The 54,967-nt window shown below is 66.9% G+C and carries 56 protein-coding genes and 1 tRNA gene (1 of these 57 cut by a window edge); 29 read left to right on the top strand and 28 right to left on the bottom strand.

Annotation, left to right across the window (positions count from 1 at the left end):
• From AC1DX5_RS23065 to AC1DX5_RS23055, 3 genes are all read right to left on the bottom strand, one after another.
• The coding region annotated (locus AC1DX5_RS23065) for a DEAD/DEAH box helicase (RefSeq protein ID WP_478017566.1) crosses the window boundary (this coding region is incomplete at its 3' end): on the bottom strand, positions 1-1,070 show 1,070 of its 1,309 nt. 239 nt of the annotated region lie to the left of the window's left edge.
• Positions 1,071-1,181: 111 nt separating this feature from the next.
• Positions 1,182-1,625, bottom strand: a complete 444-nt coding sequence (locus AC1DX5_RS23060) for a hypothetical protein (protein ID WP_478017564.1) — start codon at positions 1,623-1,625, stop codon at positions 1,182-1,184.
• 170 nt (positions 1,626-1,795) lie between these two features.
• Positions 1,796-2,257, bottom strand: a complete 462-nt coding sequence (locus tag AC1DX5_RS23055; protein WP_478017562.1) for a hypothetical protein — start codon at positions 2,255-2,257, stop codon at positions 1,796-1,798.
• Positions 2,258-2,332: 75 nt separating this feature from the next.
• Here AC1DX5_RS23055 and AC1DX5_RS23050 point away from each other — a divergent pair, with 75 nt between their 5' ends.
• Positions 2,333-3,781 (top strand): FAD-binding oxidoreductase, encoded by a 1,449-nt coding sequence (locus tag AC1DX5_RS23050; RefSeq protein ID WP_478017560.1) that lies wholly within the window; start codon positions 2,333-2,335, stop codon positions 3,779-3,781.
• A gap of 58 nt (positions 3,782-3,839) precedes the next feature.
• Positions 3,840-4,613, top strand: a complete 774-nt coding sequence (locus tag AC1DX5_RS23045; RefSeq protein WP_465172159.1) for a SapC family protein — start codon at positions 3,840-3,842, stop codon at positions 4,611-4,613.
• 353 nt (positions 4,614-4,966) lie between these two features.
• Here AC1DX5_RS23045 and AC1DX5_RS23040 read toward each other — a convergent pair whose 3' ends face one another.
• The gene (locus tag AC1DX5_RS23040; protein WP_478017558.1) at positions 4,967-5,824 is read right to left on the bottom strand and encodes an N-formylglutamate amidohydrolase; all 858 of its coding nucleotides are present in this window, start codon (positions 5,822-5,824) and stop codon (positions 4,967-4,969) included.
• A 136-nt stretch (positions 5,825-5,960) separates the two neighbouring features.
• Between AC1DX5_RS23040 and cpdR the strand changes: the two genes are divergently transcribed.
• Both cpdR and AC1DX5_RS23030 read left to right on the top strand, forming a co-directional pair.
• Complete coding sequence (cpdR, locus tag AC1DX5_RS23035; RefSeq protein ID WP_465175908.1) at positions 5,961-6,338, top strand: cell cycle two-component system response regulator CpdR; 378 nt, start codon at positions 5,961-5,963, stop codon at positions 6,336-6,338.
• A 69-nt stretch (positions 6,339-6,407) separates the two neighbouring features.
• A tRNA-Val gene (locus tag AC1DX5_RS23030) sits at positions 6,408-6,482 on the top strand.
• Between the two features lie 43 nt (positions 6,483-6,525).
• On the opposite strand, the gene AC1DX5_RS23025 is transcribed toward AC1DX5_RS23030, so the two are convergent.
• Positions 6,526-6,780, bottom strand: a complete 255-nt coding sequence (locus tag AC1DX5_RS23025) for a hypothetical protein (RefSeq protein ID WP_478017556.1) — start codon at positions 6,778-6,780, stop codon at positions 6,526-6,528.
• A gap of 446 nt (positions 6,781-7,226) precedes the next feature.
• Positions 7,227-8,147 (bottom strand): phytanoyl-CoA dioxygenase family protein, encoded by a 921-nt coding sequence (locus tag AC1DX5_RS23020; protein ID WP_478017554.1) that lies wholly within the window; start codon positions 8,145-8,147, stop codon positions 7,227-7,229.
• 152 nt (positions 8,148-8,299) lie between these two features.
• Between AC1DX5_RS23020 and AC1DX5_RS23015 the strand changes: the two genes are divergently transcribed.
• The 3 genes from AC1DX5_RS23015 to AC1DX5_RS23005 all read left to right on the top strand — a co-directional run bounded on the left by AC1DX5_RS23015 (position 8,300) and on the right by AC1DX5_RS23005 (position 11,273).
• Positions 8,300-10,222, top strand: coding sequence for a PEP/pyruvate-binding domain-containing protein (locus AC1DX5_RS23015; protein ID WP_478017552.1), 1,923 nt, complete (start codon positions 8,300-8,302; stop codon positions 10,220-10,222).
• Positions 10,223-10,362: 140 nt separating this feature from the next.
• Positions 10,363-10,908, top strand: coding sequence for an RNA polymerase sigma factor (locus tag AC1DX5_RS23010; RefSeq protein ID WP_465175913.1), 546 nt, complete (start codon positions 10,363-10,365; stop codon positions 10,906-10,908).
• Positions 10,908-11,273, top strand: coding sequence for a DUF6768 family protein (locus AC1DX5_RS23005; protein ID WP_465175914.1), 366 nt, complete (start codon positions 10,908-10,910; stop codon positions 11,271-11,273). The genes AC1DX5_RS23010 and AC1DX5_RS23005 overlap by 1 nt, the downstream gene beginning before the upstream one ends.
• 22 nt (positions 11,274-11,295) lie before the next feature.
• Here the strand turns inward: AC1DX5_RS23005 and AC1DX5_RS23000 are convergent, their stop codons facing one another.
• Complete coding sequence (locus AC1DX5_RS23000; protein WP_478017551.1) at positions 11,296-11,880, bottom strand: HD domain-containing protein; 585 nt, start codon at positions 11,878-11,880, stop codon at positions 11,296-11,298.
• Positions 11,881-12,441: 561 nt separating this feature from the next.
• Between AC1DX5_RS23000 and AC1DX5_RS22995 the strand changes: the two genes are divergently transcribed.
• From AC1DX5_RS22995 to alr, 4 genes are all read left to right on the top strand, one after another.
• Positions 12,442-14,064 carry an MFS transporter gene (locus AC1DX5_RS22995; protein WP_465175916.1) on the top strand — a complete coding sequence of 541 codons (1,623 nt, stop codon included), beginning with the start codon at positions 12,442-12,444 and terminating at the stop codon, positions 14,062-14,064.
• 104 nt (positions 14,065-14,168) lie between these two features.
• Positions 14,169-14,438 carry a CopG family ribbon-helix-helix protein gene (locus AC1DX5_RS22990; RefSeq protein WP_465175917.1) on the top strand — a complete coding sequence of 90 codons (270 nt, stop codon included), beginning with the start codon at positions 14,169-14,171 and terminating at the stop codon, positions 14,436-14,438.
• Complete coding sequence (locus tag AC1DX5_RS22985) at positions 14,387-14,719, top strand: type II toxin-antitoxin system RelE/ParE family toxin (protein WP_478017548.1); 333 nt, start codon at positions 14,387-14,389, stop codon at positions 14,717-14,719. Before AC1DX5_RS22990 ends, AC1DX5_RS22985 begins: the two co-directional genes overlap by 52 nt.
• Positions 14,720-14,824: 105 nt before the next feature.
• Positions 14,825-15,847: an alanine racemase gene (gene alr, locus AC1DX5_RS22980; RefSeq protein ID WP_478017546.1), complete on the top strand. Its 1,023-nt coding sequence runs from the start codon at positions 14,825-14,827 to the stop codon at positions 15,845-15,847.
• Between the two features lie 30 nt (positions 15,848-15,877).
• Here alr and AC1DX5_RS22975 read toward each other — a convergent pair whose 3' ends face one another.
• Both AC1DX5_RS22975 and AC1DX5_RS22970 read right to left on the bottom strand, forming a co-directional pair.
• Positions 15,878-17,050 (bottom strand): acetyl-CoA C-acetyltransferase, encoded by a 1,173-nt coding sequence (locus AC1DX5_RS22975; RefSeq protein ID WP_478017544.1) that lies wholly within the window; start codon positions 17,048-17,050, stop codon positions 15,878-15,880.
• Between the two features lie 35 nt (positions 17,051-17,085).
• Entirely contained in the window at positions 17,086-18,090 is a 1,005-nt protein-coding gene (locus AC1DX5_RS22970) for an alpha/beta hydrolase (RefSeq protein WP_465172175.1), read from the bottom strand.
• Positions 18,091-18,185: 95 nt separating this feature from the next.
• On the opposite strand from AC1DX5_RS22970, the gene phaR reads away from it, so the two are divergent.
• Both phaR and AC1DX5_RS22960 read left to right on the top strand, forming a co-directional pair.
• Positions 18,186-18,740 carry a polyhydroxyalkanoate synthesis repressor PhaR gene (phaR, locus tag AC1DX5_RS22965; protein WP_465173878.1) on the top strand — a complete coding sequence of 185 codons (555 nt, stop codon included), beginning with the start codon at positions 18,186-18,188 and terminating at the stop codon, positions 18,738-18,740.
• A gap of 9 nt (positions 18,741-18,749) precedes the next feature.
• Complete coding sequence (locus AC1DX5_RS22960) at positions 18,750-18,935, top strand: hypothetical protein (RefSeq protein ID WP_465172176.1); 186 nt, start codon at positions 18,750-18,752, stop codon at positions 18,933-18,935.
• A gap of 158 nt (positions 18,936-19,093) precedes the next feature.
• Here AC1DX5_RS22960 and AC1DX5_RS22955 read toward each other — a convergent pair whose 3' ends face one another.
• Positions 19,094-20,260: an aspartyl protease family protein gene (locus AC1DX5_RS22955; RefSeq protein ID WP_478017569.1), complete on the bottom strand. Its 1,167-nt coding sequence runs from the start codon at positions 20,258-20,260 to the stop codon at positions 19,094-19,096.
• Positions 20,261-20,298: 38 nt separating this feature from the next.
• Positions 20,299-21,816 carry a CpaF family protein gene (locus AC1DX5_RS22950; RefSeq protein ID WP_465172178.1) on the bottom strand — a complete coding sequence of 506 codons (1,518 nt, stop codon included), beginning with the start codon at positions 21,814-21,816 and terminating at the stop codon, positions 20,299-20,301.
• A gap of 160 nt (positions 21,817-21,976) precedes the next feature.
• On the opposite strand from AC1DX5_RS22950, the gene AC1DX5_RS22945 reads away from it, so the two are divergent.
• On the top strand, positions 21,977-22,435 hold the full coding sequence (locus tag AC1DX5_RS22945) for a DUF6265 family protein (RefSeq protein ID WP_478017541.1): 459 nt from the start codon (positions 21,977-21,979) through the stop codon (positions 22,433-22,435).
• Here the strand turns inward: AC1DX5_RS22945 and AC1DX5_RS22940 are convergent, their stop codons facing one another.
• The 5 genes from AC1DX5_RS22940 to AC1DX5_RS22920 form a co-directional block, all read right to left on the bottom strand.
• Positions 22,436-22,687, bottom strand: a complete 252-nt coding sequence (locus AC1DX5_RS22940; protein ID WP_465172180.1) for an ATP synthase F1 subunit epsilon — start codon at positions 22,685-22,687, stop codon at positions 22,436-22,438.
• 132 nt (positions 22,688-22,819) lie between these two features.
• Positions 22,820-24,355: a F0F1 ATP synthase subunit beta gene (gene atpD, locus AC1DX5_RS22935; protein WP_465172181.1), complete on the bottom strand. Its 1,536-nt coding sequence runs from the start codon at positions 24,353-24,355 to the stop codon at positions 22,820-22,822.
• A gap of 24 nt (positions 24,356-24,379) precedes the next feature.
• The gene (locus tag AC1DX5_RS22930) at positions 24,380-25,258 is read right to left on the bottom strand and encodes a F0F1 ATP synthase subunit gamma (RefSeq protein ID WP_465172182.1); all 879 of its coding nucleotides are present in this window, start codon (positions 25,256-25,258) and stop codon (positions 24,380-24,382) included.
• 76 nt (positions 25,259-25,334) lie between these two features.
• A complete protein-coding gene (gene atpA, locus AC1DX5_RS22925) occupies positions 25,335-26,864 on the bottom strand; it encodes a F0F1 ATP synthase subunit alpha (RefSeq protein WP_465172183.1) in 1,530 nt (509 codons plus the stop codon).
• 29 nt (positions 26,865-26,893) lie between these two features.
• On the bottom strand, positions 26,894-27,448 hold the full coding sequence (locus tag AC1DX5_RS22920; protein ID WP_478017539.1) for a F0F1 ATP synthase subunit delta: 555 nt from the start codon (positions 27,446-27,448) through the stop codon (positions 26,894-26,896).
• Positions 27,449-27,733: 285 nt separating this feature from the next.
• On the opposite strand from AC1DX5_RS22920, the gene AC1DX5_RS22915 reads away from it, so the two are divergent.
• The 5 genes from AC1DX5_RS22915 (at position 27,734) to AC1DX5_RS22895 (ending at position 32,761) form a co-directional block, all read left to right on the top strand.
• Positions 27,734-29,503, top strand: a complete 1,770-nt coding sequence (locus tag AC1DX5_RS22915) for a methyl-accepting chemotaxis protein (RefSeq protein ID WP_478017537.1) — start codon at positions 27,734-27,736, stop codon at positions 29,501-29,503.
• A gap of 92 nt (positions 29,504-29,595) precedes the next feature.
• Positions 29,596-30,261 carry a hypothetical protein gene (locus AC1DX5_RS22910; protein ID WP_478017535.1) on the top strand — a complete coding sequence of 222 codons (666 nt, stop codon included), beginning with the start codon at positions 29,596-29,598 and terminating at the stop codon, positions 30,259-30,261.
• Between the two features lie 57 nt (positions 30,262-30,318).
• On the top strand, positions 30,319-31,356 hold the full coding sequence (gene ada / locus AC1DX5_RS22905; protein WP_465172187.1) for a bifunctional DNA-binding transcriptional regulator/O6-methylguanine-DNA methyltransferase Ada: 1,038 nt from the start codon (positions 30,319-30,321) through the stop codon (positions 31,354-31,356).
• Positions 31,353-31,823, top strand: a complete 471-nt coding sequence (locus AC1DX5_RS22900; protein WP_465172188.1) for a DUF1203 domain-containing protein — start codon at positions 31,353-31,355, stop codon at positions 31,821-31,823. Before ada ends, AC1DX5_RS22900 begins: the two co-directional genes overlap by 4 nt.
• A gap of 56 nt (positions 31,824-31,879) precedes the next feature.
• Entirely contained in the window at positions 31,880-32,761 is an 882-nt protein-coding gene (locus tag AC1DX5_RS22895; protein WP_478017533.1) for a lysostaphin resistance A-like protein, read from the top strand.
• Here the strand turns inward: AC1DX5_RS22895 and AC1DX5_RS22890 are convergent.
• The 3 genes from AC1DX5_RS22890 to AC1DX5_RS22880 form a co-directional block, all read right to left on the bottom strand.
• Positions 32,758-34,317, bottom strand: a complete 1,560-nt coding sequence (locus AC1DX5_RS22890; RefSeq protein ID WP_478017531.1) for a S1C family serine protease — start codon at positions 34,315-34,317, stop codon at positions 32,758-32,760. The two genes, AC1DX5_RS22895 and AC1DX5_RS22890, sit on opposite strands and share 4 nt — an antisense overlap.
• 55 nt (positions 34,318-34,372) lie before the next feature.
• Complete coding sequence (locus AC1DX5_RS22885; protein ID WP_478017529.1) at positions 34,373-35,881, bottom strand: hypothetical protein; 1,509 nt, start codon at positions 35,879-35,881, stop codon at positions 34,373-34,375.
• Between the two features lie 94 nt (positions 35,882-35,975).
• Positions 35,976-38,153 (bottom strand): primosomal protein N', encoded by a 2,178-nt coding sequence (locus tag AC1DX5_RS22880; protein WP_478017527.1) that lies wholly within the window; start codon positions 38,151-38,153, stop codon positions 35,976-35,978.
• A gap of 64 nt (positions 38,154-38,217) precedes the next feature.
• On the opposite strand from AC1DX5_RS22880, the gene AC1DX5_RS22875 reads away from it, so the two are divergent.
• Entirely contained in the window at positions 38,218-39,102 is an 885-nt protein-coding gene (locus AC1DX5_RS22875) for a tyrosine recombinase XerC (RefSeq protein ID WP_478017525.1), read from the top strand.
• A 121-nt stretch (positions 39,103-39,223) separates the two neighbouring features.
• Here the strand turns inward: AC1DX5_RS22875 and AC1DX5_RS22870 are convergent, their stop codons facing one another.
• The 4 genes from AC1DX5_RS22870 to rsmI all read right to left on the bottom strand — a co-directional run bounded on the left by AC1DX5_RS22870 (position 39,224) and on the right by rsmI (position 42,299).
• Positions 39,224-39,823: a DedA family protein gene (locus AC1DX5_RS22870; protein ID WP_478017523.1), complete on the bottom strand. Its 600-nt coding sequence runs from the start codon at positions 39,821-39,823 to the stop codon at positions 39,224-39,226.
• Between the two features lie 34 nt (positions 39,824-39,857).
• Positions 39,858-40,811: a glutathione synthase gene (gshB, locus tag AC1DX5_RS22865; protein WP_478017521.1), complete on the bottom strand. Its 954-nt coding sequence runs from the start codon at positions 40,809-40,811 to the stop codon at positions 39,858-39,860.
• Between the two features lie 121 nt (positions 40,812-40,932).
• Positions 40,933-41,286: a YraN family protein gene (locus AC1DX5_RS22860; protein ID WP_478017519.1), complete on the bottom strand. Its 354-nt coding sequence runs from the start codon at positions 41,284-41,286 to the stop codon at positions 40,933-40,935.
• Positions 41,287-41,465: 179 nt separating this feature from the next.
• Positions 41,466-42,299, bottom strand: coding sequence for a 16S rRNA (cytidine(1402)-2'-O)-methyltransferase (rsmI, locus tag AC1DX5_RS22855; RefSeq protein ID WP_478017517.1), 834 nt, complete (start codon positions 42,297-42,299; stop codon positions 41,466-41,468).
• Positions 42,300-42,309: 10 nt separating this feature from the next.
• Between rsmI and AC1DX5_RS22850 the strand changes: the two genes are divergently transcribed.
• Positions 42,310-43,497, top strand: coding sequence for a penicillin-binding protein activator (locus AC1DX5_RS22850; RefSeq protein WP_465172198.1), 1,188 nt, complete (start codon positions 42,310-42,312; stop codon positions 43,495-43,497).
• Between the two features lie 69 nt (positions 43,498-43,566).
• On the opposite strand, the gene hemW is transcribed toward AC1DX5_RS22850, so the two are convergent.
• Positions 43,567-44,727: a radical SAM family heme chaperone HemW gene (hemW, locus tag AC1DX5_RS22845; protein ID WP_465172199.1), complete on the bottom strand. Its 1,161-nt coding sequence runs from the start codon at positions 44,725-44,727 to the stop codon at positions 43,567-43,569.
• Positions 44,728-44,777: 50 nt separating this feature from the next.
• Between hemW and AC1DX5_RS22840 the strand changes: the two genes are divergently transcribed.
• Positions 44,778-45,335, top strand: coding sequence for a CAP family protein (locus AC1DX5_RS22840; protein ID WP_465172200.1), 558 nt, complete (start codon positions 44,778-44,780; stop codon positions 45,333-45,335).
• Positions 45,336-45,488: 153 nt separating this feature from the next.
• Here AC1DX5_RS22840 and rdgB read toward each other — a convergent pair whose 3' ends face one another.
• Positions 45,489-46,112, bottom strand: a complete 624-nt coding sequence (rdgB, locus tag AC1DX5_RS22835; RefSeq protein WP_465172201.1) for an RdgB/HAM1 family non-canonical purine NTP pyrophosphatase — start codon at positions 46,110-46,112, stop codon at positions 45,489-45,491.
• Complete coding sequence (gene rph / locus AC1DX5_RS22830) at positions 46,109-46,825, bottom strand: ribonuclease PH (protein ID WP_465172202.1); 717 nt, start codon at positions 46,823-46,825, stop codon at positions 46,109-46,111. The genes rdgB and rph overlap by 4 nt, the downstream gene beginning before the upstream one ends.
• Before the next feature lie 83 nt (positions 46,826-46,908).
• On the opposite strand from rph, the gene AC1DX5_RS22825 reads away from it, so the two are divergent.
• Genes AC1DX5_RS22825 through AC1DX5_RS22805 form a run of 5 tightly spaced genes read left to right on the top strand, consistent with a single transcriptional unit; the run spans position 46,909 to position 51,335 of the window.
• Positions 46,909-47,460, top strand: coding sequence for a hypothetical protein (locus AC1DX5_RS22825; protein WP_478017515.1), 552 nt, complete (start codon positions 46,909-46,911; stop codon positions 47,458-47,460).
• 59 nt (positions 47,461-47,519) lie between these two features.
• Positions 47,520-48,563 (top strand): heat-inducible transcriptional repressor HrcA, encoded by a 1,044-nt coding sequence (hrcA, locus tag AC1DX5_RS22820; protein ID WP_465172204.1) that lies wholly within the window; start codon positions 47,520-47,522, stop codon positions 48,561-48,563.
• 20 nt (positions 48,564-48,583) lie between these two features.
• Positions 48,584-49,135 (top strand): nucleotide exchange factor GrpE, encoded by a 552-nt coding sequence (gene grpE, locus AC1DX5_RS22815; RefSeq protein ID WP_478017513.1) that lies wholly within the window; start codon positions 48,584-48,586, stop codon positions 49,133-49,135.
• Positions 49,135-50,115 (top strand): cobaltochelatase CobT-related protein, encoded by a 981-nt coding sequence (locus tag AC1DX5_RS22810; protein WP_478017511.1) that lies wholly within the window; start codon positions 49,135-49,137, stop codon positions 50,113-50,115. Before grpE ends, AC1DX5_RS22810 begins: the two co-directional genes overlap by 1 nt.
• On the top strand, positions 50,112-51,335 hold the full coding sequence (locus tag AC1DX5_RS22805; RefSeq protein ID WP_465175940.1) for a threonine synthase: 1,224 nt from the start codon (positions 50,112-50,114) through the stop codon (positions 51,333-51,335). The genes AC1DX5_RS22810 and AC1DX5_RS22805 overlap by 4 nt, the downstream gene beginning before the upstream one ends.
• A 4-nt stretch (positions 51,336-51,339) precedes the next feature.
• On the opposite strand, the gene AC1DX5_RS22800 is transcribed toward AC1DX5_RS22805, so the two are convergent.
• A complete protein-coding gene (locus AC1DX5_RS22800) occupies positions 51,340-52,506 on the bottom strand; it encodes a PrnB family protein (protein ID WP_478017509.1) in 1,167 nt (388 codons plus the stop codon).
• A gap of 79 nt (positions 52,507-52,585) precedes the next feature.
• Complete coding sequence (gene dapE / locus AC1DX5_RS22795) at positions 52,586-53,743, bottom strand: succinyl-diaminopimelate desuccinylase (RefSeq protein ID WP_478017507.1); 1,158 nt, start codon at positions 53,741-53,743, stop codon at positions 52,586-52,588.
• A 10-nt stretch (positions 53,744-53,753) separates the two neighbouring features.
• On the opposite strand from dapE, the gene AC1DX5_RS22790 reads away from it, so the two are divergent.
• Positions 53,754-54,200 carry a cupin domain-containing protein gene (locus tag AC1DX5_RS22790; protein WP_478017505.1) on the top strand — a complete coding sequence of 149 codons (447 nt, stop codon included), beginning with the start codon at positions 53,754-53,756 and terminating at the stop codon, positions 54,198-54,200.
• 196 nt (positions 54,201-54,396) lie between these two features.
• Complete coding sequence (locus tag AC1DX5_RS22785; protein WP_478017503.1) at positions 54,397-54,798, top strand: transposase; 402 nt, start codon at positions 54,397-54,399, stop codon at positions 54,796-54,798.
• Positions 54,799-54,967: the final 169 nt, after the last annotated feature.

The following is a 54,967-nucleotide window of genomic DNA, read 5'->3' as shown; positions in this document are numbered from 1 at the left end:
ATATTGGCGATGTTCTCGGCATCGTCCGCGGTCACCAGGGTGAAGGCGACGCCGGTCGCGCCCGCGCGGCCGGTGCGGCCGATGCGGTGGACATAATCGTCGGGATGCCAGGGCGCGTCGAAATTGAAGACGTGGCTGACGCCCTTGATGTCGAGCCCGCGCGCCGCGACGTCGGAGGCGACCAGGATGTTGACATCGCCCGCCTTGAACCGGTCGAGCTCGGCGATGCGCTGCGATTGCTCCATGTCGCCGTGAATCTCGCTCGAGCGGAAGCCCTGGCGCTGCAGCGCCTTGTTCAGCTCGCGCACCGTGGTCTTGCGGTTCGAGAAGATGATCGCGGTCTTCACATCCTCATGCTCGAGCAGCTCGACCAGCTTCTCGCGCTTCTTCGAGGCGGAGACGGGCACCAGCCATTGCTTGATGTTGACATTGGCGGTCGCGGGGCGCGCGACCTCGATCGTCTTCGGGTTGGACAGGAACTTGTCGGCCAGTTTCTTGATCGGCGGCGGCATCGTCGCGGAAAAGAGCAAGGTCTGGCGCTGCTTGGGCAGCTTGGTGCAGATTTCCTCGATGTCGGGGATGAACCCCATGTCGAGCATGCGGTCCGCCTCGTCGATCACCAGCAGGTTGCAGCCGGTCAGCAGGATCTTGCCGCGGCCGAACAGGTCCATCAGCCGGCCCGGCGTCGCGATCAGCACGTCCACGCCCTTTTCCAGCGCCTTTTGCTGGTCGCCCATCGAGACGCCGCCGATCAGCAGCGCCATGGAGAGCTTGTGATACTTGCCGTATTTCTCGAAATTCTCGGCGACCTGCGCGGCGAGCTCGCGCGTCGGCTCGAGGATCAGCGACCGCGGCATGCGTGCGCGGCTGCGGCCCTCGCCCAATATGTCGATCATCGGCAGCACGAAGGCGGCGGTCTTGCCCGTGCCGGTCTGGGCGATGGCGACGATGTCGCGCATCATCAGGACGCTCGGGATCGCGCTCGCCTGAATCGGAGTCGGCTCGGTATAGCCGGACTCGTTCACGGCTTTCAGAAGTTGGTCGGATAGGCCGAGGTCGGCGAAAGTCATGCGGTGTCCGGAAAAAGGCCCGGTCATCGTGGCCCGGCCAGCCCCGGAGCGCTTGCCGATAAGGGCGCGATTGTCAAGGAAAAGGGGTCGTGGCGACCCGCCGAGGGTAACTTAGCGCTTGGGTGCGGGCCATATTTTTGACACGCCGCCTGGAAAAACGGCGATAGCATGTTCGTTATCGGCCATGACATCTGCCACCACAGCCACCGGTTGCGAGTCCTCATGCTTTCGGCACTGCATGGTGATGCGAACCGACTGCATTTCCGGCATTTGCGGGAACGGTACTGAATTCATGACGTGAATTGCAACGCAACCTTCCAGAGATGCCGCGAATTTGGCGCGAGAAACCGGCGCACCGAAATCCGGTGCGAGCATGATCACCATGCCGCCGGCGACCTTGTCGAAAGCGATATCGTCGCTAGCCGCTGTAGCGTCGAGAAGGCGCGCCACGATAAGCGCGGCGCCTTCGGCGGTTGCGGGAGCTCTCGATTCCTTCGGCTGATGCGCAGTGACGTCGGAGGCGACGAGCGTCAGCAGGGTCGGCAAAAAAATCACATATCCCCCCGGTCCAGCGCGGCCAACGATGCACGGCCAGCATAACGTGATGTCGAGCGCCTGCAATGACGTGGACGGTAGACAAACCGGGCCGGTTACCGGTCGGTTATTCGCCCGGCCGAGTCACTCCGTTCCGGGCGCCATCCGATATTGTGATCGCTACGGATGTTCTACCGCTTCACCTTGGGGATTAGCCGCTTGAATTCCTCGATCGGGCAGGATCCGCCCGAGCGCGAGCGGATCGCGTCGCGGTCGGCGCAGACCATGCCGTCCGGGGTCGGTTTCAGATAATAGCTCGAATAATAATCGAGCGGCGGGCAATCATCGTCGAGTCGCGCGCGGATTCGCGATCCATCGTCGATCATCAGGTCGATGCTGTCCGGCGCCGAGATCGCGGCGCCGACCAGATCGCCCATCACCACGCATTTCGGGCCCTTCTTCTCCGACCATGTCACCATCTGCTGGGGCTGGACCGGCTGCTGCGGGGGAAGGGTCATGCGGGGGATGCGGATGATGATTCGCTGGTGCACCGTCAGCTGCGCAACCTCGACCGTCGGCAGGCGCGACTCGTCGACCGACGCGCCGGGCGCGACGGCAAGCAGAATCAGCGCAAGAATCATCGGTTGCGACATGCTTTGCCGCGTTACCTGAAATGCTTGAACAGTGCATGAATTGGCGCGCCCATTCCCGCGTGGTAGGGCGCGGCGATGACACCCGCCCAACGCCAGCTGGCCGACTCGGTCCGCGAAAAGCTCGGCCCCAAGGCCGTGATCACTGACGAAACCGCGATCGCGCCGTGGCTCGAGGACTGGCGCGGCCGCTATCACGGCGCCGCCCCGGCGATCCTCGCGCCCGACAGCCGCGACGGCGTCGCGGCGATCATCGCGCTGGCGCGCGACGCAGGCGTTCCGCTGGTGCCGCAGGGCGGCAATACCGGCATGGTCGGCGGCGCGACGCCTCCCGTCGACGGGTCGGCGCTGATCCTGTCGACGCGCCGGATGAACCGCATCCGCGCGGTGGATCCCGTGAACGGCCTGGCCATCGCCGAGGCCGGGGTGATCCTCGCTGATCTCCATGCGGCCGCGCTGGAGCAGGGCAGGCGCTTCCCGCTGACTCTTGGCGCGCGCGGCAGCGCGACGATCGGCGGTCTTGCCTCGACCAATGCCGGCGGCACCCAGGTGCTGCGCTTCGGCACGATGCGCAGCCTCGTCGCGGGGGTCGAGGCGGTGCTGCCCGACGGCAGCATCCATGACGGGCTCGCCGCGCTCAAGAAGGACAATCGCGGCTATGATCTCAACCAGCTGCTGATCGGCGCCGAGGGCACGCTCGGCGTCATCACCGCGGCCACGCTACGGCTGGTGCCGGCGATCGCCGCGCGGGCAGTGGCATGGTGCGGCGTGTCCGATCCGGAAACGGCGCTCGCGCTGCTGCGCCGGCTCGAGGCCGGCACCGACCGGATCGAGAGTTTCGAGATCGTGCCCGGCCACACCTTGTCGCTGGTGCTTCAGCATGTCCCGGGTACGCGCGCGCCGCTGGCCGGCGTATATCCCTGGCACGTGCTGATCGAGGCGGTCATCACTGATCCGGACGACGAGGCCCCCGCCGATCTGCTCGAGCGGCTGCTCGCCCCCGCGCTGGCGGATGGCCAGGTGGCCGATGCGGTGATCGCGGCAAGCGAGGCGCAGGCCGAGGCTTTCTGGCACATCCGCGATTCGATCTCGGAGGCGGAGCGCAACAACGGCCCCGCCGTGCAGCACGACATCTCGGTGCCCGTGTCGGGCATGCCGCGCTTCATGATCGAAGGCGGCGCTGCCTGCGAGGCGCGGTTTCCGGGGACCGAGGCGATGGCGTTCGGCCATCTCGGCGACGGCAATGTCCATTTCCACATCCGCGCCCCGCGCGGCGTGGACGCGGCCCGCTGGTATGCCGAGGATGCCCCGGCCATCACACGCTTCGTCAACGATCTGGTCGTGGCGGCGGGCGGGTCGATCTCGGCCGAACACGGCATCGGCCAGATGAAGCTCAAGGAGCTGGAACGCCTTTCCTCGCCGGCCCGCATGGCGGCACTGCGCGCGATCAAGGCGGCGTTCGATCCGGGAGTCCTTATGAACCCCGGCAAGCTCGTGGCGCTTGCGCCGGAACCCTCGGCACCATAGAGCCGGGCGCCGTCCGGCACGCAATAGCCGTTACGTTCAGTCCCGATGGAGAGTTTTCATGGCCAGCGCGCCGCAATCGCAACTTCCTTTGTTCTATAATGCGCTCGAACCGCTTTCGAGCGAGACTCATGTCAATTTCAAGATGAAGCCGATCACTCAGGCGAAGTTCCTGATCGGCCAGCATGCCATCCCGATCACGGTCGACGAATTCCCGCTCGCGCAGCGCCATTTCCCGATCGTCTTCACCGAGGGCGACGACGCGGTGCCGCTCGCGCTGATGGGCCTGAACGAGGGCGTCAACGTGTTCGTCGATGCCGAGGGCACGCTGACCGAGAACCAGATGTACCTGCCGGCCTATATCCGCCGCTATCCGTTCATGCTCGCGCGCCTGCGTCCGGGCGCGGACGAGCTGTCGCTGTGCTTCGACCCGACGTCCGAGGGCATCGGTGCCGATCTCGAGGGCCAGCCGCTGTTCGACGACGGTCAGCCGTCCGAGGTGACCAAGAGCATCATGCAGTTCAACGAATCGTTCGAGCAGGCCGGTGCCCGCACCGCGCAGTTCATGCGCGACCTCACCGAGCTTGGCCTGTTGATGGACGGTGAGACGACCATCCAGGCGGATGGCGTCGAGCAGCCCTTCATCTATCGCGGCTTCCGCATCGTGAACGAGGAGAAGCTGGCCGATCTTCGCGGCGACCAGCTGCGCAAGATCCACAAGAACGGCATGCTGCCGCTGCTCTATGCGCATCTCTTCTCGCTCAGCCTGATGCGCGACATCTTCAGCCGCCAGATGCAGCTCGGCCTCATGCCGGCGCAGCTCCCGGCAGTCTGACCGCTACCGCGTCCGGTCGCGTCCTTCGCGGCGCGACCGGATGACAAATTCTATCCCGATCGAGTCGTGCCTCGGCCGCTCGATCCGCTGCGCTGCGGCAGCGCGGTATCATTTTCTGTCGCGCTCGGCCCCATTCGCGCAACGAACGCGCTGAAATCGGGTCGCGGCGCCAAGCACAGTCAAACCGGCTGTTTTCACCCTTGAAGCCCGAAAACCCCCCACCTATATGGGTGTTGCGCGGCGTCGTGTCCCCCCTTTCGCGGGGCCGTGCGACACACCTTCGGGTGTGTCTCCTCCCTGAACCTTGGCCACCGCGTGCTGCATTGCACGCGGTGGTTTTTTTTGGGTTTGGCTTATTCCGCGGCGATGGCGGCGGGCAGGGCCAGCGCCTCATCGGCCACCGCATCGATCATCCGCCGCAACAGCGTTGCCGTGTCGGCCAGCCCGTCGCCGGGTCCGTCGAGCGCCTGATCGAGATAGAGCGAGCGGTCAAACTCGATCTGGATGGCATGCACGTTCGTCGTCGGCCGCGCCTGCGCGTCGAGGATATGGCCGCCGGCATAAGGCGCGTTCAGCCCCGCGGTGAGTCCCGCCGCCAGGATCTGGCTCTCCAGCCGATGGACGAATCGCGTCGCCGCCGATCGCCCGAAACGGTCCCCCAGCACGATTCGCGCCTTGCCCTGGGCAGGGGTCAGCGGGGGCATCGAATGGAGATCGAGCAATATCGCGATCCCGAATCGCGCTCGCGCGCGCCTCAACGCCTCGGTCAGGGCGGCGTGATAGGGGCGGTGGTCCATCTCGATCCGCGCCATGACCTCCTCGCCGTCGAGCCGCCGCCGCCAGATATCGCCCGCGCCCGAAACCCGGCGCGGCACCAGGCCCAGCCCGCCGCGCATCCGGGCCGATTGCATCGGCATCGCCTGGCGGCTGGCGCCGTCGTCGATGCCGGGGTCGCGCTCCTGTTCGCTGCGATTGAGATCGATCCAGGCGCGCGCGACGCGCTGGACCAGCATCGTCTCGTTGCCCCGCGCCAGCATCGCCACCGCGTCGACATGCCGGTCCTCGAGCGGGGTCAGCGCGGTCACCGGCACGCGCAGCGCGGCGCGGAGCGCCAGTGGATAATCCCGCCCCGCATGCGGCACGGACAGGATGACGGGGCTGGCCGGCTCGTCCGGACCGTATCGATCGAAGGAAAGGGCGCTGGCGGCCATTCTCCCAACCTAGGGCGACCGGTGCGCCGCGGCAATCGGGCTTTGCCTCGTGCGCGATGGTGAAACGAGCCGGGAATGCTGGAAAATCTTAAGAGCTTCGCGCATAAACCGCGCCCGGAAGAGTGAGCGGAATGCGATGATCAGGATATTGTTGGCCGAGGACGACCGGGTGATGCGTGAATATCTCACGCGCGCGCTCGAGCGGTCGGGCTATGCCGTCAGCGCGGTCGATCGCGGTACAGAGGCGATTCCGCTGCTCGAATCGGAGCCCTTCGATCTGCTCCTGACCGATATCGTCATGCCGGAAATGGACGGCATCGAGCTGGCGCAGCGCGCCGGAGAGATGTGCCCGGACCTTCGTGTCATGTTCATCACGGGCTTCGCCGCGGTCACGCTGAAGGCCGGCAAGACGGTGCCGCAGGCCCGGGTTCTCTCGAAGCCCTTTCACCTGCGCGACCTCGTGATCGAGATCGAACGCATGTTCGAAATGGAGAATGCGACCCGGGGTGTCTGATCGCGGTACGATTTCGTGCGTCGCGGCTTGCGCGGGCCGATAACCCTCGCTAGAGCGCGCAACTCGCGTGGGCGTGTAGCTCAGTGGTAGAGCACTGTGTTGACATCGCAGGGGTCGCAAGTTCAATCCTTGCCACGCCCACCATCTTAAAAAGCCCGTGGGGTCCCGATGGATCTCACGGGCTTTTTTATTCCTGATCCTTGCGGCCGGCACCCGACGCGCGGAGCATGCGCGACCGGAACTTGACCCGCTGCCAGAAGGTCGCGTCTTGCAGCCGCCATTCCTTGATCGCGTCCCCGGTCAGCATGTCGAGCATGGCGTCGCTCGCTTCCTCGTCCTGGCCCGCGAACTGGTCGGATAGCTCGTGGAACCGCTCGCGCTGCTCCTCCGGGCCATCGGCACCGGGCGTCACATCGCCCTTTCCGGCCGGAGAACCGCTCACGTCAGCTATACCTTGTCGAGATCAGCGCCATGCGGCGATGTGCGTTTCCGGCCGTGCGGGAAGCAGGGATATCCCTGCAAGGTCGATTCATTGCGTGCACTGTCAGGGCCGGACATGGCCCGAGACAGGCCCGGGCCCGCTGGCCCCGTGCGATGCGCGACGTCATGTTCATCAGTTCCACGGTCAACGACGCGGGTTCCTTTTCCTGCGGGACGCAACGGCCCATTCCGCGGTTTTGCGTCATAATCGTTTCGCAGGTGAAATTTTTCAGCGTAACCGCCGTCATAACCATCATCGATTGCGCCGCGATCAAGATGGGCATCCGGTGCGACCGGCAAGCGCCTGGCTGCCGTTCGGAACGCCTGCGCGTTCCCTCGACCATTGGCCCGTGCCCCGCACCCGGCGCGGCTGGGAAGGGACCCTGACCTGCGCCGCGCCGCCGAGCCTCAACGAAATCCCGGCAGAGCCTCGAACAGCCAGCGGGGTTCATATCGTCCCGTCAGGCGGCGCCACCAGCGGGCAAGCAAATGCCTGCGCCTGAACCCGGGATGAGACACAGGGCCGTTTCGGTCGGGTATCCGGGAGATGAACCGATCGGGCACCAGCCCCGCGAAATAATCATGGGCCGAGTGTTCCTTGAACGCACCGTCGGACAGCGCGTAAATCTCGAAATCCTGTTGCGCCGGGCCGTCTTCATGACGGTAGAATACCGGACGGACGCCCTTCCGGACGCAGGACACCATGATTGCGGGGCGGGGAACGCCGGATTCGTTGATCGGCGAGCCATGCAGCAGGCTGCTGTCGAAGATCAGGCCCTCACCGGCCCGCATCGGCAAGGAGAGGACGATGTCGCCGAGGGATTTTTGAAAATGCGCGTGATAGTTCTTGATCCCCGGGCCGCGGATCTGTCGAACCAGCCGGTGGCTGCCGGGCACGACCCGCAGACAGCCATTATGATCGTCGACGTCGACCAGCGGGCACCACACCGTCAGTGTCGGCTGATCTATGTCTTCCGTCAGGGTCCAGTCCGAATGGAGGCTCAGCGCACCCGTTCCCGGCTCCTTGATGATCAGGCCCGCCGTGATGATGTCGAAGTCGTCGAGAAGCCCCTCGAGCTTCGGCGCGACCGCATCCCGCACCGCGGAGAATATCGATTCCCGATACTGAGCGTCGCCATCGAGCGCCGTCGCGTGATAGGCAAGCGCCTGCCCGGTGATCGTCGACGAACGGGACGCCCGGTCGCGAATGGTTTTCAGCGTGTGGAGCAGGGCGTCGACTTCCGCTGCATCCAGCAAGGGAAGCTGGACGAAGCCGTCCCGTGTCAGCCGTGGCTGCAGCGCTCGATTCCGAAGAATGGATGTCTGCACGAAATCGCCCGTTGCTGCCCCCCTTCTCCGGCGGGCCGTCATGCGCCGGCATAGCAGACCGCCGCCGCCGCGCAAACGCGCGCCTCCGGGCACCTCGTCACTGGACCCCGGCCCCGCTTTCGCGCAGCCTCGCTGGCGTTCGGGAGAGACTCGTGACCAAAACCACCGCGGCACTGCTCGCCATCGCCGCCATCGGCTTGGCTGGCGGCGATCTGTCCGCCCTTACTGGCCAGACGACCGCCCCGGATCATTCCCCGGCGCCCCAGGCCGCTATCAGAAACGCCGCCGAATTCGATCGCCTCGCCCGCACCGAAGGCGCCGGCCGCTTTCTCGCGTTGCCGCAGCTCATGTTCGCGATCGATCGCGCCGCCCCGGCCCCGAAGCTGCTGTGGATCGATACGAAGCGCTATCGCTATCATCTCGACTATCTCCAGGCGAAATATCTGACGCTCGCCGACAGCGAGACCTTCAATGCCGCCAATTATTCCAACCCGAAACGGCGATTCCTGCTCGGCTCGGTCGTCCGCTATCCGAAGCTGAACCGCTACGGTGTCGAACTATGGGAAGGCGACCTGGTCGAGCCCGCTTTGCTCGCCGACATGATGCGCGTGCTCCAGGCGGGTTTTCCCGCGCCGCTCACCTTCAAGCCCAATTCCGATCAGCAGCGCGAGGCCGCCGGCCAGGCCAAGCTGCCGACCATCGGCATCGACGAAGCCTATGGCAGCCGCGAGGAGCTGGTCCTCAACCATGGCCGCGCGGTCGGCCGGCTGGTCGTGGTGAAGGAGGGGCAGGAGGATGCGCTCACCCCCGGCGACGTGGCGGTGCTGACGACCATGCCGATCCGCATGCCGCCGGTCGCGGGCATCGTCTCGGCCACCTTCACCACCCCGATCAATCATGTCAGCCTGCTCGCCAAGACCTGGCGCATTCCCAATGCCTATCGCGCCGATGCCGATCGTCGCTGGGCATCGCTGGCCGGGCAGATGGTGGTGCTCGACACGCGCGGCGCGATGGTGGTGCTGCGCATGGCCACCCCGGCCGAGGTCAAGGCAGCGGAGCGCGCGAAGAAGGCGCGCGCGGTCCAGGTGGCGCCTGCGGATGCCGTCTATGCGGGCCTGCCGTCGCTGGTCGAGCAGGGCGAGAGCTGGGCGCGGCGCACAGGCGCCAAAGCAGCCAATCTCGGCCAGGTGGCGCAACTCGCGCAACGCGACGGCCGCTTCACCGTGCCACCGGGCTTCGGCATTCCCTTCTCCTTCTATGACCGCTTCGTCGCCGCCAACCGGCTCGGCCCGCGCATCGCCGCCTTGCTGGCCGATCCGCGCCGCACCGATACGGGCTGGCGCCAGCAGGAACTGGCGAAGCTCCGCGCCGCCTTCCTTGCCGGTACGATCCCGGACGCCGATTTCGCCGCGATCACCGCCCGTCGTGCCAGCCTGCTCGGGCCGAAGGGCGTGTTCATCCGCTCCTCGACCAATGCCGAGGATCTGCGCGGCTTCAACGGCGCCGGCCTTTACGACACCGTGCCCAATGTGGTGAGCGCCGGGGATCTGGCGAAGGCCGTGAAGACGGTCTGGGGCTCGATCTGGAACGACCGTGCCTTCGCCGCGCGCGAGGCGGCCGGCATCGACCACCGCTCGGTCCGCGCCGCCGTGCTGGTGCAGATCGGCGTCGACGCCGATGCGGCCGGGGTGATGACCACGATCGACCCGTTCGACGAGCAGCAGGCCGACGAGATCCGCCTCTTCATCGCCGCCAAACGCGGCCTCGGCATCCGCGTGGTCGAGGGCCGCAAGATCGCCGAACAGCTGATCTACCGCCCGGAACTGGAATCGATCCAGGTCCTCACCCGCTCGAAGGACGATGTGCTGCTGCACTTCGCGCCCGGCGGCGGCGTGGAAGAAGCGAAGATCGACCCCGACCGCCCCGTCCTCTCCGACGACCTGGTCCGCCGGCTGGGGAAGGTGGGCCGCGCGGTGGAGGAGGTGTTCGGCCACCGCCCGCAGGATGTGGAATGGCTTGTGGCGGGCGATCGGATCATGATCGTGCAGTCGCGGGATTATGTGCGGGGGCGGTGATCCCCGGTAAATATTGCAGGCGGCGTTTGGCGGATCAGGGCATTTTCCACCGCGATTCAGTTTTTCGCGATTCCCGTTGAACCGATCACGCGCTGGGACTCACCTTGTGCCTGGGAAACGAAAGGGGCGGAGTCCGGATCGTGCGGCGTGAGCGAGTCTTCGACGCCTATCTCGTGGCAGCGACACGTGCCGGCGATGAGCGTGCCTCGCGGCTGCTCATCGAATGCTGGCATCCACGGCTCGTGGCGCACGCCGCGCGATTGATGGGCCGGGGCGACCGCGCGCGGGATATCGCACAGGAAGCATGGATCGACATTGCGAGAGGGCTTGGCGGGCTACGCGACGATCGGGCGTTCCCGGCATGGGCCTATCGCATCGTCTCGCGCAAATGCGCGGCGGCGATCCGCGATGCCCGGCGCGAGCGCGGACTCGAAACGGCACTGGCTGCCGAACCGTCCGTGCAACGGGCTGATCCGGCGTTCGACCGCCTCGACGCCACCCAACGCCTTCGGGCCGCGATCCAGACTCTGCCCGCCGAGCAACGGGCAGCGATCGCGCTTTTCCATTTCGAAGAAATGAGCGTCGCCGAAGTGGCGGTCGCGCTCGACGTTCCGACGGGCACGGTCAAGACCCGCCTCATGCACGCCCGCCGCAAGTTGCGCGCGGTGCTGGAAGGAGATGAGTGATGCGCGATATCGACGCGATGATCGGCGAGGCGCTCGATGCGGAGGAGCGCGAACTGCTTCGCAGTATTGGCGAGGAGCCGGGCTTTTTCCGGCAGGCGCTGGGACTCTTCGCTGGCCCGACCGGATGGGTCACCGCCGTCATGGTGGGGGCTCAGTTGTTGACGTTCCTTGCCGGTGCCTGGGCGGCCTGGCGCTTCTTCGAGGCGCGCGACGCACTGACCGCGCTGCGTTGGGGCTTGCCTGCGGGCGTGCTGGTGCTGACGTCGCTGATGATCAAGATGTCGATCTGGCCGCGAATGCACTTCAACCAGTTGAAGCGCGAGCTGAAGCGAATCGAGCTTCAGCTCGCGCGCAGCCGGGGTTGAATCGACCGAAGCGGATCGACGGCTACTTGCCGAGTTTCGCGATCGATGCCTTCAGATTGGTGCGCGCGGCCCGCTCGAAACTGGCCCGACCCCAATCGGAGAAATAGAGAAAATCGCGGGCCAGGAATCCTTCCAGGATAGCCGCCCGTCCAGCCCGAAACGCTGCCTCCGGCACCTCGCGATACTCGTGCCGCACGCCCGCTTCATAGGCGTCGAAAACCTCCGGCGCCGCGCCGAGGATCGACAGGTCCATGTCGAGGAACATCGCCATGTCAGCCACCTCGTCGGCGGGGAGGCCCGCCGGAATCGCATGATGCGCGGTCGCCTCGATCAGGCGCAGCGTCCGGCCAAGCGTCGGTTCGGGCACGACGCCCGCCAACATCTCCGCCGCCAGCGCGGCGCTGCGGCTTTCATTGTCCTTCCGTCGCGGTTCGTAGATCGCATCGTGCAGCAGGATCGCGCAGCGCACCGCCTCGGCGTCATGCAGCATGGTCTCGACCTCGGCATGGAGCGCGAGCAGCGCGAGCGGGTGGCTCCAGCCATGATAGCCGCGATCCGGCCCCGAATGCAGGTCTCGTATCTCTTGCAGCAGGGGGGCGCTCAACATCCCGGACTCCCGAATGGCGGTGCCCTGGATAGCAAGCCTGGACGGGGTGGGTCGATTGCGTTCGGTGCCAGGCCTGTTTCGCTCCACGGCGTACCGTTGGCTGGTCGCACCGCCCCCCGGGCGCTTGATTCAATCCTCGGCACGATGTGGCTATCGTCGCGCCATGGCATTGCCCAGGATGATCCCGATCGCGCAGGCGTCCGTCTGCTCGCCGCCGCTGGCCCTTGCCGCGTTCTGGCGGCGACCGGTCGCCGCGAATTCGCTGTTCCGCGCCCGACATTCCCTGTTCCGGGATAACAGGGAATGGGTCAGCAAGATGCTGATATCGCTCCGGAAAAGATGGCCAAGATCACCCGCAAAGTCCCGAAAAAAAGAAATTCCCTGTTATTTCCCTGTTTACCGGCCCGGAACAGCGAATTTCCGGCCCTCGGAAGGCGTGCCCTTCGCCCCGATCGGACCCGCCTGCCGACTCAGGCGGAAACGATCGCCAACCTCTGCGCCCATTCATCTTGCCGCCCGCCCCAATCCCGCTAAACCTCTCTCTCAAGGGGAGAAGCAAGCATGGCCACGATCGCGCCCACTGACCTGGCGCCCGAACCCGCCGCGACGCCAGAGCCGAGCCGGAAGGACATCCAGCTCGTCATCACCGCGTCGTCGCTCGGCACGATCTTCGAATGGTATGATTTCTTCATCTACGGCACGCTCGCCGCGTCCGGCATCATCGGCCGGGTCTTTTTCCCCGCCGGCAACGAGCTGGTGCAGACGCTCGCCGCCTGGGCGGTGTTCGCGGTCGGCTTCGGCTTCCGCCCGCTCGGCGCGATCCTGTTCGGCTTCCTCGGCGACAAATGGGGGCGCAAATACACGTTCCTCGTCACCATCACGCTGATGGGCGTCGCCACCGCCGGCGTCGGCCTGGTGCCCTCGGCCGCGTCGATCGGGCTCGCCGCGCCGTTCATCGTCATCTTCCTGCGCATCCTGCAGGGCCTGGCGCTGGGCGGCGAATATGGCGGCGCCGCGATCTATGTCGCGGAACATAGCGGCAAGGGGCAGAGCGGCTATTTCACCAGCTTCATCCAGGCCAGCGTGGTCGGCGGCTTCATTCTCAGCCTGGTCGTCGTGCTGCTCTCGAAATGGCTGATGCCGGTCGCGATCTGGGACAGCTGGGGCTGGCGCTTCCCCTTCGTCTTCTCGCTGCTGCTGCTCGCCGTGTCGCTATGGATGCGGCTGAAGCTCAACGAGAGCCCGGTGTTCAAGGCGATGAAGAACGCGGGCGAGACCGCGAAGAACCCCTTCACCGAAAGCTTCACCTATCCCGGCAATCTCCGCCGCCTGTTCGTCGCCCTGTTCGGCATCTCCGCCGGCCTGACCGTGATCTGGTACACCGCGACCTTCACCGTGCTCTCCTTCCTCCAGACGACGATGCGCGTCGAGGCGACCACCGCGCAGCTCATCGTCGGCTTCGGCGCGTCGCTCAGCCTGTTCTGGTTCATCTATTTCGGCCGCCTGTCCGACAGGGTCGGGCGCAAGACGCCGATCATCCTCGGCTATGCGATGACCCTGGTGCTGATCTTCCCGCTGTTCTGGATGCTCGGCGGCGCCGCCAACCCCGATCTCGCCCGCGCCGCACGCCGCGCGCCCGTGGTCGTTTCCGGCCCCATCTGCGATTACAATCCTTTCGCCGCGAAGCAGGTCGATCGCTGCGGCGAACTGCTCGACTATTTCTCCAAAAAGGGCGTCACCTATACCAAGGGCAAGACGCCGGTGACGCTCGTCACCATCGGCCAGGTGCCGATCGCCGACACCAGCCCGGCCGGGCTCGACGCCGCGCTCGCCGCTGCCGGCTATAATCTAGACAAGGTCGTGCCCGGCTTCCGCGGCATCCTCATCATCATGCTCGCCATCATCGTGATGGGGGCGCTGTCGGGCATGACCTATGGCCCGGTCGCCGCGCTGCTCGCCGAGATGTTCCCGCCGCGCATCCGCTACAGCTCGATGTCGATCCCCTATCACATCGGCACCGGCTATTTCGGCGGGTTCCTGCCGTTCATCGGCCAGTATATCGTCGCGCGGACCGGCGATCCCTATGCCGGCCTGTGGTACACTTTCGCGGTCGTCGCGATGGCGTTCGTCGTGACGGCGGTCGGCCTGCACGAGACCAAGCCGGGCACGGCGAGCGCGGATTAGATCACCTGGCGGACGGCATCCCGGTCGCTCGACAAATGCCTCGGCCAGATTGCAAAATCGGCCGACCGATTATATTTTAATCAGGTTGATTTGGAGTGATTGAAATGACGGCCGAAACCCGCGTCCTGACCGCGCATGTGCCGCTGTATCTGGCGGACAAGGTGGATGTCATGGCGTCGCGACTGGATCGGTCGCGAGGTTGGATCGTCAAGCAAGCAATCGCCGCCTGGGTCGACCAGGAGGAGGAGCGCCACAGGATGACGCTGGCCGCGCTCGCCGATGTCGATGCGGGGCGGGTGATCGACCATCAAAGCATCCAGGCATGGGCGGACAGCCTGTCGACCGATCGACCGCTGCCGCCACCGGCAGCGTGAGGATTGTCTGGACGGGCAGGGCGTCGGCCGATCTCGTTCGCTTGCACGCTTTTCTTGAGCCGGTCGCTCCGGATGCGGCAGCCCGGGTCGTCCAGCAACTCGCGCATGCCCCGGATCGCCTTGCCGAGTTTCCCCGGATCGGGGAGAGACTGGATGCGTATGCACCTCGTGAGGTCCGTCGCATCATCGTGGGGCACTATGAAATGCGCTATGAGATTGCCGATGCTGTCATCTTCATCCTGCGATTGTGGCACAGCCGGGAGGATCGTGGCGCGGAATAGTATTTCATCGCCGCAAAGCGCGCGTGGCCGGCTGGCGGCTCCCGAACCGCTTTCGAACCTTGATCGGCCTAGCATAGCGCGAGCCGCCCCGCTAACCGGCTCCTGATGAGCGCTCCCCTACGTCTCCGCCTCGATGGTGCCGCCCTTGTCGACAATTGGCGCACCCTGGCCGCGATGAGCGGCCCCGCGGCCTGCGGCGCGGCGATCAAGGCCAATGGCTATGGTCTCGGCGCGGTGGAGGTCGCGACGCGCCTTGCCGCGGCGGGCTGCCGCGACTTCTTCGTCGCCACCTGGGCCGAGGCAGCGGCGCTCGCGCCGCTGGGCCTGCCGGTCACCGTGCTGCACGGCGTGCGCGAGGAGGATATGGCGCTGGCGCTCACCGGCATCGCCCGCCCGGCGCTCAACTCGGCGCGGCAGGTGGCGCGCTGGAACGCGGCGGGGGGCGGCGCCTGCGACGTGATGATCGACACCGGCATGAACCGGCTCGGCCTGGCGGTCGACGATCTGCCGTTGCTCGAGGGGCTCGTCATCGAGACGCTGATGAGCCACCTCGCCTGCGCCGACGAGGATGCGGCGATGAACGCGCGCCAGCTGGCGACGTTCGCCCCGCTTGCCGGCCGGACGGGCGCCAGGCGGATGAGCCTCGCCAATTCCGCGGGCATCGGTCTCGGGTCCGATTATGCCTTCGATCTCACGCGCCCCGGCCTCGCTCTGTACGGCGGCATCCCGCGCGGCGAACTCGGCGCGATCCGCCAGGTCGTCACGCCCGAGGCGCAGATCCTCCAGCGGCGCACCGTGCCCGCGGGCCAGACCATCGGCTATAACGCGACCTGGACCGCGCCCGCGCCAACCGAGGTCGCGATCCTCAATCTGGGCTATGCCGACGGCTATTTCCGTGGCTTCTCCAATACGGGTTCCGCGCGGGTCGACGGGCAGTCGCTGCCGCTGCTCGGCCGGGTCTCGATGGACCTTATCGCGATCGACGTCACCGCCGCGCCCGATCTCGCCGAGGGCGACTGGCTTGCGCTCGACTATGCCTTGCCTGAAGCCTCCGCGCGCTCGGGCATGTCGCAGTACGAACTGCTCACCAGCCTGGGCGACCGCTTCGACCGCGTCTGGAGTGACTGACCCCCTCCCGCGCGCGGGAGGGGAGACAGGTTACCGCTCCACGCACATGGCGATGCCCATGCCGCCGCCGATGCACAGCGTGGCGAGGCCCTTCTTCGCATCGCGCTTCGCCATCTCGTAGAGCAGGGTGGTCAGCACGCGCGCGCCGCTCGCGCCGATCGGGTGGCCGATCGCGATCGCGCCGCCATTGACGTTGACCTTCTCGGCATCCCAGCCGAGCTCCTTGCCGACCGACAGCGCCTGCGCCGCGAAAGCCTCGTTCGCCTCGATCAGGTCGAGATCGGCGATGCTCCAGCCGGCTTTTTCCAGCGCGCGGCGAGTCGCCGGCACCGGGCCGATGCCCATGATCGACGGGTCGACGCCGGCCGAGGCCCAGCTCGCGATCCGCGCCAGGATGGTGGAGCCGCGCTTCTCGGCTTCCTCGCGCGTCATTAGCACCAAGGCCGCGGCGCCGTCGTTCAGGCCCGAGGCGTTGGCGGCGGTCACCGTGCCGTCCTTCTTGAACGCCGGGCGCAGGCCCGACAGGCTCTCCAGCGTCACGCCGGCGCGGATATATTCGTCGTCCGCCACGATCGTGTCGCCCTTGCGGCCCTTGATCGTCACCGGCACGATCTCGTCCCTGAACCGGCCCGAGGAGCGCGCGGCATCGGCGAGATTCTGCGAGCGGGTCGCGAACACGTCCTGCATCTCGCGCGTCACCTGATATTGCTCGGCGAGGTTCTCGGCGGTGATGCCCATGTGATAATTGTTGAAGGCGTCGGTCAGGCCGTCGCTGATCATCGTGTCGACCAGCGCGAGATTGCCCATCTTGGTCCCGCCGCGCAGGTTCTGCGCGTGGGTCGAGAGCGACATGGATTCCTGTCCGCCCGCGACGACGATCGTCGAATCGCCGGTCTGGATCGCCTGCGCCGCCAGCGCGACCGCGCGCAGGCCCGATCCGCAGACCTGGTTGACGCCCCAGGCCGGGATTTCCTTGGGCACGCCCGCCGCCATCGACGCCTGGCGCGCCGGGTTCTGGCCCTGCGCGGCGGTCAGCACCTGGCCCAGGATCACTTCGGACACGTCGCCCGCCTCGACCCCCGCCTGCGCCAGTGCTGCCTCGATCGCGATGCGGCCAAGCTCATGCGCCGGAGTCGCCGCGAAGGCGCCGAGGAAGCTGCCGACCGGCGTACGCTTGGCGGCGGTGATGACGATGTCCTGCATGATGTGGGGACTCCAGTGGAAGAGATGTTTGGCGGCTATCTAGTGCCGGGGATCGCGCTTAGCCAGTCCGCAAGGGGCTCCCAGAGCTGGGATCGCCCGCCGCGCCCGACGATCATGCCGACATGGCCCGCGCCCAGGTCGCGACGGTCGGGCAGGTCCGCCGCGCTCCGGGCGGGCACGATCCGGTCAGTCATCGACACGAAATCGACCGCCGGGCACGTCAGCCGCGCCGGATCGGCGATGCCGCCGCCGACTCTCCAGCGGCCGGTGCCGGGCAAATCCGCGTCGATGAAGTCGTCGAACATCTGCCGCCCGGCGGCATAGGGCAGGGGGGCGCCCGCATTCGCCCAATCCTCCATCGCGACGAAGGACCGCGCTGCGGCGCTGCCGGGCTCCATCGCGGCAAAGGCCTCGTACTTGGCGATGGTGCGCGCCGGGTCGAGTCGCCAGAACCCGCTCTGCAGCACTTCCATCGGCACCAGCCCCATCGTCTCGCAGGCCGGCTGCGCCGCTTGCCAGAGCGCGGCGATATCCGCCCGTGCTGCAGCGCCGAAGCCCGAAAAGCGCCAGGGCGCGGCGATCATCGCCAGCCCCGCGACCGGCACCGCGCACGCGGCCGCCATCGCGATCGTCCCGCCCAGACAATACCCGGCCAGCACCGGCGGCTGCTCGAATTTGGCGATCAGCGGCAGCAGCAATCGTTCGACATGGGCGGTCACGTCCATGCCGCGCTCGGCCGGCGTCGGGCTGCCCCAGTCGAGCAGAAACGGCCGGAATCCCTCGGCAGCGAGCCATTTCATTAACGAATTCCCGGGCATCAGGTCGAGGATGAAGGGAGGGTTGATCAGCGAGGGGACAAGGATCACCGCGCGCCCTTTGCTGTCCTTCGCGCCGTAATCGCGCAGTCGCGCGCGTCCCTTGCGGAATCGCGCCGGTGCGGGCCGGCGCGCGCGGCCGCGCGGCGCGTCCTGATAGGCGCGCAATCCCGCCAGCGCCGCGGCGCGCCGTTCAGGTGATGGTGCGGTCTCGTTGCGCAACATGTCCAGGAACAACGGAAGCGGGCGCGGACCGTGTTGCGGTGCAGTATGAAAGGGTGATACAGATGGATCAAACACAGGGTCGGGAGCCTTCTTTTATGAAGAAGCAGAATGCGGGCGACGGCCCGGTGATTATCAAGAAGTACGCTAACCGTCGTCTCTACAACACCGAGACTTCGTCCTACATCACGCTTGAGCACCTCGCCGCGATGACTCGCGAAGGCCGCGACTTCAAGGTGGTCGACGCGAAGAGCGAAGAAGACATCACGCACAACATCCTCACCCAGATCATCATGGAGGAGGAATCGCGTGGGCAGACCATGCTCCCGGTAAACTTCCTGCGTCAGCTCATCGCGATGTACGGCGATTCGATGCAGCAGATGGTGCCTGGTTACCTCGAGGCATCGATGGACAGTTTCCGCCGCAACCAGGAACAGTTCAAGTCGGCGGTCGAGGGTGCGTTCGCCAACTCGCCCTTCGCCGAACTGGCCAAGCGCAACATGGCGGTGTTCGAGGCCGCCACCCAGGCGTTCAAGCCCGGTGCGAAGCCCGGCGAGACCCCCGCACCGGCGGCGACCAAGGACGAAGAGATCGCAGCGCTCAAAGCCGAGCTCACCCGGCTTCACGAAAAGATCGAGAAGCTCGGCGACTGATTCCGGTCGATGGCGATGCCGTTCTGGATCGGCGCGGGCGGTACGCTCGCTCTGGCGATCGTCGCTGGCGTTGGTGACCGGCGGCGCAGCCGGCGCGCCAATCTCGATTCGATCGGGCTGGTCGACTGGCCGACCGTCCAGGTTCTGGCGCTGATCGTCACCGCCATTCTGGCCAGCATCGCCGCCAATAGCTGAGCTGGAACCACCCCAAACAGTTCGTGCCGAGTAGAGATCGAGTAGGCGAAGCCGTATCGAGATCTCGTATCGAGGTACAGGTGGAGCGCGCAACGCCTGTCCCTCGATATGCCCTCTCGACAAGCTCGATGGCTACTCGGGACGAACGGGAGGGGGAGTCAGTAGAAGGCGGCCAGCGTCAGCCGCCGCTCGCGCCCGTCGCACAGCCCCAGCGTCACCGTCCGTCCCGCTTCTCCCGCCGGCCAGTCGCTCGCCGGCGGCGAGATGCCGTCGACCGAGCAGATCCGCTCTCCCGCGCGCCAGCCGGCCACCTCGCCCGGGCCGCCCTTCATCACATGCAGCACGACCAGTGCCGCGCCCTGTGCCTCGACCAGCAATCCGCTGGTCGATCGCACGGACGGCATGTCCGCCTCGGGCCCCGGGCTCAGGATCATGTGACCGGCGCCGGGATCGAGCAGCACATGATAGCGCTTGAGAAAGCCCGACCCGATCCGCCCCGCGACTCCCGTGCGGCTCGAATAGCCACCCGGCCGCTCGACATTCATCGCGACGTGCCGCGCGGCGAGCGCCCCCAGCGTCAGCTCGGGCAATATCGTCAGGTCAGTGACGACCGGGCCGGCGAGTCCATGGCTCATCGTCGTGGTGACGAGCGGCGCCAGCGCGCCATGCGGCCGCCAGGCATCGCCCGAGACGGTGATCGCGCCGCCGTCCCCGGTGTCGATCACCAGCGGCCGCACGCGGACACCGTGAAGCTCCATCTCGGTGAGGTAGAAGCTCAGGTCCGTACCCGCGCGCAGCGGTGCGGTCGCCCCGGGAAAGGGCATGCGGCCCGATTGCAGCAGCCGGAACCGCCTTCCCGGATAGTCCAGGTCGAGCGCATAACCACCGACCAGGTCGATGCCCGCCAGCATCTCGACCGGCTCGCCACCGGTCGCCGCCTGAACCAGGTCGAGCACCGCCACCTTGCCGCCAGTGCGGCGCAGCCCGCCCAGCGTGACCGACGCGGCATCGGCCCATTCGATCCCCACCGCGCCGCCGATCGCGGCGGCGCTGCGCTCGCCCCGGGTCCTCAGCTTCATGCGGCGCGCATAGGCCCGCGAGATGGTGGTGACGCTGACGGCGGTATCGAGCATCGCCGTCACCGGCCTGCCGTCGAGCTCCAGCGTGAAGCGGATCTGGTCCTGCGGCGTCAGCTCGAACGGCACCCACCGCGCCTCGGTGTCGCTGGCAAGCGCGAACACAGGCGCTGGTACGGGCTGCTGCGCGACCGCGGGCATCGCCAGGAAGGACAGGAGGAGACCGGCCAGGATGCGCATCGGTCCCATGATAGCCAAGGTCCGCGCTCAGCCGGAGTCGGAAGGCGTCAGAGACATGCCTCGAGATAGGCCTGGTCGAAGCCGAACTGCCGTGCCTTTTCCAGCGTGTAGGGGCGCAGCCCCATCGAGCGATATTCGCCGATGATCTTCCCGTCGGCGCTCTCGTCGAGATATTCGAACTTGAACAGCTCCTGGGTGACGATCACCGGGCCTTCCATGCCGATCACTTCGGTCACGTTGGTCACGCGGCGCGAGCCGTCGCGCAGGCGCTTCACCTGGATGATCATCTCGACCGAATCGGCGATCTGGCGGCTGATCGCCTCCTTCGGCACCTTGATGTCCGACATCATCACCATGTTCTCCATACGGGCGAGCGCCTCGCGCGGGGAGTTGGCGTGGAGCGTGCACATCGAGCCGTCATGACCGGTGTTCATGGCGGCGAGCATGTCGAAACACTCGCTGCCGCGGATTTCGCCGAGGATGATGCGGTCGGGGCGCATACGCAGGGCGTTCTTCACGAGATCGCGGATGCTGATCTCGCCCTGGCCCTCCAGGTTGGCCGGGCGGGTTTCCAGCGGCAGCCAGTGCGGCTGCTGCAGTCGGAGTTCGGCCGCGTCCTCGATCGTCAGCACGCGCTCGCCTGGGTCGATCATCTTCGACAGGGCGTTGAGCATCGTGGTCTTGCCCGAACCGGTACCGCCGGAGATCACCACGTTGAAGCGGCACGCGCCGGCGATCTTCAGCGCGGTCGCCATTTTCGGGCTCATCGATCCGAAGCCCGCCATCATGTCGAGCGTGATCGGCTTGGCGGAGAATTTACGAATCGAGATCGCGGTGCCGCGCAGGCTCAGCGGCGGCACGATCACGTTGACGCGGGATCCGTCCTTTAGGCGGGCGTCGGCGAGCGGGGTGGTCTGGTCGACGCGGCGGCCGACCGAGTTGCAGATGCGCTGCGCGATCTGGAACAGATGCTCCTCGTCGCGGAACTGGATATGCGCCAGCTCCAGCTTGCCCTTGCGTTCGACAAAGGTCTGTTCGGGGCCGTTGACCATGATGTCCGACACGTTCGGATCGGCCAGCAATTCCTCGAGCGGGCCAAGGCCGAGCAGTTCGTCGACCAGCACCTTTTCCAGCGCGAACTGCTCGCGGCGGTTGAGCGTCAGCTTCAGCTCGGCAAGCACTTCGCCGATGATCGGGCGGAATTCCTCGGCCAGCTCGTCCTTGTTCAAGGTAGCGGCGGCTTCGGGATCGACTCGCTCGAGCAGGCGGGGAAGGACCTGTTCCTTGATCTTGTGGACCGAGGCTTCGAAGCCCTCGACCTTGCTGCTGCCGGCCTCGCCCGAGGCATTTTGCCGATCGGCCAGCCGCGCCAGCGCTTCCGCGTTAGCGGGGTTGCCGCCGTCATTGCTGCCCGGCAGCGGCATTTTCGGGATCGGCGGGAATTGCTCGCCGCCGCTGTCCACCTCGCGCGGCACCGCGGCGCCCTGCATCGGGCGCGCGACACCGAATGCCGGACGGCTTCCGGGTCCATTGGCTAACCCGGGACGACGTCCAAATGCACTCATGCCGATAGATTCCTCATGGTCGGGGACGGGCCTAGCGCCCAAGGCTTGATAATTGACTAACCACATTGGGTGTCGCCGCGCCTGCTCCGCCGCTCTTGAGGAGGTACGAGCCAGAACCGAGCCAGGCTGCTATGTCATGGATGGACTCGGAGGGACGGGGATGCGCCGCATAACGCCATTGATGTGTCTGCTGGCCCTGGGCGCGGGCAATGCGTCGGCCCGAGCGCCGGATCCGGATGGCCTGCCGGCCTGGCTCGCCGGCTGCTGGATTCAGCAGGAAGGGCAGGCATGGACGGAGGAATGCTGGACCGCGCCCCGCGCCGGCATGATGCTTGGTTCGGGGCGAAGCGGGGTGGGGGAACGGCTCCGATCCTGGGAGGCGACCCAGATCCTGCCCGACGCGGCGGGCAAGCCAGTGTTCTGGGCTTCACCTCAGGGCGGGCAACGCGTCGCGTTCCCGCTCGCCTCCCGCACCGCGAGCGAGATGGTGTTCGCCAATCCGGCGCATGATTACCCGCAGCGCATCCGCTATTGGCGGGACGGCGCCACGCTCAACGCGGAGATTTCAATGCTGGACGGCAGCAAGCCGATGCGCTGGCACTTCAGCGCAATGCGCTAGTTATTCGGCGCGCTCGGCGAGCACGGTCAGGCCGGCCGAGCTGACCTCCGCAAAGCCGCCTTCGATCGCAATCGTCTCGGGCTCGCCCTTTTCGGTGCGATAGATCGACAGCGCGCCGTCGCGGATCGTCGACATGACGGGCGCATGGCCTTCGAGCACACCGAAATCGCCCTCGGAACCGGGGACGACGACCATGTACACGTCCTCGGAGCGGACGAGCTTTTCGGGAGTGACGAGTTCGAAGTGCAGCATTTCGTTTCTCACTCCCCTCCCGCTTGCGGGAGGGGTTGGGGGTGGGCACCCGGTCAATCACGGGCGGTGCGTCCAGCTTAGGCCGGGCGCCCAACCCTCGGTCCCCTCCCGCGAGCGGGAGGGGAGGAAGTCTTACGCGTCCTGCGCCATCTTCTCGGCCTTGGCGATCGCTTCTTCGATGCCGCCGACCATGTAGAATGCGCTCTCGGGCAGGTGATCATATTCACCGTCGACCACGGCCTTGAAGCTCTTCACCGTGTCCTCGAGCTGCACGAACTTGCCCGGGATGCCGGTGAACACCTCGGCGACGTGGAACGGCTGCGACAGGAAGCGCTGGATCTTGCGCGCACGCGACACGGTCAGGCGATCGTCTTCCGACAGCTCGTCCATGCCGAGAATGGCGATGATGTCCTGCAGCGACTTGTACTTCTGCAGCGTCGACTGGACGGCGCGGGCAGTCTCGTAATGCTCCTGGCCGACGACGCGCGGCTCGAGCACGCGCGAGGTGGAGTCGAGCGGATCGACCGCCGGGTAGATGCCCAGCTCCGAGATCGCGCGGTTGAGCACGGTCGTCGCGTCCAAGTGAGCGAAGGACGTTGCCGGCGCCGGATCGGTAAGATCGTCGGCAGGCACGTAGATCGCCTGCACCGAGGTGATCGAACCCTTGTTGGTCGAGGTGATGCGCTCCTGCAGCGCGCCCATGTCGGTCGACAGGGTCGGCTGATAGCCCACGGCCGACGGAATGCGGCCGAGCAGCGCCGACACTTCCGAACCCGCCTGAGTGAAGCGGAAGATGTTGTCGACGAAGAACAGCACGTCCTGGCCTTCGACGTCGCGGAAATATTCGGCGATCGTCAGGCCCGACAGCGCGACGCGCGCGCGGGCGCCCGGCGGCTCGTTCATCTGGCCATAGACCAGCGCGACCTTCGAACCCTCGGACTGCGGATTGCCGTCGGCATCCTTGGCGATGACGCCTGCGTCGAGGAACTCGTGGTACAGATCGTTGCCCTCACGGGTACGCTCGCCGACGCCGGCGAACACCGAGGTGCCGCCGTGCCCCTTGGCGATGTTGTTGATCAGTTCCTGGATCAGCACGGTCTTGCCCACGCCGGCGCCGCCGAACAGGCCGATCTTGCCGCCCTTCGCGTACGGGGCGAGCAGGTCGATGACCTTGATGCCGGTGACCAGAATGGCGCTCTCGGTCGACTGGTCGACGAACAAAGGTGCCGATGCGTGGATCGGGGCCGTCTCGGTGTGGCCGACCGGGCCACGCTCGTCGATCGGCTCGCCGATGACGTTGAGGATGCGGCCGAGCGTTTTCGGGCCGACCGGCACGCGGATCTGCGAACCGGTATCGGTGACGGTCTGGCCGCGGGTCAGGCCCTCGGTCGCGTCCATCGCGATGGTGCGGACGGTGTTCTCGCCGAGATGCTGCGCGACTTCGAGCACGAGGCGGTTGCCGTTATTGTCGGTCTCGAGCGCCGAAAGGATCGCCGGCAGGCTGCCCTGCGGGAAGGCGACGTCGACGACGGCGCCGATGACCTGGCTGATGCGGCCGACATTGTTGGTCGTCGCGACCGGCGCGGTGGCCGTGGTCTCGGGAGCGGCTGCCTTGGTCGCGCGCGGCTTGCGGGCAGGCTTCTCGGTGGTCGGGGCTGCGGTTGCCATCGTTCTTTCCTTGCTTCGAACTGCTTAGAGCGCTTCGGCGCCAGAGATGATTTCGACCAGTTCCGTGGTGATCGCGGCCTGGCGGGTGCGGTTGTACTGGATCGTGAGCTTGTTGATCATGTCGCCGGCATTGCGCGTGGCATTGTCCATCGCGGTCATGCGGCTGCCCTGCTCCGACGCGGCGTTCTCGAGCAGCGCGCGGAACACCTGGATCGCGACGTTGCGCGGCAGCAGGTCGGCCAGGATCGATTCCTCGTCGGGTTCGTACTCGACCGCGGCACCGCCATCGTCGACCGGGGCCGCATTGACGTCAATCGCGACCGGGATGATCTGGCGGCCGATCGGCTCCTGCACCAGCGCCGACTGGAAGCGGGCGTAGAACAGGTGAGCGACATCGAACTCGCCCGCCTCGAAGCGCGCGATCACGTCATCGGCCACTGCACGGGCATCGGCGAACGCGACCCGCTTGATATGGCCCATCTCATGATCGGCAACGACCAGGTTCGGGTAGAAGCGCTTCAGCACGCGGCCCTTCTTGCCGGCGATGTAGATCTTCACCGTCTTGCCGGCGGCGACCAGTTCCTCGATCTTGCGGCGGGCCGCACGGACGATGTTGGTGTTGAACGCGCCTGCCAGGCCACGCTCGCTGGTCGCGACGATCAGCAGATGGACCTGGTCCTTGCCGGTGCCGGCGAGCAGCTTCGGAGAGGATTCGCTGACGCTCACCTTGGCGGCGAGACTCGCCATCACCTTTTCCAGCCGCTCGGCATAAGGGCGGCCGGCGACGGCCGCTTCCTGCGCACGGCGCAGCTTCGCGGCGGCGACCATCTTCATCGCCTTGGTGATCTTCTGCGTCGACTTCACCGAGCCGATGCGGATCTTGAGGGCCTTCAGAGATGCCATCTTGGTCCTTCTTGTGCTCCCGCAAGGGCGGGAGCCCAGACTGGGTCCCCGCCTTCGCGGGGACACAAGTTAGTGATTACGCAAACGTCTTCGCGAACGCGTCGAGCGCAGCCTTGAGCTTGCCCTTGGCTTCGTCACCCAGATCCTTGGTGTCGCGGATCAGGCCGAGCACATCGGCATGGTTCGCGCGCAGATCGGCGAGCATCGCGGCTTCGTAACGCACCACGTCCTGCACCGCGACGGTATCCAGATAACCCTGGGTGCCGGCGAAGATCGACGCCGTCTGCTCCTCGAAGGGCAGCGGGCTGAACTGGGGCTGCTTGAGCAGCTCGGTCAGGCGCGCGCCGCGGTTGAGCAGCTTCTGGGTCGAGGCGTCGAGGTCCGAACCGAACTGAGCGAAGGCGGCCATCTCGCGATACTGCGCCAGCTCCAGCTTGATCGAGCCCGAGACCTTCTTCATCGCCTTGGTCTGCGCGGCGGAACCGACGCGGCTGACCGACAGGCCGACGTTGATCGCGGGGCGGATGCCGGCGAAGAACAGGTCGGTTTCGAGGAAGATCTGGCCGTCGGTGATCGAGATCACGTTGGTTGGGATGTACGCCGACACGTCGCCGGCCTGGGTCTCGATGATCGGCAGCGCGGTCAGCGAGCCCGAGCCATTGTCCTTGTTCATCTTCGCGGCGCGCTCGAGCAGGCGCGAGTGGAGATAGAACACGTCGCCGGGATAGGCTTCGCGGCCCGGCGGGCGGCGCAGCAGCAGCGACATCTGGCGGTACGCGACGGCCTGCTTCGACAGATCGTCGAACACGATCAGCGCGTGCATGCCGTTGTCACGGAAATACTCGCCCATCGCGGTGCCGGTATAGGGCGCGAGGAACTGCAGCGGGGCAGGGTCGGACGCGGTCGCGGCGACGACGATGGAATAGTCCATCGCGCCATTCTCGGTCAGCGTGCGGACGAGCTGCGCGACGGTCGAGCGCTTCTGGCCGACCGCGACATAGATGCAATAGAGCTTCTTCGACTCGTCGTCGCCGGCGTGGTCGTTCTTCTGGTTGATGAAGGTGTCGATCGCGACGGCGGACTTGCCGGTCTGGCGATCGCCGATGATCAGCTCGCGCTGGCCACGGCCGACGGGGACGAGGGCGTCGATCGCCTTCAGGCCGGTCTGGACGGGCTCATGCACCGAGGTGCGCGGGATGATGCCCGGCGCCTTCACTTCGACGCGGCTGCGCTGGTCGGAAACGATCGGGCCCTTGCCGTCGATCGGGTTGCCGAGGCCATCGACCACGCGGCCGAGCAGGCCCTTGCCGATCGGAACGTCCACGATCGTGCCGGTCCGCTTGACGACGTCGCCTTCCTTGATCTCCGAGTCGGACCCGAAGATCACGACGCCGACATTGTCGGCCTCGAGGTTGAGCGCCATGCCCTGCACGCCGTTCGAGAATTCGACCATCTCGCCGGCCTGGACATTGTCCAGCCCGTGAATGCGCGCGATGCCGTCGCCGACCGACAGCACCTGGCCGGTTTCGGAGACCTGGGCCTCGGTACCGAACGAAGCGATCTGGTCCTTGATGACCTTCGAGATTTCAGCGGCGCGGATATCCATTGTCAGCCTTTCCCAACAGCTAAGAGCTGTCAGCCTTTCATTGCGTGCGCGAGAGTGTTGAGACGGGTCTTGATCGAGCTATCGATCATCTGCGAGCCGATCTTCACGACCAGCCCGCCAAGCAGGGCGGGATCGACCGACAGGTCGACCGCGACGTCGCGGCCGATGCGGGTGCGAAGCTGCTGCTTCAGCGCATCGATCTGGGCGTCGGAAAGCGGATGCGCCGAGGTCACTTCGGCCGTGGTCTCACCGCGATGGTTGGCGGCAAGCATGCGGAACGCGCGGATGATCGCGGGCAGCTGCGCCAGACGGCGATTGTCGGCGAGCACGCCGAGGAAATTCCTCGTGGTGCCATCGACGCCCAGCGCGGTCGCCGTGGCGGCAACGGCCCTGGCGGCGTCCTGGCGGCTCACCAGCGGGCTGGCGACCAGCCGGGCGAACTCGTCCGACTGCTCCAGCGCGGCGCGCACATTGCCCAGGCTCGCCTCGACTGCGTCGATCGTCTTTGAATCGCGGGCAAGCTCGAACAGCGCGGTGGCATAGCGACCGCTTAAGCTTGCTTGAATACCGCCGGATGTCTCCACGCGATCGAAATCCTCGTTTGGAACTGTTTGCGACCCATACGAAAAGGGAGGCCGGAATCGGCCCCCCTGATGGGTCGCCGCGCGGTTAGCATCGGGTTACGCGGGATGCAACCCGAGTCCGACCTGCCCCCTTGAGCCTCGCTATATAATATAGGTGCCGTTTCATCGTGCGCGCCATTGCCCGTGCGGGCACGATTTCCTGCACGTCACGATTTTTCCCCAATTTCACATAACCGCAACAACCAGTTAACCATGCGTTTGGGTCTTGCCCCCATAGCCGGGGCCATGCCTCGCCCAGACATCGCCGCCGCCCTTTCCGCTTTCAAGCAAATCGCCGCGCGGTGGGATGTCGGTGGCGGCAGCATCCGCTCCCAGCTTCGCCGTATCGTCTGGAGCCTGCTCGGCATCCAGGCGCTGCTGGCCATCGCGCTCATCGGCACCACGTTCAGCACCAGCCACGGCGTGCGGTCGCTCGTGCTCGACCGGCTCGATCCGATCGGTGAGCTCCAGCGCGTCAATGACAGCTATGTCGCCGCCCTGCTCACCGCGCAAAAGGTGCAGAGCGGCAATCTCTCGGCCGACAGCGCGATCAGCGCGATCGAGGAAGCGCGCGCTACCATCCGCAGCAACTGGCGCTCCTTTTCGAGGCAGGCACTCGATGACCGTCGCGGTGCCGCCGTCGCGCAGGTCGCCGTTGCGCGCCGGGATGCCGATGCCGCGATCGAGCGCCTGCTCGATCTGCTCCGCAGCCACCGCGTCGACCAGCTCGATTTCTTCGTCAGCGGCGCGCTCTATGCCGCGATCGATCCGCTGACGGTCGCCAGCAACGGGCTGATCGATGATCTTCGGGCGGATGCCGCGCGCGAGCGGACCGCACTCGAACGAGGCTTTGCGACGACCTATCTCATGGTCGCGTTCGTGACTCTGCTTGCCGCGCTGATCGGCTGGTGGGGCATGCGCATGCTGGCGTTGCGGATCGAACAGCCGCTCGCCGAGATCGCGGTCGCGACCGGCGGCATCACGCTCGAGCGCGACGACACGCCGATCCCCGGCCTCGACCGCACCGACGAGATCGGCGAGATCGCCCGCGCGCTGGCTTTTGCCCGCAAGCGCTCAGGCGATGCCCGGCGGCTCAGCGAGGAATCGCACCGTGCGAACGAGGCGCTGCACCGCCGCCAGGTCACCGAGCATGAAGCGCGGGCGAAACGCGCGGCCGATCTCGATGCGCTGTTCGCGGTGTTCGAGCGCGAGGCGGGCCTTGTCGTGCACGATCTCATCTCGGCCGGCCCCGCCCTGCGCGAGACGGCGAACGCCATGTCCGGCGAAGCGGGGACGACCGAGCACCATGCGCTCGCGACCGCGGCGCTGGCCAAGCAGAGTGCGTCGAGCGCCCGCACCATCGCCCAGTCCGGTGCGGCGCTCGCCGGCGCAATCGAGCGCATCAGCGACGAAGCTTATGAATCCAAGACGGGTGCGGCGCATGTGCGGGCGCGCACGCTGGAAGGTCGCGCGCATGCCGAATCGCTTGGCGTCCTGGTTGGCGAGATCGCCGGCGTGCTCGACCTCATCTCCGAAATCGCCGGGCAGACCAATCTGCTCGCGCTCAACGCGACGATCGAGGCGGCGCGCGCCGGCGATGCCGGTCGCGGCTTCGCGGTGGTCGCCGACGAGGTGAAGCTGCTGGCGCGCCAGAGTCAGGCAGCGGCGGGCCGGATCGAATCGCGCCTCGCCGCGGTCTCCCGCGCGAGCGATACGGTGCTGGAGACGATCCAGTCAGTCGATTCGCTCGCCGCCGATCTCGATCGCTCGGCCGCCAATGTCGCCGGCGCGGTCGAACAGCAGCGCGACATGACCCGCCGCATCGCCGCCGCCATCGCCGAGGTGGAAGGCGGCACCGCCGATGCGGCGACCAACATGCAGCTCCTGTACGAACGCGCCGAACGCTCGCGGCGCAGCGCCGAGAAGGTAGCGCACACCGCGGAAGCCGTCGCCGGCGGCGTCGAGACGCTGCGCAGCCGGATCAGTCGCCTGATCGACGATGTACGGGTGGCGTGAGGCGCGCTGCCGATTATTCTCGATCGGGGCTTTTCGGCATCGCTGCGATGGATAGGGTGCCGGCACCAGCTCGCACCAAGACAAGGATGACGATGAAAGCCCTGTTCCTGCTTGCCGCCGCGCTTGCCACGTCGTCCGTCAGCGCCGCCGATACGGCGGCGCCCGCCGGGTTTCGGGTCGGTGGCGTCGACTTCTCCCTGCCGCTGCCCAAGGGCTATTGCCTGCCGCAAGGCGTGCAGATCGATATCGCGCAGATGATCGCGGCGGCCGACCCCAACAGCGTCACGGATCTGACCCTGGTCCAGTGCGGCGTCACGATCGGCACGGGCGCCAACGACTATACTCTGATCAAGACGCCAACGGCGGCGCTGGCAGCGGCCGTCGATCGGCCGCAATTGCTCGCGTCGCTCGGCGCCGAGTTCGACAAGCCCGAGACCCTCAAGATGCTGCAGTCGGACGAATTCGACAGGAAGGTGTCCGAAGATGCGGGCAAGGCCATTCCGGGCAAGCCGCAATTCGCCGGCGATATCAAACCGCTCGGGCGGGACGATGTCTGCGCCTATCTGGGCGGCACCACCAAGGTCACGGGGAACGGGATCAGCTATCTCCAGGCGGTCGGAACCTGCATCACCAGCATCGGCAACCGGGTGGTCGTGGTGAATCGCTATGGCACCAAGGCCGATGACGCCGGTATCGCGGCGCTGCTGCGCGAGGCGAAGGCGGTTGCGCTGACGATCAAGGCAACCCCGCCGGCCTGATGCTTTGAGCGCAAGCCTCGGGATGTGGCGGGCATCGGCGGCGCCTATATCGGCATCATGACAGAGCCACTCGCCATCGACGCCGATATCGCCTGGGCCGCCTTCGAACGGCGCGACCGGGCCTATGACGGCCGTTTCGTCGGTGCGGTCACCTCGACCGGCATCTATTGCAAGCCGAGCTGCCCGGCGCGGCACCCGAAGCGCGAGAATGTCCTGTTCTACCGCGACGGGGCCGAGGCACGGGCGGCGGGGTTCCGCGCCTGCCTGCGCTGCACGCCCGACGAGGTCGGCCGCGACCGCGTCGCGGTGGCGCGGGCGGTCGCGCTGATCGAGGCGGACGAGGACGGCATCGGGCTCGAGGAGCTCGCCGCGCGGGTCGGCTATGCCCCGCATCATTTCCACCGCCTGTTCAAGCGCGCGACCGGGGTGACTCCCGCGGCTTATGCGCGCGGCCTCAAGGCGCAGCGCGCCGCCAAGGCACTGATCGACGAGGACAGCGTCACCCAGGCGATTTACGAGGCCGGCTATTCGGCGCCCAGCCGCTTCTACGAAGGCGGCGCCAAGCGCCTTGGCATGACGCCGAGCGCCTGGCGCAAGGGCGGGGCAGGGGTGACGATCCGCTGGACCATTGCCGATACCAGCCTCGGCCCGATGCTCGTCGCCGCGACCGACAAGGGCCTGTGCCGCGTGTCGTTCGAGGAGGGCGAGGACGCGCTGAGGGCGCGTTTCCCCAACGCCGAGATCGTGCCCGGCGGCGCGGCGCTGGCCGATCTGGCGGCGCGTGTGGTGGCGAGCGTCGAATCGCCCGATCGTCACCAGGACCTGCCGCTCGACGTGCAGGGCACCGCCTTTCAGGAAGCGGTGTGGCAGGCGCTCCGCGCCATCCCGGCCGGGGAGACGCGCAGCTATAGCGAACTTGCTGCGATCGCCGGCAATCCAAAGGCAGTCCGCGCGGCGGGCACCGCGTGCGGCCAGAACCAGGTCGCGGTGGTCATCCCGTGCCACCGCGCCCAGCGCAGCGACGGGACGCTCGGCGGCTATGCGTACGGCCTCGACCGCAAGACCGTGCTGCTCAAGCGGGAGGGCGCGGCATGAACGGCTTCGCCATCACCGGGCTCGATCCGGCGCCGTTCGTGCCGCTGTACGGCTTCAGCGATGCGGAGCTTGCCGGTCTCGGCATGGTGCGCTTGCCGGTCGATGCGAAGCCCGGCTTTCCCTGCCGCGTCTCGCTCGAGGATGCGGTGCCGGGGGAGCATGTGCTGCTGCTCAACTATGAGCATCTGCCGGTCGCCTCGCCTTATCGCCAGCGCCACGCGATCTTCGTGCGCGACGGGGCAACCGAGGCGGCGCGCTTCGAGAACGAAGTGCCCGAACAGCTCGCGATCCGCACTTTGTCGGTCCGCGCCTATGATGCGACCGGCATGATGACCGACGCCGACCTCATAGAAGGGCGCGACCTGCCGGCGCTGATCGACCGGTTCTTCGCTGATCCGGCGGTCGCCTGGCTGCACGCGCACAATGCGAAGCGCGGCTGCTTTGCCGCCAGGATCGACCGCACCTGATTTTGCGTCGGGCGGCGATGCCCGTTAGGCTCCCTCGATCATCGAGGGGGGAACTCATGGAACCGATCAGGCCCGTCACGCCGCCGAACAGCCTGGTGTGGCGCATCGTGCATTTTCCGCTGGCGCTGCTGGTCATCGGCATCGCCTTCATGATCGGGGCGGGCATGACCGCAACCCTGGTCAGCCGCGCCATCCCGCACGCCAAGAATGATTTGCTTGCGGTGCTCGTCGCGATCCTCGTCGCGGCGATCTTCATCGCTTTCTACTGCGCGTTCGTGCGGCTGGTCGAACGCCGGCCGGTCGTCGCCGAATTCGCGCTGAACGGCTGGGCGAAGGAACTCGGCGCCGGCCTGCTCGGCGGTTTCCTGCTCTTCTCGGTGGTGGTGGGCATCATCGCGGCGGCCGGCGGCTATGAAGTGATCGGCCAGCACCCCGCGGCGGTGCTGCTGCCGGTGCTCGCCATTTCGATCACCTCGGGCGTGACCGAGGAGATCATGCTGCGCGGTATCTTCTTCCGGCTGCTCGAATCCTGGCTGGGCAGCTGGATCGCGCTGATCCTGTCCGCCGCGCTGTTTGGTGCGCTGCATCTCGGCAATCCCAATGCGTCGTTGCTGGCGGGCTCCGCCATCGCGCTTGAGGCGGGCGTCATGCTTGCCGCGCTCTATATGGTGACGCGCCGGCTATGGGCGGCGATCGGATTGCATGCGGCGTGGAACCTCTCGCAGGGCGGGATCTACGGCATCGCCGTTTCGGGCTTCAGGCAGGATGGCATCCTGATCCCGCGCATCAGCGGCTCGGACCTGCTGACCGGCGGGTCCTTCGGCGCCGAGGCGTCGCTGCCGGCGGTTATCGTCTGCACTGCCTTTGGCGTGGCGCTGCTCGTGCTCGCCTATCGCCGCGACCGGATCGTGCCGCCCTTCTGGATGAGGAAGCCCTAACCGGCGGACTTGCAGGAATAGACGATCTTCTCGTTGGGATAGGGCGGCAGCAGCGTGCGGATCGCGCGCTGCTGAGTCGCCAGATTGGCCCGCCCCGCCTCGTCCGGGGTGCAGGCCTTGATCGTCACCTGCGACCTGATCTTCCGGAGCGAGTCCATCTGCGCCGCGGTCAGGAAATAGCGCTGGCTGGAATAGACTCGCGCCGCCGGGTCGAACTGCAGGATGGAGACGGTCTGTTCCTCGTCAGGCACCAGGATGCGGTCCCATTTGCTGCCATTTTCGGCATATTGAGTGCGCCCGTTCATGCAGCCCGCGCTGCCCCAGTCGATCGTCAGGTCGTCGATCGAGGAGGAGACGATCCGGCTGCGATCCGGCACCACGGTGCACACCATCTTGCCCAGCGGGGCAGTGGAGGACACCGCCGGCGCCTGGGTCGGCGCGACATCGGGCGGCAGCGTAACCTCGCCGCTCGGCCGGGTGAAGAACACCACCGCCGACGCGAGCATCAGCACCCCGCCGGCCGAAGCAGCCCAGATCGCTTCGCGCCGTTTGCGCCGCACCTCGAGCAACCCGCCTCCGCCGATCGCGAGCGCGCCCGCGACCAGCAGCACGGCGGCCAGCGCCATGATGTTCTCGCGATTCCGCTCGGCCGCGACGCGCGCATTGCCCAGCGCCTGCTCGCGCGCGACGGCGGCCTGGGCGGCGGCCTCGCGCGTTGCCGCATCGGCTTCGGCACTGGCGCGCGCATCGGCCTCGCTGTCCTGTTTCACCCGGTCGAGAATCGAGGTGCAGGGCGTGCCGACCGCGGGATAGTCCTGCCCGGCCTCGCGCAGGAACGCCGCCACCTCCGAATCGGCGATGGCGAAGCCGAAGCTCGAATCGCCTTCCTCGCCCTTGGCGAAGGACGAATTCACCCCGATCACCCGCCCGCACGGATCGAGCAAAGGCCCGCCCGAATTGCCCCGCGCGATGTTCGCGGTGTGGAGCAGCACGTCGACGCCCGACATGACGCGCCGGCCCGAGAACACGCCTTCGGACCGGATCGGCGACAAGGGATGGATATAATCGACCGCCGAGCGCGCCGTCGCGAGATCGACATTGCCGGGATAGCCGAGCGCAGTGACCGGCGCGCCTTCCTCGACCGGCCCGCTATAGAGCGCGACCGTCGGCAGCCGCGTGCCGGTGAACTCGATCAGCGCGAGATCGCGCGCGGCATCGATCGCGATGACCTTGCCCTCATAGCTCTTGGCGCCCTCCGAGGGCACCACGCCGACCACCACATTGTCGGGATAGCGCTTGGCCAGATCGACGACATGGGCATTGGTCACGATCCGGTTGGGCGTGATCGCAAAGCCGCTGCCATGGCCGAAGCCCACCACTTCGTCATCGACCACCGCGATGGTGACGATCCGCACCACCCCGCGCCCGGTGGCGGAGATGTCGTCGGCATGCGCGGGGGCTCCGGCAAGGGCGATGAGCAGCGCAAGCGCGCCGCAAAGGGTACGGCGCAGTGCGGCGGGCAAAAGGGCGATCGGCATCGCCGGCGATTCTGACATCAACCGGCGCCGGGGGACAGGGAAAACACGCGCGGCGGACGGCGTCGCGCGTGTCTCAGTTCTTCTTGTCCTGCGGTTTGGTCGAGTCGTCGCTCCTCTTGAGGGCCGCGATCGCGCCGGCGGTGTCGCCCGAGTCCAGCACCGTGATCGCCTTCTTCGCCCGATCGGCGAGGGAGCCGCCATGCGGGCTGTACGCGATCGGCTCGATAGCCACGCGCGCTTCCTTGGTCCGGCCGTCCCGCAGGAATATCTGCGCTGCCTGAAACCGCAGTTCCGGGATATGGGGCGACAGCCTGTACGCGTAGAGCAGCGCGTCCTGCGCGCTCTTGGGGGCGCCTTGCCCGGCCTGAGCGAAGCTTTCGAAATAGAGCTGCGGCGCCCAGGAATATAGCGGATCTATCTTGTTCGCGGCCAGGAACCACCGTCGCGCCGTGGTCCAGACGGCTGCATCCTTGTTCTGGGCCTTTTCGGCCAGCGCCATCTGGGCCATGCCCTTGTAGATCAACGCGTGAATGGATTTCGGATCGGCCGCCAGCGCGCGGTCGGCTGCCGCGTTCGCTGCGACGAAGTCCTTCGCGTCGAACTCGGCCTCGGCAAGGGCGTTCTGCGCGCCCGCGTCATCGGGATAAGGGGCGGCGAGTTGCCGCGCCTGTATGACGACCTCCTTGGCAAGCTGCGCGTCCACCCCGTTCTGCGACCGCATCATGACCGGCATCAGCGCCGCCTCGCCGGGGGTCAATGCTCGCACGCCGACCTCCCCGATTGGCAGCTTGCTCGCGGTGAAGGTCGCTGCGGGCAGCGTCTTCCTCGCGCCATAACCGTTGAGCTTGAGGTCGAGCGACGCAGTCGCGCCGATCAATGCCGATGCCTCCGCGGGCGTCTTTCCGCTGTTGATCGCCCCGATATACGCCGCGAGTTGCTTTGCCCGTTCTGGATCGAACATCAGGAAATGAGTCAACAACCAGGCGCGGCCGTAAAAAATCTGCGTCTGCATCCCGTCGTGATAATCTGGCCCGGCGGCTATCAACTTTTCCACCGGCAGGTCGTTCATGCGGTCGATGCCATAAGCGCGATAGGTCGGGACGGCGCCGATCACGACGCTGCCATCGTCGCGCTCCCGCGCCGTCGCGAACAGTTCGGCAAAGCCTTCGGTGAACCATTGGGGGAAGACCACATCACCCCAGTTCGAATACATCAGATGGTGAGTATATTCGTGCTGCAGCACCATCCGTGGCGTCAGAGTCCGGCCGGAATCCGAAGGACTCTGTGCCGGCACATAGGCCACAGGGCCGGAGGGCCAGCGCCGGTAATATCCGCCGACATTGGCATTCTTGTCGCCCAGCATCTTCTGCACATCGGTCATCGTCGGCAGGACGAACACCCTGACACGGGCATTCGGCCCAACTTGCCGTTCCTTGAGATTGAGCGCGACGCGGACAGCCCGGTCGAACCGCTCGAGCCGCGTCGTCATGGCCTTCACGTCGGCGGGCTTGTCGTCCGCATAGACGATGAAGTGCTCGGACGTACCCTGTTGCCACTCGGCATGGGCAATCGAAGGTGCCATGCACGCGGCAGCCACTGTCAACAGTTTGCGAAACATCGGAAATCCCCCACAGATCGTGGATGGTAACCCTGGCGACGGATGCTCGCAAGCATGCCTAGAGAAAGCTGTATGGGTCCACATCGACCACCACCCTGACCTTGCTCGGCCAGTCGAGCTTGCCCAGCCAGTCGCGGATCACGTCCTGCACGTCGAGCGCGCGCCGGGCATGGACCAGCAGGCGGAACCGGTGCCGCCCGCGCAGCATCGCCAGCGGGGCCGGGGCGGGGCCATATACTTCCATCGCCTCCAGCTTCGGCGCGGTGCGGCCGATCAGGGTCGCGATCTCCTGCGCCGCCGCCTGGTCCTCGCTCGACACCACGATCCCGGCGAAGCGCCCGAAGGGCGGCGCGCCGGCCTCGCGGCGGGATTCGGTCTCGGCTTCGTAAAAGGCGTCGGCATCGCCCGTCACCAGCGCGCGCATCACCTGCGCGTCGGGGCTGTGCGTCTGGATATAGACATGGCCCGGCTTCTCGCCGCGCCCGGCGCGCCCCGCGACCTGCATGATCTGCTGGAAGGTCCGTTCCGACGCGCGCAAATCGCCCCCGCCCAGCCCGAGATCGGCATCGATCACCCCGACCAGCGTCAGATTGGGAAAGTGATAGCCCTTGGTGACGAGCTGGGTGCCGACCACGATGTCGATATCGCCCGCCTCCATGCGGTGGACGAACTCCGCCGCCTTGGCCGGCGACCAGATCGTGTCCGAGGTGACGATCGCGGTCTTGGCCGCCGGAAACAGCGCGCGCACTTCATCGGCGATGCGCTCCACCCCCGGCCCGACCGCCACCAGCGTATCCTCGTTGCTGCACTCCGGGCAGGCGCGCGGCACGGGCTCGACATGCCCGCAATGGTGGCACGCCAGCCGCGCGACCAGCCGGTGCTCGACCATCCACGCCGTGCAGTTCGGACATTGGAAGCGGTGCCCGCAAGTCCGGCACAAGGTCAGCGGGGCATAGCCGCGCCGGTTGAGGAACAGCAGGGACTGCTCGCCGCGCTCGAGCCGCTCCTCGATACCCTTGACGATCGCCGGTGCGATCCAGCGGCCGCGTTCGGGCGGGTTGGCGATCAGGTCGATCGCCTCGATCGCCGGCATCTCCGCCGCGCCCCAGCGCCCGGGCAGCTTCAGCTCGGCATAGCGTCCCAGCGCGACCTGCTGCCGCGTCTCGATCGCCGGCGTGGCCGAGGCGAGGATCACCGGGCATTTCTCGAACAGCCCGCGCATCACCGCCACGTCGCGGGCGTGATAATGCACGCCCTCTTCCTGCTTGAAGCTCGTCTCATGCGCTTCGTCGACCACGATCAGGCCGAGATTGGCATAGGGCAGGAACAGCGAGGATCGCGCGCCCACCGTCACCAGCGCCTGCCCGCTGGAGATCGCGCGCCAGGCGCGCCGCCGCTGCGACTGGCGCAACCCCGAATGCCAGGCGACCGGCGCCACGCCGAAGCGCGCGGCGAAGCGCTGCAGGAACGGCTCGGTCAGCGCGATCTCGGGCAGCAGCACCAGCGTCTGCCGCCCGGCGCGGATCGCGGCGGCCACTGCTTCGAAATAGACTTCGGTCTTGCCCGATCCGGTAACGCCGTCGAGCAGGGTCGGCTGGAATGCTTCCGCCTCGACATTGGCGATCAGCACCTTGGCCGCTGCGCGCTGATCCGGCGACAGGGCTGGCACGCCATGCTCGGGATCGGGCAAAGGGAAGGGGCTGTCGATATCCACCTCGACCGCTTCGAGCGCCCCGGTCTTTACCAACCCGCGGATCACGGCGTCGGAGACGTCGGCGGCCAGCGCCAGCTCGCGGATCAGCCCCTGGCGCTCACCGATCCGCTCCAGCGCCTGCTCGCGCTGCGGCGTCAGCCGGTCGGGCACCAGTCCGGTCGCGCGATATTCGGTGACGGTCCGTCCGCCCTCCAGCGCCGAGGTCGAGGCAAGCGCCATGCGCGCGACTGAGGCGGGCGGTGCGAGATAATAATTGGCGGTCCACTCGATCAGCCGGCGCAGCGGTGCCGCCAGCGGCGGCACGGGCATCACGCCGACCAGATTGCGCAGCCGGTTGTCGCCGACTTCGGCGTCGGACGGCATGGTCTCCGGCTCCCACACCACGCCGATCAGCTGGCGCGGCCCCAAGGGCGCGACAACGATCGACCCCGGCTCGACCGTCATCCCATGCGGGACTCGGTAATCGAGCGGGCCGAGCGCTGAATTCATGACGAGGACGCGGGCGCGGGACACGGCGCCCATATGGCGGCTCGGCGGCCTCGCGCAAAGCTTCCGCATGAACCCGCTTCGGCGCTATGGTCGGGCCATGTCCGGTCTCGCCCCCGAATTCGCCGATCATCTCCGCCGCGACCGGCGGCGATCGGTCCACACGATCCGCGCGTACGAAGCGACGGCCAACCGGCTGATCCACTTCCTCGAAACCCATTGGGGCGGGGCCGTCTCGCGCGACTCGCTCGGCAAGGTCAGCGCGGCCGATCTGCGCGCCTATCTCGCGCTTCGCCGCGGCGAGGGGCTGGGCAATGCATCGGCGGCGCGGGAATTGTCGGCGGTGCGCTCCTTCCTGGTCTTCGCCGGCGGGACAGGGGCTGCGCCACGGTTGAGAGGGCCACGCGTCAAGAAGGGCGTGCCGCGCCCGATCTCGCCCGACGAAGTGGTCGCGCTGGCCGAGGATGTCGAGGAGAATGCCACTCTACCCTGGATCGGCGCGCGCGACTGGGCGGTGCTGATGCTGCTCTACGGCGCTGGCCTGCGCGTCGGCGAAGCGACCGGGCTGACCGGCACGATCCTCCCGCTCGGCCCGACGCTCAGCGTCACCGGCAAGCGCGACAAGACCCGGATCGTGCCCCTGCTGCCGCAGGTGCGCGACGCGATCGAGGCCTATCTCCGGACCTGCCCCTGGCCGATCTCGCGCGACGCACCACTGTTCCGCGGCGCCAAGGGCGGGCCGCTATCGCCTGCGATCGTCCGCCGCTCGGTCCAGGCGGCACGGGTGCGGCTGGGCCTGCCCGAACGGACAACGCCCCATGCGCTGCGTCACAGCTTCGCGACGCATCTGCTGGGTCGCGGCGCGGACTTGCGCGCGCTGCAGGAACTGCTCGGCCATGCCAGCCTCAGCTCGACCCAGATCTACACCGCGGTCGACGCGGCGCATCTGCTCGACGTGTACCGGAATGCCCATCCGCGGGCTTAGAGGCTTTCACCGGCCCCTCTCTCCCGTTCGTTTCGAGCGAAGTCGAGAAACCGGGCCTAACGCTCCATCAACGTTTCTCGACTTCGCTCGAAACGAACGGGGAGGTGGTGTTCTAACGACCCTATGTGCGCGGCTTCCACGTAAACACGCGCCACACATACACCAGCACGATCCCCACCATGATCGCCAGCGCGCCCGGCCCGATGAACCGGTCCAGCGCATGGAAATTCGCGCCGAGATACCAGCCGGCCCAGGTCAGGAGGCAGTTCCATATCGCGCTACCCGCCGCCGTCCACAGCAGGAAGCGCCAGCGCGGCATGCAGGTCATGCCGGCGGGCAGCGAGATGATCGTGCGGAAGGCCGGCATGAAGCGGAACACGAAGACGATCCACTCGCCATGCCGCGTGAAGAAGGCATGGAGCCGCTCGACCTCATGCCAGTCCACGGTCAGCCAGCGGCCGTGTCGATCGACCCAGGGTTTCAAACCGAGATAACCGAAGCGCCGGCCCAGCGCGTACCAGAAATAATTGCCGACGACGGTGCCCGCCGTGCCGACCGCGATCAGCGGCAGCGCCTCCATCTGCCCGCGCGCCACCGCGATGCCGCCCAGCCCCATGATCACCTCGGACGGGATCGGCGGAAAGACATTCTCGAGGATCATCAGCAGGAAGATGCCGAAATAGCCGCCCCAGGCAGTCAGGTCGATGATGAACTCGGTCATGCCTTGTCCCCCTCCCGCAAGCGGGAGGGGAGAATCAAGCACGCCCGATCTTCGCCTCGATCGCATCCCAGATCAGGCCGGCGACATCGGTCCCGTCGAAGCGCTCGATCGCGACGATGCCGGTGGGCGAGGTGACGTTGATTTCGGTCAGCCATTTGCCGCCGATCACGTCGATGCCGACGAACAGCAGCCCGCGCCTCTTCAGTTCGGGGCCGAGCACCGCGCAGATCTCTTCCTCTTCGGGCGTCAGGATCGATTTCTCCGCCGATCCGCCGACCGCGAGGTTGGAGCGGATCTCGCCCGCGCCGGGTACGCGGTTGATCGCGCCCGCCACTTCACCGTCGACCAGCACGATGCGCTTGTCGCCCTTGGCCACATCGGGAAGGAATGCCTGGATCATGTGCGGCTCGCGATACGCGGTGTTGAACACCTCGATCAGCGCCGACAGGTTCGCCCCGTCGCTGCCGACCTTGAAGATCGCCTTGCCGCCATTGCCGTGCAGCGGCTTGACCACGATCTCGCCGTGGGTGGCGAGGAAGGCGCGCGCTTCGTCGAGCGAACGGGTGACCAAAGTCGGCGGCATGAAGCGCGCATAGTCGAGCACGAAGACCTTTTCGGGCGCGTTGCGGACATTGGCGGGGTCGTTCACCACCAGGGTCTCATGCGCGATCCGCTCGAGCAGGTGCGTCGCGGTGATATAGCCGAGATCGAACGGCGGATCCTGCCGCATCAGCACGACATCGGCCTGCTTGCCGAGATCGAGGCTGACCGGGTCGCCGAAGCTGAAATGATTGCCGACGACGCGCTGCACCGTCACCGGATGGGCTTTGGTCCACACGCGCCCGTCCGAATAGTTCAGATCCTCGGCGGTGTAGTGAAACAGCCTGTGCCCGCGCGCCTGCGCCGACAACATCAGCGCAAAGGTCGAATCGCCCGCGATGTTGATCGAATCGAGCGGGTCCATCTGGACGGCGACGGTAAGCGGCATCGAACAACCTCCGTTCGTCCTGAGACTGTCGAAGGACTGTCCTTCTTCTCAGGAAGAAAATGCAGGGCTTCGACAAGCTCAGCCCGAACGGTCGGGGATGTAGGCGCGGGTCAGGCGGTTGTCACCCGATCCACGCATTCTCGATATGACGCGGCCGCGTGCCGGGGGCGAGCAGGATCACATCGACGCGGATGTCGTCTCCGGGGCCGGCATATTTCGGCATGAGGTATTCCGCGGCTGCCGCGACCCGCGACAGCCGGCGCTCGTCGATCGCGACGTCGAGCTCCGCGGAGGTCTTGCGCATCTTCACCTCGACGAACGCGACCAGGTTGCCGCGCCGCGCGACCAGATCGACCTCGCCGGCCGGCGTGCGCACGCGGCGATCGAGGATGCGCCAGCCCTTTAGCCGCAGCCACCAGCCGGCGAGACGCTCGCCGCGACGGCCGGCGGCTTCGGCAACGCGGCGGTCACGCACCCCTTATTCCTCCCTCGCGAAGCGGGGGAGGGGGACCGCCCGCTTCTTCAGCGGGTGGTGGAGGGGGCTTGGCACACGGTGCATCTGTTCCGCGCTCCAAGCCCCCTCCACCATTCGCCGGAAGAGGCGAATGGTCCCCCTCCCCCGGTTCCCGGGGGAGGAATGAAGTGCGCCACCCATCACCCCTTCATCTCCAGCGCCCGCGCATAAAGCTCCTTGCGGTCCACCCCGAGCTTCTTCGCGACCTCGCTGACCGCCTTCGCCATGGGCAACCGCGTCAGCGCCTCAGTCAATGCCGCCTCGGCATCGTCCACGCTTGCCGCTTCGGGCTCGCCGGGCGGTGCCACCACCACCACGATCTCCCCTCGGGGCGGCGCGTCGGCGTAGCGCGCGGCGAGCGACGACAGGGTTCCCGTCACCGCTTCCTCGAACTTCTTGGTGATCTCGCGCGTCACCGCTGCCTCGCGATCGCCCAGCCCTTCGGCAAGGGCCGCCAGCGTCGCGCCCAGGCGCGGGCCGGATTCGTACAGCACCAGGGTCGCCCGCACCGATCCGATCTCGGCGATCGCCGTCGCGCGCGCCTGCGCCTTGGGCGGCAGGAAGCCGCAATAGAGGAACCGGTCGGTCGGCAGCCCGGCGAGGGTCAGCGCGGCGATCGCGGCGCAGGGGCCCGGGATCGTCACCACCAGATGCCCGGCCGCACGCGCATCGCGGACCAGCTTATAGCCGGGATCGGAGATCAGCGGCGTGCCCGCGTCGGACACCAGCGCCACCGCCTCGCTGCCCATCCGGGCGATCAGGCCGGGGCGGACATGCTCGGCATTATGATCATGATAGGGTGTCATTGGCCGCTTGACGCCGATATGGCGCAGCAGGCCCGCCGTCACACGCGAGTCTTCGACTGCAACTACCGCGGCGTTCGAGAGTATATGCGCGGCGCGCGGACTCAGATCGCCAAGATTGCCGATCGGGGTGGCAACGATATAGAGACCGGGCGCGAGTTCGGCGTTCATTGGAGCAGTCATGGCAGAGGCCCTATCGATACCGCAACGGGGAGCGAAGCTTCTTCGTGCAGCATTCATCGCGGGAGCGTTGCTTCTGAGCGCCTGCCAGTCGGTAGTGCCGCGCGGGCCGGGGCCGGCCGCGCCGCCGCCGCCGCGGCCGGTGCAGGATAGCGGGCAGGTGCAGGCGGGCATCCCGACCGACGTCGCGCGCCACCGCGTCGCGCTGCTCGTGCCGCTGACCGGCACCAATGCCGGCATCGGCCAGAGCCTCGCCAACGCTACCCAGCTCGCCTTGCTCGACAGCAAGAACGAGAAGGTGCGCATCACCACCTATGACACCAATGGCGGTGCCGCCGCCGCCGCCCAGCGCGCGCTGGCCGACGGCAACCGGCTGATCCTCGGCCCGCTGCTCGCCGAGGACGTTCGCGCGGTGGCCCCGCTGGCGCGCCGGGCCGGCGTGCCCGTGATCAGCTATTCCAACGACACCACGGCGGCCGGCAACGGTGCCTATCTGATCGGCTACGCCCCGGCCCAGTCGATCGACCGGGTCGTGCGCTATGCCAAGGGACAGGGCGTCACGGAGTTCGCCGGGCTCGTTCCCAACGGCACTTATGGCGAACGCGCGTCGACTGCCTTTCTGCGCGCGGTCGAGGGTGCCGGCGGCCAGGTGCGCACGCTTCAGACCTATGATCGCGGCGCGGGATCGCTGACCGGGGCGATCGGCCGCCTGGCGCAGAACGCGCCCTATCAGGCGGTGCTGATCGCCGACAGCGGCGCATCCGCGGCGACGGCGGTGCCGCTCATTCGCCGCAATGGCGGGGGCGGGGCGCATGTCCTCGGCACCGATCTGTGGAATTCGGAAAGCTCGATCACGACCCGGCCGGCGCTCAACGGCGCGTGGTTCGCGAGCGTGTCGGACACTTTCTATCGCCAATATGCCGCCAAATACCGCGCCCGCTTCGGCGCCGCACCCTATCGCCTGTCGAGCCTGGGCTATGATTCGGTGCTGCTGACGGTGCGCATCGCGCGCGACTGGACGGTCGGCAGCCCGTTCCCCGAGGCGCGGCTGCGCGATCCGGGCGGGTTCTCCGGCATCGACGGTCCGTTCCGCTTCGGCCGCGACAGCGTCGCCGAACGCGCGCTGGAGGTACAGGAGATCCGGGGCGGGACCACGGTCACCGTCTCCCCGGCGCCGACCGGTTTCTGAGTCGCGTCGTCCGCAGGCATAGCGTCGCGGAACGATAGGAAACCGGCAAACGGTGCTATTGTCGCGCGCTCAGGCGGCGTCGTTGACGATCTCGGGCAGGATCGCATCGAGTAGCAGCATGCCTGCCTCGGTCACGGTCAGATGGTCGCCGTCGCGGACAAGCAGGCCCTGGTCCTGCAGCCGGATGGCGGCGGGCCAGTGGATCAGCGCCTCGACGCTGGTCTCGCCCAGCCGCGCGATCCGGGCGAGATCGACGCCCTCGCGCAGGCGCAGACCCATCAGCAGCGCCTCGGTCGCGCGGGTATGCGGGGCGAGCGGCTCCTCGCTCTCCATGCCGTGCTGGTTGCGCTCGATCGCGCTCATCCAGTTCTCGGGCTTCTTGCGGCGCACCGTGGCCAGCCCACCGCGCCGGCCATGCGCGCCCGGCCCGACCCCGGCATAGTCGCGGTAGCGCCAATAGGTCAGGTTGTGCCGGCTCTCCGCGCCGGCGCGGGCGTGGTTGGAAATCTCATAGGCGGGGATACCCGCCGCGGCGGTGATCGCCCGCGTCGCCTCGAACAGGTCCGCGGCGCTGTCGCCATCGGGAATGACGATCCGCCCCGCTGCGGCCTCAGTGGCGAAGCGCGTGCCGGGCTCGATGGTGAGCTGGTAGAGCGACAGATGCTCGGTGCCGAAGCCGATCGCCCGGGTCAGCTCCGCTTCCCAGTCGGCCAGCCGCTGGTCGGGCCGGGCATAGATCAGGTCGAAGCTCACCCGGGCAAAGGCGCGCTGCGCGGTGTCGAGCGCGGCCAGCCCCTCGGTCTGGTCATGCGCACGGCCGAGGAATTTCAGTGCCTGGTCGTCGAGCGCCTGAAGCCCGAGCGAGACCCGGTTCACCCCCGCCGCGGCGATATCGGCGAAGCGCGCCGCCTCGACCGAGGAGGGGTTGGCCTCGAGCGTGATCTCGACATCGGGTGCGAAGCCCCAGGCCCGTTCCGCCGCGTCGATCACCGCCGCGACCGTCTCTGGCGGCATCAGCGAGGGGGTGCCGCCGCCGAAGAAGATCGAGCCGAGCGTGCGGCCGGGCAGTTCCGCCGCCTCATGGCGCAGGTCGGCGAGCAGGGCGGCGCGCCAGGCGGCCTGATCGACCTCGGCGCGGACATGGCTGTTGAAGTCGCAATAAGGGCATTTCGACACGCAGAACGGCCAATGGACATAAAGCGCGAGCGGTGGCGTTTGGGGATCGTTCATCTGGCCCCCATATGATCGTGCGAACGAGGCCAGGAAAGAGGCAGGCAAAGATGCGGTTTCTGCTGATGGCATTGGCGCTGCTGACGGGCTGCTCCGCCGCCGCCCCGCCGCAGAGCGAACGGGTGATCGAGGAGCGCCGCTTTTCGGGCGTGGCCCCGCGCGGCGAGGCGCTGATGCGCCAGGCGATGATCGACGCACATAACCGCGCCCGCGCCGCCGCCGGAGTGCCGCCGCTGGTGTGGAATCCGGCACTGGCGGTCGATGCCGAACGCTATGCCCGCGAGCTCGCCCGGACCGGGCGATTCGAGCATTCGAAGGAACCGCGCGGCCCCGCGCCCGAGGGCGAGAATCTCTGGACCGGCACTCGCGGGGCCTATCGCTACGAGGAGATGGCCGGCCACTGGGTCGACGAGCGCCGCGACTATCGCCGCGGGCCTACGCCGGATTTCAGCGTGACCGGGCGGTGGGAGGACGTGGCGCACTACACCCAGATCATCTGGCGCGGCACGACCGAGTTCGGCTGCGCGACGGCGAGTAACGCGACGGATGATTATCTGGTCTGCCGATACACGCCGCCGGGGAATGTCGTGGGGCAAATGCCGACATAAAACTCCTCTCCCTTTCGGGAGAGGAAAACCGGCGAAGCCGGCAAGGAGAGGGTTCGGTCGGAACGGGTCATGAGACTAAAGCCGGCCGTTCCGACCCAGCCCTCTCCCCGACGACCTAACGGTCGTTTCCCTCTCCCGAAAGGGAGAGGGCTCTTAAAGCACCGCCGCCATCATCGCGTCGAACGCCCGCGCGCGGTGGCTGATCGCCTTCTTCGCGTCGGGCATTTCGGCGAAGGTCAGCTCGCTGCCCTCGGGCACGAAGATCGGGTTGTAGCCGAACCCGCCGGTGCCGCGCGGCGGCCAGGCGAGCGTGCCGTCGACCCGGCCCTCGAACCACTCGACATGGCCGTCGGGCCAGGCAAGCGCGAGCACGCACATGAAATGCGCGTCGCGGCTGGCATCGGGGCCTTTCGCCTCGAGCGCGTCATTGACCCGCTGCATCGCGACCTTGAAGTCCTTGCCCTCGCCGGCCCAGCGCGCCGAGAAGATCCCCGGATCGCCGTTCAGCGCGTCGACGCACAGGCCGCTGTCGTCGGCCAGCGCGGGCAGGCCGGTCAAATCGGCTGCCTGCAGCGCCTTCAGCTCGGCATTGGCGAGGAAGGTGGTGCCGGTCTCCTCCGGCTCGGGCAGGTCGAGCTCGGCGGCCGAGACGGGCTCGATCCCGTACGGCCCAAGCATCTCGAGGATCTCGCGCACCTTGCCGGGATTGTGGCTGGCGATGACGAGCTTGCCGGGGACGAGCTTGCGGATCGCCTGGGGCGGGACCTCGATGGTCATTTCGCGACGGCCCTGGCCTGGGCGGCGAAGATGTCCGAGCAGCCGATGCGCGCGAGGCGGAGCAGACGGAGCAGCGCTTCCTCGTCATAAGTCGCGCCCTCGGCGGTCGCCTGCGCCTCGGCGATGTTGCCATTTTCGAGCAGGACGAAGTTCGCGTCCGCATCGGCGTTCGAATCCTCGTCATAGTCGAGGTCGAGCACGGGCGTGCCATTATAGATGCCGCAGGAGATCGCCGCGACCTTCTGGCTCAGCGGGTCGACCGTCAGCTTGCCCGAGGCGAGCAGCCCGTCAATGGCGAGGCGCAGCGCGACCCAGGCGCCCGAGATCGACGCGGTGCGGGTGCCGCCATCGGCCTGGATCACGTCGCAATCGAGCACGATCTGGCGCTCGCCGAGCAGCTTCATGTCAGTGACGGCGCGGAGCGAACGGCCGATCAGCCGCTGAATCTCCTGGGTGCGGCCGGACTGCTTGCCCTTGGCCGCTTCGCGCTGGCCGCGCGTATGGGTGGCGCGGGGGAGCATGCCGTACTCGGCGGTGACCCAGCCCTCGCCCTTGCCGCGCAGGAAGGGCGGGACCTTCTCCTCGACCGAGGCGGTCACCAGCACCTTGGTGTCGCCAAAGCCGATCAGCACGGAGCCTTCGGCATGGCGGGTGAAGCGCGGCTCGATCGTGATCGTGCGCATCTGATCGGGGGCGCGGCCGGATGGGCGCATTGGGGAATCTCCTGAAACTGGGCTTCGCCACCTAGACGCGACAAGGTGAACGCGCCAGTCTTGGTGATGGTCATGGAGACAATATGATGCGCATCTGGGTTCTGGCGATGATGGCGTCGTTGGCATCCTCGGCGCCGGCATCGCCGCAGGCATTGCCGTCTTCGGAGACGATCACCATTCGCATTCGCTGGATCACCAATATCTGCCTGGGAATTTGCCCCGACTTTTCGGTGAGTATCGCGACTGATGGCGGTGTCATGCAGCGCACCTTCGAGCCGGGAGGGGAGCAGGTCATCAAGACAGCCCGATACAGGCTCAGCACCTCCGAACTTGCGGGCTTCAGACGGCGGTTGGCTGGCATCAGGCCAATTGGAGATCGCCAGTTCAGACGGGCGTGCGACGCCTACCAAAGACCCAAAGCAAATGGAGAACCGATTTCGGGCGGGACTCGCCACGGTGTGAGTCACTATGTGATCGAGTGGCGCGGCGGCGCATCGCCTTCCCGATTGAGAGCCTGCTACGAAGACGCGCGCGTACGTCACGCCATCTTTTCCGCGCTGGCCGCGGCGCAGATGAATCCGATCAACGGCAGGCCTCTTGGGGCGGGACAAACCGCTCCAATTGACGAGTGGTGAGGACTGACAAGGTGACAAGCGGCGTTGAGACGCGCATCGGTGCTCCTTACATGACACCCATGTCCGCGCCCCCGATCACTGAGCTCAACGACCGCGCGCGTGACGTCTTCCGCGTGGTGGTGGAAAGCTATCTCGATACCGGTTCGCCGATCGGATCGCGCACCATCGCCCATCTTTCCGGCCTGAACCTCTCGCCGGCCTCGATACGCAACGTGATGCAGGATCTGGAGGAGCTTGGCCTGCTTGCCTCGCCGCATACCAGCGCCGGGCGCCTGCCGACCGAGATCGGGCTGCGCCTGTTCGTCGACGGCATGATGCAGGCGCTGGAGCCCTCGGCCGAGGAGCGCGCCGCGATCGAATCGCGCGTGTCGCAGGTCGGGCCGGTCGAGGAAGCGCTCGCCGCGACCACGGCCGCGCTGTCCGGCCTGTCGGCCTGTGCCGGGCTGGTGCTGGTGCCCAAGCGCGAGCTGGTGCTGCGCCAGATGAGCTTCGTGCCGCTTTCCACCGACAAGGCGCTCGCGGTGCTCGTCGCCGAGGACGGATCGGTCGAGAACCGCGTGATCGACCTGCCCGCCGGCGTCTCGCCCTCCGCGCTGGTCGAGGCGGGCAATTACATGACCGCAATGCTCTCCGGCATGACCATCGCCCAGGCGCGGGCGCGAATCGAGCGCGAGATCGGCGAGGAGCGCGCGCTGGTCGATACCGTCGCCCGGACATTGATCGAACGTGGCCTCGCCATCTGGAGCGAGGACGGCAATCGCCGCCCGGTGCTGATCGTGCGCGGGCAGGGGCGGTTGATCGACGCGGCCGCCGCGGCCGACCTCGAACGGATCAGCGACCTGCTCGACGACCTGGAGGGCAAGCAGGAGATCGCCCGGCTGCTCGACAGCGCCGGCGCGGGCGATGCCACCCGCATCTTCATCGGCGCCGAGAATAAATTATTCTCGCTTTCGGGATCATCCGTCATTGCGAAACCGTTCCGCGGGCTCGATGGGCGGGTGGTCGGCGTGGTCGGCGTAATCGGCCCGACTCGGTTGAACTATGCCCGCGTCGTGCCCATGGTGGATTTCACTGCCGCGACACTCGCGCGGCTCATGCCCTAACAGGATCGAAGCGACACACGATGATCGAAGACGAAAAGATCGAGACGCCCACCGCCGAAGACCTGCGCGAGGAGACCGCGCAGGACGCCCCCGAGCTTGCCGAGCATGATCGCGTGGCGAAGCTCGAGGCCGAGCTGGCCGAAGCGAAATCGGCGGTGCTCTATGCCCATGCCGAGGCGCAGAATGTCCGCCGCCGCGCGGAGAAGGAAGCGGCCGATGCCCGCGCCTATGCCGCGACCGCGTTCGCGCGCGACCTGTTGTCGGTCGCCGACAATCTCGCCCGCGGGCTGGAGGCGATCCCGGCCGAGCTGCGCGCGGACGAGAAGCTCAAGAACCTGATCACTGGCCTGGATGCGACCGGCCGCGAGCTCGAATCGGTGTTCCAGCGCCACGGCATCAAGAAGATGAGCACGCTCGGCGAGCCGCTCGACCCCAATTTCCACCAGGCGATGTTCGAAATGCCGAGCGACAAGCCGGTCGGCACGATCGTCCAGGAAATGCAGGCGGGCTATATGATCAAGGACCGGCTGCTGCGCCCGGCGCTGGTCGGGGTGGCGAAGAAGCCGGAGTGATGGGAGAGCCGGTGGGTGACACGTTAAGCGTTGCACTCACCGTCTTGTTCTTCGGCTATATCATCTGGGCTTTTCAGCGCCGTCGTCCCGTCTCGAAATGCGTTTCGGACGGCCCGGTGGGTCAGCCCTATAGGGTATATTCCCGAACACATGACCTGACGTTGCGGGCCCGTGATCTCCCGGCGGCGTTCGCGGCGGACGACCTCAGTAGCGCCAAGGGTTGGCTGCTGCGTGATCCGGCCATCTGGCATCGCAGGGCTGACGCGGCAAAGAAGCTCTTCGACGCCGTCCCCGCTGCTGACGCCGATTCCCTGCGTGCGGCTTTTGCAACAACGACGCCGGGTGATTGGGCGATCTGTATACTCGTCGATCAATCGGGATCGATGCGGGACGATCCGATCCTGCATACCGCGGCAGCTGTCCGCTGGCTCTCCGCTGTCCTCGGCGATATCGGCGCGACGGTCACGCTCCTGGGCTTCTCGACCATGGGGTGGCACGGCTGGAAATCGCGGCAAGACTGGTTGTCGAACGGCCAGCCACAGCGGCCCGGTCGGCTCTGCGCGCTGCTCCATATTCTCTATCAGCGCGCGGGCGAACCATTGGGGCAGGAGGATTGGGCAGTCATGCTCCATCCGCACATTCTGCGCGAGAATGTTGATGGCGAAGCGATCGAATGGGCGCGCGCCATGCTGCGTGAGCAATCCCAACCGCACAAGCTGCTCGTCATTCTTTCTGATGGGGCTCCGGTCGATGATTCGACTTTGATGCAAAACGGTCCGTCCTATCTTGAACGGCATCTTCAGTCGGTTATTCAAAATATCGAAGCCTCGGATGACATGATCCTGGCAGCCCTTGGCATTGGCTATGATGTCAGCCGATATTACCATCGCTCGCGGTCGGTCGATACTCTCGATGTGTTGCCGGGCGCACTGGCGGCGCTCATAGCGCAAACCGTTCGGGCAAAGACGGAAGACGCATGAACGAGAACATCACCACCGATCGCCCGACCTTCGTCACGCATCTCGAATGCTCGATGACGGGCGAACGTTATGACGCCGACACGCTGCACGGCCTGTCGCGCGTCGGGCGGCCGCTGCTGGTGCGCTATGATCTCGACTCGCTCCGCGCGATGATCCCGCGCGCGATGGTCGCCGCGCGGCCGACCGACATGTGGCGCTGGCGCGAGCTGCTGCCGGTGCGCGCCACCCGCGACGTGGTCAGCCTGGGCGAGATCGAGACGCCGCTGGTGCCGATCCCGCGCTCGGGCGGGCCGAACGTGCTGGTCAAGGACGAGGGGCGGCTGCCGACCGGATCGTTCAAGGCGCGCGGGCTCGTCATGGCGGTGTCGATGGCCAAGGCGCTGGGCGTCACGAAGATCGCGATGCCGACCAACGGCAATGCCGGCGCCGCGCTCGCTGCCTATGCGACACGCTGCGGGATCGAGACGATCGTCTTCTGTCCCGACGACACGCCCGAAATCAACGTGCGCGAGATCGCGCAACAGGGCGCGCGCGTCTACCGGGTCAACGGGCTGATCGACGATTGCGGGGCGATCGTCGGCAAGGGCGCGGCGGAAGGGCTGTGGTTCGATTTCTCGACTCTGAAGGAGCCGTACCGGATCGAGGGCAAGAAGACGATGGGGCTGGAGCTGGCCGCCCAGTTCGGCTGGAAGCTGCCCGATGCGATCTTCTACCCAACCGGCGGCGGTACCGGCCTGATCGGCATGTGGAAGGCGTTCGACGAGTTGGAGAAGCTCGGCTGGATCGGCCCGGCACGGCCGCGCATGTTCGCGGTGCAGGCCTCGGGCTGCGCGCCGATCGTCCGTGCCTTCGACGAAGGTGTCGAGCATGCCGAGCGCTGGGAGGATGCGGCGACGGTCGCGGCGGGCATCCGCGTGCCCAAGGCGGTCGGCGACTTCCTGATCCTGCGCGCGGTGCGCGAGAGCGGTGGCCAGGCCATGGCGGTGGGCGACCCCGCGATCCTCAAGGCGGTGGACGATGCCGCGAAAAAGGACGGGCTGCTGCTCTGTCCCGAGGGCGGCGCGACGCTGGCGGCCTATAAGGAGGCGCTGCGCACCGGCCTGGTCGACGAGGAGGAAAGCACCGTCCTGTTCAACTGCGCGACGGGCCTGAAATACCCGATGCCCGAGGCGAACGACACGATCGACCGGTTCGGCGAGATCGATCTGGCGGCGCTCTGACCCGTCAGAGCGTCTGCGCGCGGTTCTCGTCGCGGTGCTTCTTGAGATATTTCATGAAGGGCGTGCCGCCGGTCCCGATATCGGGGTCGTTGCCCGCGCCGGATGAGGCCTGTTTGTTGATATAGGCCGCGGCATATTCGAGATGGCGGGTGCGGAAGCGGGCGACCTGTTCGACACAGGCGTTGAACGCTTGCTTCACCCCCTGATTCTGCGTGGCGGCGAAGTCGCGCAGGTGGCTGGCGCGCTGCAGGTCCTCGATAAAGGCGCGGTGGCGGCGGGGGCGATAGGGGTGCAGCTCCACCAGCAGGTCGCGCAGCTCGTCATTCTCGTGCGAGACCTGGAACAGCGCGTCCATCGACGGCACGATCGAGCTTTGCGAGCCGGTGGGGCCGCGAAACTCCTGCGGCTTGCCGCCGAAGCGTTCGACGCCCTCGTAGATCATGCCCTGGGGCAGCGCCGCATTGTTCTTCCAGCCGTTGATGTAGAGGCGGATGCGGTTGTAATAAATGTACGGATCGCACTTCTCGCCCATGCGGTCGAAGATCGCCAACAGGCGTTCCCACACCGCGTTCATCTCGATCAGCAGTGCCTCGACGCGCGCCGCATCGCGTTCGTCGCTGGCCTGAACGAGGTCGATCGCCAGCTCCAGCGCATGGCCGGCGGTCGCCTCGATCGCGACATGGATCTGGACGAACCATTCCTCGTCCAGGCCGCCGGCGAAGCGCTGCTTCTGCATGACATTGCCCAGCGCGATCGGCGCCTGCTTGTCGAGCCGGTACCAGTTGTCGAGGATATAACAGGCATAGTTCATGACCGGGGGGAACCCCATCCGGTCGGACAGGGCGACGAACGGCACGGCGAGATTGGCCGGCAGCATCTCGGGCGGAGTCGGCTCGCCCCAGACATGGGCCTGGACCAGAAAGGCATAGCGCACCATCGCGAGGCTGATCTGCGCGTCGCTGGCGCTGGCGAGGAACGCCGCCATGTCGGGTGTCGGCAGCTCGGCCAGCCAGTGGCGGATCCGCCCGGTGGTCACGAGGCCGGACAGGTCGGCGGCCATCGCTTCGACCGCCGCGAACCCGGCCGGCAGCGCCACCTCGTCGATCTCGGCTTGCGACAGAAAGCCGCGTTCGCCCGAAAGCCCGTAATGGGCCAGGCCCTGCAGCGTCATGAGAAGTCCTTCAGCAAACCGGTATCGAATGAAACCTTCCTAGCGACGCAGCCCGCCCGACGCCAGTTCCGAGGCCATGTCAGAAACCGGTGCTGCCTTTCAGAGTGCCGACATGCCCGATGATATCGGCGTAGATGTCGGACAGCGCGGCGAGATCGTCGATCGCCACGGCCTCGTCGAGCTTGTGCATCGTCGCGTTGATCAGCCCGAACTCGACGACGGGGCAGAGCGCCGAAAGGAAGCGCGCGTCGGACGTGCCGCCGGTGGTCGACAGCTCGGGCCGTATGCCCTGCCGCGCCTCGATCGCGTCGCCGATCAGGGTCGAGAGCGCCCCCGGCGCAGTCAGGAAGGCATCGCCCGACACGCGCGCGATCATCGTCGCCTTGGGAGCGTGGCGGTGTACGATCTCTTCGATCCGCGCCGCGAGATCGTCGCCCTTGTGCAGATCATTGTAGCGGATGCTCAGCCGGGCCGAGGCGTGCGCCGGGATGACGTTGGTGGCGGGATTGCCGACGGTAATGTCCGTCGCTTCGATGTTCGAGGGCTGGAACCAGTCATTGCCCTGGTCGAGTATGATCGCGTCGATCTCGGCGAGGATCGCCACCAGCTTGGGGATCGGATTGTCGGCGAGATGGGGGTAGGCGACATGGCCCTGCCGCCCGGGCACGTCGATCCAGATATTGACCGAGCCGCGCCGCCCGATCTTGATCATGTCGCCGAGTCGCGCGACCGAGGTGGGCTCGCCGACCAGGCAGAAATCGGGTTTCAGGCCGCGCTCGGCCATGCGGTCGATCAGCGCGCGGGTGCCGAAGATGGCGGGGCCTTCCTCGTCGCCGGTGATGATCAGGCTTTGCGTGCCCATCGCTGGCGCCCGGCCAAGCGCGGCGACGAAGGCAGCGATCGCGCCCTTCATGTCGACCGCGCCGCGGCCATGGAGCAGGCCACCGCGGATCTCGGGCTCGAACGCGCCGCTGGTCCAGCCGGCCCCCGGGGGAACAACGTCGAGATGCCCGGCAAAGGCGAAATGCGGGTGGCCGCTGCCGCGCACCGCGAGCAGATTCTCGACCGGGCCGTCGGGTGCCTCGCCGATGATGAAACGATCGACATGGAAGCCGAGCGGGACGAGCGCCGCTTCGAGCACGTCGAACACGCCGCCTTGCGCGGGGGTCACGCTCTCGCAAGCGATCAGCGCCTTGGTCAGCGCGACGACATCGGGCAATCTGGTCTCAGCATCCATGGAGGTGGCATTGCCCAAGCTCGATCTCGATTCAATCCCGCAGACCAATGCGACCGGCTATCCGACGCCGCATTCCGAGAAAGTGCAGGGCCGCTGGTATCGCCGCCTCGCCCCGGCGTCGGGGCTGGGCGACTTCGGGGTGAGCCATGTCACGCTGAAGCCGGGCGCCTGGTCGTCGCAGCGGCACTGGCATGAGGGCGAGGACGAATTCGTGGTGATGATCGCGGGCGAGGCAGTGCTGGTCGACGATAGCGGGGAAACGGCGATGCGCGCCGGCGACTGCGCGGCCTTCCCCAAGAATGACGGCAACGGCCATGTGCTGCAGAACCGCAGCGATGCGGACTGCATGTTCATCGCGGTCGGGCGGCCATCGGATACCGACTGCCATTATCCCGACATCGACATGCATCTGTTTGCGGGGAAGGGGTTCCGGCAGAAGGATGGCGGTGACTTCTAGTGTCCCGAACCGAAAGTTCGCTCGATGACGGAATTCAGATATTTGCCAGCGACCGTCAGTTCCAAGCCAGCAAGGGCGATTTTTTCGCTGTTCCACGCCAATAACAGGGTAGAAACCGGGTAACTTTATTTTTTCTGGAATGACCCCCTAGACTGAGACATGAAATAAGAGAGAGCTCTCTGGATGGAGGGCAAGAATGTCGAAGGAGCATCGACGACGGCACGACCGGGGGTTCAAGCTGTGGGTTGTGGGTCGGATTGAGTCGGGCGAGCGGGTGTCAGCCTTGTCGCTCGAGTTGGGGATCAGGGATAATCTGCTGTACCGGTGGCGCAATGCGGTGCGGGCTGGTGGCGAGCAGGCGCTGCGCGATCCGGGTCGTCCGGGTCGAGTAGCCGATGCGGTCGCTGTCCATGCTGCAGTTGGTGAGATCCGTGATGTTGCCACAGCGCAGCGTCAGATCGAGGCCTTGCAGCGCAAGATCGGCGAGCAGCAGGTGGCGCTGGATTTTTTCAAAGGCGCCTTGCGGCGTATCGAGGCGTCACGCCAGCCGAGCGACGGTGCTGGCGAGACGACGTCTTCGCCGAGATCCAGGCGATGACGGGTTCGCAAGGCGAGGGATCGGCGCTGTCGACAGAGGCGCTGTGCCAGTTGGCCGGGGTAAGCCGGGCCAGCTATTACTGGCGCTGGCGCGAGCATGCGCCAAAAGTGGAAGAGACGGCGCTGCGCGATCAGGTGCAGCGGCTGTGCCTGGCGCAGCGCTTCTATGG

It is taken from the genome of Sphingomonas sp. P2_B6 (genome assembly GCF_056404755.1).
Note: the sequence above shows the minus strand (reverse complement) of the source record. Positions and strands in the feature narration are given on the sequence as shown.

Excerpts from the sequence above, each read along its gene's own strand:
- AC1DX5_RS22885 (WP_478017529.1), bottom strand. The coding sequence starts at position 35,881 with ATGGCACCTTCGATTGCCCATGCCGAGTGGCAACAGGGTACGTCCGAG.
- AC1DX5_RS22910 (WP_478017535.1), top strand. The coding sequence starts at position 29,596 with ATGAAAGCCCTGTTCCTGCTTGCCGCCGCGCTTGCCACGTCGTCCGTC.
- AC1DX5_RS22895 (WP_478017533.1), top strand. The coding sequence starts at position 31,880 with ATGGAACCGATCAGGCCCGTCACGCCGCCGAACAGCCTGGTGTGGCGC.
- AC1DX5_RS22825 (WP_478017515.1), top strand. The coding sequence starts at position 46,909 with ATGATGCGCATCTGGGTTCTGGCGATGATGGCGTCGTTGGCATCCTCG.
- AC1DX5_RS22990 (WP_465175917.1), top strand. The coding sequence starts at position 14,169 with ATGACGGCCGAAACCCGCGTCCTGACCGCGCATGTGCCGCTGTATCTG.
- AC1DX5_RS22970 (WP_465172175.1), bottom strand. The coding sequence starts at position 18,090 with ATGTTGCGCAACGAGACCGCACCATCACCTGAACGGCGCGCCGCGGCG.
- AC1DX5_RS22850 (WP_465172198.1), top strand. The coding sequence starts at position 42,310 with ATGGCAGAGGCCCTATCGATACCGCAACGGGGAGCGAAGCTTCTTCGT.
- AC1DX5_RS22840 (WP_465172200.1), top strand. The coding sequence starts at position 44,778 with ATGCGGTTTCTGCTGATGGCATTGGCGCTGCTGACGGGCTGCTCCGCC.
- AC1DX5_RS22880 (WP_478017527.1), bottom strand. The coding sequence starts at position 38,153 with ATGGGCGCCGTGTCCCGCGCCCGCGTCCTCGTCATGAATTCAGCGCTC.
- AC1DX5_RS22810 (WP_478017511.1), top strand. The coding sequence starts at position 49,135 with ATGGGAGAGCCGGTGGGTGACACGTTAAGCGTTGCACTCACCGTCTTG.
- hemW (WP_465172199.1), bottom strand. The coding sequence starts at position 44,727 with ATGAACGATCCCCAAACGCCACCGCTCGCGCTTTATGTCCATTGGCCG.
- AC1DX5_RS22800 (WP_478017509.1), bottom strand. The coding sequence starts at position 52,506 with ATGACGCTGCAGGGCCTGGCCCATTACGGGCTTTCGGGCGAACGCGGC.
- AC1DX5_RS22875 (WP_478017525.1), top strand. The coding sequence starts at position 38,218 with ATGTCCGGTCTCGCCCCCGAATTCGCCGATCATCTCCGCCGCGACCGG.
- grpE (WP_478017513.1), top strand. The coding sequence starts at position 48,584 with ATGATCGAAGACGAAAAGATCGAGACGCCCACCGCCGAAGACCTGCGC.
- gshB (WP_478017521.1), bottom strand. The coding sequence starts at position 40,811 with ATGCCGCTTACCGTCGCCGTCCAGATGGACCCGCTCGATTCGATCAAC.
- AC1DX5_RS23055 (WP_478017562.1), bottom strand. The coding sequence starts at position 2,257 with ATGTCGCAACCGATGATTCTTGCGCTGATTCTGCTTGCCGTCGCGCCC.
- AC1DX5_RS23005 (WP_465175914.1), top strand. The coding sequence starts at position 10,908 with ATGCGCGATATCGACGCGATGATCGGCGAGGCGCTCGATGCGGAGGAG.
- AC1DX5_RS22890 (WP_478017531.1), bottom strand. The coding sequence starts at position 34,317 with ATGTCAGAATCGCCGGCGATGCCGATCGCCCTTTTGCCCGCCGCACTG.
- AC1DX5_RS22785 (WP_478017503.1), top strand. The coding sequence starts at position 54,397 with ATGTCGAAGGAGCATCGACGACGGCACGACCGGGGGTTCAAGCTGTGG.
- AC1DX5_RS22870 (WP_478017523.1), bottom strand. The coding sequence starts at position 39,823 with ATGACCGAGTTCATCATCGACCTGACTGCCTGGGGCGGCTATTTCGGC.
- cpdR (WP_465175908.1), top strand. The coding sequence starts at position 5,961 with ATGATCAGGATATTGTTGGCCGAGGACGACCGGGTGATGCGTGAATAT.
- AC1DX5_RS22985 (WP_478017548.1), top strand. The coding sequence starts at position 14,387 with ATGGGCGGACAGCCTGTCGACCGATCGACCGCTGCCGCCACCGGCAGC.
- AC1DX5_RS22995 (WP_465175916.1), top strand. The coding sequence starts at position 12,442 with ATGGCCACGATCGCGCCCACTGACCTGGCGCCCGAACCCGCCGCGACG.
- atpD (WP_465172181.1), bottom strand. The coding sequence starts at position 24,355 with ATGGCAACCGCAGCCCCGACCACCGAGAAGCCTGCCCGCAAGCCGCGC.
- phaR (WP_465173878.1), top strand. The coding sequence starts at position 18,186 with ATGAAGAAGCAGAATGCGGGCGACGGCCCGGTGATTATCAAGAAGTAC.
- AC1DX5_RS22915 (WP_478017537.1), top strand. The coding sequence starts at position 27,734 with ATGCCTCGCCCAGACATCGCCGCCGCCCTTTCCGCTTTCAAGCAAATC.
- AC1DX5_RS23000 (WP_478017551.1), bottom strand. The coding sequence starts at position 11,880 with ATGTTGAGCGCCCCCCTGCTGCAAGAGATACGAGACCTGCATTCGGGG.
- AC1DX5_RS22945 (WP_478017541.1), top strand. The coding sequence starts at position 21,977 with ATGCGCCGCATAACGCCATTGATGTGTCTGCTGGCCCTGGGCGCGGGC.
- rph (WP_465172202.1), bottom strand. The coding sequence starts at position 46,825 with ATGCGCCCATCCGGCCGCGCCCCCGATCAGATGCGCACGATCACGATC.
- hrcA (WP_465172204.1), top strand. The coding sequence starts at position 47,520 with ATGTCCGCGCCCCCGATCACTGAGCTCAACGACCGCGCGCGTGACGTC.
- atpA (WP_465172183.1), bottom strand. The coding sequence starts at position 26,864 with ATGGATATCCGCGCCGCTGAAATCTCGAAGGTCATCAAGGACCAGATC.
- dapE (WP_478017507.1), bottom strand. The coding sequence starts at position 53,743 with ATGGATGCTGAGACCAGATTGCCCGATGTCGTCGCGCTGACCAAGGCG.
- ada (WP_465172187.1), top strand. The coding sequence starts at position 30,319 with ATGACAGAGCCACTCGCCATCGACGCCGATATCGCCTGGGCCGCCTTC.
- AC1DX5_RS23045 (WP_465172159.1), top strand. The coding sequence starts at position 3,840 with ATGGCCAGCGCGCCGCAATCGCAACTTCCTTTGTTCTATAATGCGCTC.
- AC1DX5_RS22960 (WP_465172176.1), top strand. The coding sequence starts at position 18,750 with ATGGCGATGCCGTTCTGGATCGGCGCGGGCGGTACGCTCGCTCTGGCG.
- AC1DX5_RS22955 (WP_478017569.1), bottom strand. The coding sequence starts at position 20,260 with ATGGGACCGATGCGCATCCTGGCCGGTCTCCTCCTGTCCTTCCTGGCG.
- AC1DX5_RS22805 (WP_465175940.1), top strand. The coding sequence starts at position 50,112 with ATGAACGAGAACATCACCACCGATCGCCCGACCTTCGTCACGCATCTC.
- AC1DX5_RS22950 (WP_465172178.1), bottom strand. The coding sequence starts at position 21,816 with ATGAGTGCATTTGGACGTCGTCCCGGGTTAGCCAATGGACCCGGAAGC.
- alr (WP_478017546.1), top strand. The coding sequence starts at position 14,825 with ATGAGCGCTCCCCTACGTCTCCGCCTCGATGGTGCCGCCCTTGTCGAC.
- AC1DX5_RS22940 (WP_465172180.1), bottom strand. The coding sequence starts at position 22,687 with ATGCTGCACTTCGAACTCGTCACTCCCGAAAAGCTCGTCCGCTCCGAG.
- AC1DX5_RS22930 (WP_465172182.1), bottom strand. The coding sequence starts at position 25,258 with ATGGCATCTCTGAAGGCCCTCAAGATCCGCATCGGCTCGGTGAAGTCG.
- AC1DX5_RS22900 (WP_465172188.1), top strand. The coding sequence starts at position 31,353 with ATGAACGGCTTCGCCATCACCGGGCTCGATCCGGCGCCGTTCGTGCCG.
- rdgB (WP_465172201.1), bottom strand. The coding sequence starts at position 46,112 with ATGACCATCGAGGTCCCGCCCCAGGCGATCCGCAAGCTCGTCCCCGGC.
- AC1DX5_RS22975 (WP_478017544.1), bottom strand. The coding sequence starts at position 17,050 with ATGCAGGACATCGTCATCACCGCCGCCAAGCGTACGCCGGTCGGCAGC.
- AC1DX5_RS23050 (WP_478017560.1), top strand. The coding sequence starts at position 2,333 with ATGACACCCGCCCAACGCCAGCTGGCCGACTCGGTCCGCGAAAAGCTC.
- AC1DX5_RS23040 (WP_478017558.1), bottom strand. The coding sequence starts at position 5,824 with ATGGCCGCCAGCGCCCTTTCCTTCGATCGATACGGTCCGGACGAGCCG.
- rsmI (WP_478017517.1), bottom strand. The coding sequence starts at position 42,299 with ATGAACGCCGAACTCGCGCCCGGTCTCTATATCGTTGCCACCCCGATC.